Here is a 56809-nt window from a genome sequence, read left to right on the forward strand (position 1 = left end):
TTTCGATGCGTCGAATAGCTGGCTGACGGGCTCGACCGGGCTGGCGGCGTTCAATGGCGGCACCAATGGCGGGGCCACGATCACCGCGACCGAATTGCCCAAGCTCATTGCCTGGATGCGCGGCCAGGACGAGGCGGCCGTCGACAGCAAGAGCATCGCCGGCATCGAAAGCGAAACGGGCCCGGGCTCGCCCGTCACGGTGCGGTCATCGATCCACGCCGATGTGCTGCATTCGCGCCCGGCCGTGGTCAACTATGGCGGCACCACGGGCGTGGTGGTGTTCTACGGCACCAACGACGGCGTATTCCACGCCGTCAACGGCAACCAGACACAGGGCATCGGCACGGTGCGGCCCGGCGGCGAGCTGTGGGGCTTCGTTGCACCGGAATTCCTGGACAGGCTGAGCCGGCTCTACACCAACTCGCCTGAAGTCAAGCTGTCGACAGCGCCGGCAGGCATCTCGCCCGAGCCCAAGCCGCGCGACTACTTCTTCGATGGCAGCACCACGGTGATGCAGGACCAGCGGGACCCGGCCAATCCCCGCGTGATGCTGTACCTGACCGCGCGGCGCGGAGGCCGGCTGGTCTATGCGCTCGATGTCACCAACCCCGCGAGCCCGCGCTTTGTGTGGAAGCGGTCCAACGCCGATATCCCGGAACTGGGGCAGACCTGGTCGCAGCCGAAGGTGGCACGCGTGCGCGGCAATACGAATCCGGTGATCATCATGGGCGCCGGCTACGATCCGGCCGAGGACAGCGATCCGTCGCCTGGCGTCGATACCATGGGCCGGGGCGTGCTGGTGCTGGACGCCTACACGGGCAACATGGTGTGGTCGGCGCAGCCGTCCTGCATGGGCGCCACCGGCGCCTGCACGGCGGTGCCCGCACTGACCCGCTCGATTCCGTCGGACGTCACCACGCTTGATCGCAACGGCGATGGCTACGTGGAGCGGATCTACGTCGGGGATGTGGGCGGCAACGTCTGGCGGGCCGATTTCGAAACCGCTGGCGGCACCGCGCCGGCCAACTGGACGATGAACAAGCTCGCCGCGCTGGGCGGCGCGGCCAATACCAACAGTGCGCGCAAGTTCTTCTATGCGCCCGACGTGATTTCCACGCGCGGCTACGACGCGGTGTCCCTGGGGTCCGGCGACCGCGAGCATCCGCTCTATTCGGCCTCCGCCACGCCCGGCACGGCCTACAACGTGGTCAACCGGCTCTACATGATCCGCGATACCAACACGTCGCGCATGCCGTCCACCTGGACGCCGTTGACAGAGGCGAGCCTCGTCGATGCCACGACGGCCGGCTACGACGGTTCGCGCTCGGGCTTCTACATCACGCTGGTGAATCCCGGCGAAAAGGCCGTGAACGCACCGCTTACCGTCGCCGGCTATACCAGCGTCGGAACGAACACGCCCTCGGTGCCCAAGGCCGGCGTCTGTTATCCGAACCTTGGCACGGCGCGAAGCTATTCGTACAGCTTCCTGACCAGCGCGGGGCTGAATCCCGACCGCTCCATCATTCTGGATGGCGGCGGGTTCCCGCCGTCGCCGGTATTCGGCGTGGTGAGCGTCGACAAGGACGGGCAGCCCGTGGTGGTGCCGGTGCTGTTCGGGGTGGGCAACCAGAACAGCAGCGCCGGCGGCGACGACAAATCGGCGCTGGGCGTGCAGAAGGTGTCGCTGACCGGCGTGGGCAAGCGCAAGCGCATCTACTGGTATCCCGAGACCGACCAGAAGTAAGCCGACGGCCTGACGTACCCGGCCCGTAAAAGAGAACGGGCAGCCCACGCTGCCCGTTCATCCGTCGGGACTCCCCCCGTTACGGCGCGACTGCCACCTTCCCCTCCATTTCCCGATCGATCTGCTGCTTCTGTTGCAGCGTCTGCTGCTGGCGCAGTGCCTCGGTCGTGGTGCCTTGGCCGTTTGGTGCCCAGCCCGGAGGCATCGTCAGGTAGCCGATGGCGCTCGCCAGGCTGCCCGATGCCAGCATGTCCTTGCCCAGGCTGATCCAGTGTTCGAACTGGTTGACCAGTGGGTTGTGCGTGGTGGTCGGGTGGACCAGGCCGAAGCGGCACGGTTCGTCGTCGCGCTCTGCCACGTAGGTGCCGAACAGGCGGTCGAACAGGATCAGCACGCCGCCGTAGTTGGCATCGAGGTAGTCCACGTTGGAGGCATGGTGCACGCGGTGCGCCGACGGGGTGTTGAACACGTATTCGAGCCAGCCGAGCCTGGGAATCCAGGTGGTGTGCAGCCAGAACTGGTACAACAGGTTCAGGCTCAGCGTGGCCAGTACCACCTCGGGGCGCACGCCCAGGAACACCAGCGGCGCGAAGAAGATGGCGGTGCCGGTGATCTTGCCGGTCCAGCCCAGGCGATACGCGGTGCCTAGCGTCAGTTCATTGGGCGAGTGGTGCACGGCGTGCGTGGCCCAGAAGAAGCGGATGCGGTGCGAGGCGCGGTGATACCAGTAGTAGCAGAATTCCTGGCCGACGAAGAGCAGCAGCACGGCCAGCGCGCTGTTGATCTCCATCGTGAAGATGCGGTGCTGCCAGGCCAGTGCAAAGATCGGCGTGGCCAGCGACAGCGGAAGGAAGGCCATCAGCTTGCGGCCGATCATGTCGACCAGCGACAGGCCCATTTCATGCCACGGATAGGTCTTGCCTTGCTGGCGGGCCTTGCGGGCCAGGAACGCGGCTTCGACCATCGACGCGGCGACGATGACGCCGGTGGCCAGGAGGGTGATTTGATGAAGTTGCATGATCGTCCTTTCGGTTTGGCGGTGACGATGGCGTAGCTCTCGCTGCGTCGGTGAGCCAAATGTAGGAGGCGATCGGGCGGGGCGCCATGCGCGAAGTATGTCGCCCCATGTCACCGCGCGGAAAGCCGCGCCGGATAACGGTTTGCGGGCGATGGAGAGGGGCACCCGGGGGCGCCGGTGACACCGGCGGATGCGGCGGAGCCGGCGCATGCTGCGACCCGGTCGCCCGCCCGCCAGGCCGGGGCAGGGCGCCGGGGCCCCGGGCATCGACCGACAGCCCTTACATGCGATACCGCACCGTCGCCATCACGCTGCGCGGGGCGCCGGGCAGGTTCAGGTTCGGGCTCGAACCGTGGCCGGAAACGATGTAGCCCTGGTTGAACAGGTTGTACACGTTGAGCTGGGCCTCGAACTTGCCGCGCCGATACCACGCCACCATGTCGGCGGTGACATAGCCCGGCAGCGTCACGGTGTTGGCCGGATCGGCCTGCCGCGCGCCCACCAGGTTCAGCCCCCCGCCCAGGCCGAAGCCGTGGCCCAGGTCCTTGGTGATCCAGACATTGCCGGAATGGCGCGGCGTCAGCGTGGCCCGCTTGCCTTGCAGCGCGGGCGTGGACTGCGTGACCACGGCATCCAGATAGGCATAGCCGGCCAGCATGCGCCAGCCGCCGCCCAGTTGCGCGGCACCGCTCAGTTCCAGGCCGTCGGTGCGCTGCTCGCCGATCGGGATCAGCGCGGTACCGGTGGCGTTGGCCACCTTGATGTTGGTGCGCTCGATGCGGAACAGCGACACCGTGGTGCTGGCCTTGCCATCCAGGAAGTCATACTTGGCGCCCACCTCGGTATTGCGTGTGGTTTCCGGCGCCAGCTGGGCGTTGTTGGCGGCCAGCGAAAACGCTTCGCCGGACGGCTGGAACGACCGGCTCCACGACAGGTAATACGACTGCTGCTTCGACGGTTGCCAGACCAGGCCCGCGCGCGGGCTCCACGCATTGTCCGTGCGCGACAGGTCGGCCTGTCCGGGCACGCGCTGGAACGTCTCCTGCTCGAAGCGGTCGTAGCGCACGCCCACCAGCGCCTTCCACTGCTCGGAGAACTGGATCATGTCCTGCGTGTAGAGCCCCAGCGTCTTGAAAACGCCCAGGTTGCTCGTGCCGGGGTTGCCGCCGACCAGGCGTGGCAACGTGGGCAGTATCGGGTTGAACAGCGCAAAGTTTGCCACCGCACCGGCCGAATTTCGCACCGGCGCCGTGTAGTTCATCACGTCCTTGTTCTGCTGGCCCACTTCCACGCCGTACAGCAGTTCGTGCTGCATGCCCAGGAATCGCGCCATCTGGGTCAGGTCGGTCTGGTTGAACCACCCATGCTCTTCACGATAGACATTGCCGTGGTTCATCGTGAAGGTCTGGGCCGCTTCGTTCACCGTGTTGGTCAGCGTGTTGTTCCGCTCCAGCGAGTAATGGTAGTAGCGCGTGGCATTGCGGATCGACCAGTTCTCGTTGAAGCGATGGTTGACCGTTGCCGTGCCCGAGTACACGCGGCTCTGGCTGTAGTCCGAATCGCGGGCATTGGCGGCGCCGTAGTACGTGGACGGGTCCACCGCCACCGGCCGGCCCTTGTACGCCGGAATGCCGAAGTCGGTGACACGGCGGTCTTCCAGGTAGTCTGCCTGCAGCAATACCGTCGTCTGCGGCGCCAGGCGCAGTTCCAGCGACGGCGCCACGGCCGTGCGGTTCAGGAACTGCTGCGAACGGTAGCTGTTGGCTTCCTCGTGTGCGGCCGTGATGCGGAAGGCCGCGGCGCCATCCGCGAACACACGGCCCACATCGCCTTCGACGCGGCGATCGGCCCACATGCCATAGCTCAATGCGAAGTCCGTCACGTCGAGCCCCGGCTTCTTGGTCACGCGGTTGATCAGGCCACCCGACGAACCCCGGCCATACAGCACCGCGGCCGGGCCCTTGATGACCTCGACCCGATCGACGTTGGACAGATCGCGAAAGTACAGCGCGTCGTCGCGGATGCCATCGACGAACTGGTCGGCAATGGCCGAAAAGCCACGAATCGATACCTGGTCGCGCTGCCCGTCGCCCGTCGAAAAACTCACGCCCGGCACGTTCTTGAGCACGTCCTGCATCGACGTGGCGTGCTGGTCCTGCATGACTTCGGCAGTCACCACGTTGACCGTCTGGGGAATGTCGCGCAGCGGGGCGTCGGTCTTGGTCGCGCTGACGGTGTTGGACGGGTTATACCCGGTGCCCAGCTCCTTGCTGGCGTCGGCCTTGACGGTGACCGCCGGCAGGTTTTGCGGCGCGGGCGTGGCGCCTTGCGCGTGAACCAGCCCGACGAGCAGGGCCGGGCAAGCGGCCAACGACCGGGTAATACGGTGAGTGTGCAGATAACGGCTCATTTCCCTGGCGTAATGTGTTGTAATAATAAAAAATGGGAGCGATTATCATTTGCAAGTAACCCCGCGGTCAATGTGATTATTTCGATGCAATGTCATGCAGCGTCTTGGGGCCGGCACTAGCTTGTCTGCCCCTCCATAAGCAATAGAATCAAGAGGCTGGGCGCACGCGCTCCGAAGGCAGGCGGGAGACGGGAAATGGTTGCCATACGCGGGATGCTTGCGGGAGTCGTGGCCGGGACGGCCGTGATGCTGGGCGGCTGTGTGGCCTATCCGGGCTATGACGCCTATGGCACGACCTATGGCAGCTATGCCGGCAGCTACAGCAGTTACACCGGCACGGGTGACGCCAGCTATCCGCTCAATACCTACGGCACGTTCTATAGCGGATATCCGTACTACTACGGCAACTACTACGGCGGCTACTACGCCGGTTATCCCTACGGATATCCGTATGGCTACGCGGGCTGGCCGGTCTACAGCAGCATCTGGTTCGGCTATGGCTGCTGCGGGTATCGGGGGTATTACGGACATCGCGGCTACTACGGCTACCGTGGCGGGTATGGCTATCACGGCGGCTATCACGGCGGCTATCACGGCGGCTATCACGGCTACGGCGGGGGCTACCGGGGGTACGGCGGCTACGGCGGCGGGTATGGCAGGGGATATGGTGGCGCGTATGGCGGCGGCTACCGTGGCGGCGGCCGGGGAGGTGGCAGGGGCCGCTAGGCGGCCGCCCTTCGCTTGATCGTGGCTGTTACGGCAACTGGCGCAGCTGGCCGATGACGGACATCAGCCTGCCGTGGGCCACCGTGACCGATGCTTCGTCCTGCAGGGCTTCCTGATAGCGCCGGCGGAATGCCTGGTCGCCGTGTTCGCTGAACAGTTTCTGCGTGGCGCCAGCCACGGCGCGGCAGGTTTCATCGTGATGCTCGTCGCCGTCGAGTTCCTCGTCGATCTCGATGATCAGGCGCGACAACGGATCGAGCCAGCGGAAGAACGATTCTTCCGTCACCAGTTGCACAAACTGTCCTGCGGGAATCGGCCCATGCAGTCTTTCATACTGGCCGCGGTCATAGCCGATGACCTCCTTGTGGACCTGGAGCAACGCCGCCCGCAAGGCACGCAGCCCTGAGCGGCGGGTTTCCTGGGTAGCAAGGAACTGTTCGCTGGGCATGCCCATCTCCACTTTTCCTGTTCATGGGGCAGGCCGTATCGACATGACCTTCGGTGGCGTCCTCCCGGGGCCACCATTCACCCGCCCGTTGTTATCGGAAACACACGTCCACGCCCGATGACATGCACGGTGTGCAAGTCAGTATAGGCAGCGTCATGGCCCCAATCTAGCGCGCCCGCCTAGCGAAATACCCGTATTGCGGCCCTGCGGCAACGGGTGCCCGCCATGCTGGACGCGCCCTGTGGCGCATGCCGGCGTTGCAGTGCAACGTTGCGCCTGCGCGTTGCAGCTGGCTTCGCCCGGGGGGTAATCCCTGCCCGGGACCGGCGCGGGGTGGTATGCAACGGTTGCTATGCCGAAGTGAGCCGCATCTGTGCCAGCAGCGGCAGGTGGTCGGAGGCCAGCCGGGCCAGTGGCGTGCGATGGCTCGATACCGCCACCAGATGGGCGCGCGGCGACGTCCAGATGCGGTCCAGCGCCAGGAACGGCAGCCGCGACGGGAACGTCGAGACATGCGGCGTGCGCTGGAAGTAGGCATGCAGCCAGCGCAGCGGGCGGCCCCACAGAAACCATTCGTTGACGTCGCCAAGCAGGATGGTCGGCTGCGCCGGCGCCTCGGCCAGCGCGGTCAGCAGGCGCCGCACCTGCCAGCGGCGTTCGCCGGGGCGCAGGCCCAGGTGCGTGGCGATCACGCGCAGCGCGAACGTGCCCGATTCGATGGCGTTGCATTCCAGCAGCGCGTCGATGGCGCCGCGCGGCTCGCACCCCTTCACGCTCAGGTCGATCTGCCGCACCTTGACCGGCGGGTAGCGCGTGAGCAGCGCGTTGCCGTAGTCGCCATCGTCGCGCACCAGCGTCGGGCCGGGAATCGCGTGCAGGCCGGTGTGCTGGGACAGGAAGCGCAGCATGTCGAACCCCGTACCGCGCGTCTCCACCTCCTGCAGGGCAATCATGTCGGCACGCAGTTCGTTGATGACCTCGCAGATGCGCTTGGGCACGAAATGCCCATCGGTGCCGACGCCGCCGTGGATGTTGTAGCTGGCCACCGCGATATCGGCATGCAGCGCGGCTGGCGCCGCGTGGCGCGGTTCGCGGGCCGTCATCGGGCACCCTCGCCGGACGGCGGGCGGCAGCAGTGCGGCGGCTGCGGCCCGGTGCCGGCCCGCACATGACCATGGGCCGCCCGGCTGCGCCGCTGGCGGCGGCGCCGCAACATCCACCACAGCGCGGCTGGAATCAGCAGTACCAGCGCCAGCAGCGCGAATGTCTTCGGCTCGGGATGCTGGGCGACGGCCGCGATGCGGTCCACCAGCGACGCCGATACGATGATGCCGGGCGACATGCCGATGGCCGTGCCCAGCAGGCAGTCGCGCAACCGGATGCGCGACGCCCCGACCACCAGGTTGACCAGCGTGAACGGTGCCACCGGCACCAGCCGCAGCGCCACCATGGCCAGCAGGCCGTGCTGGCTCACCTTCTGGCTCAGGCGGTTCAGCCGCCGCCCGCCAAAGCGCCGCACGGCGTTGCGCCCCAGCAGGCGTCCCACGGTGTAGCCGGCCGCCGTGCTGAGCACGGTCCCGGCCAGCGCAATCGCGCCACCGTACAGGGGCCCGAAAACCACCACGGTCACCACGATCAGCACCGTCACCGGGAATAGCGCCAGCCCGCCGGCGACGAAGGCACCCATCATCGCCAGCGGGGCCATTGGCATGTCGTCCAGGCGCTGCACCAAGGCCAGCACGTGGCGGAAATCGGCCCATTCGCGCAATGGCGTGTAGTGCCAGGCAAAGACCACGCCGGCCAGCAGCAGCACGAATGCCACCAGCAGTGCCACACGGCTGGCCACATGCGGGCGGGCGTCGGGGCCGACGAACTCGGCCATGACCTGTTCGGCGTCGATGGGCTCCATCGGATCGAGCAGCGTGGCATCCGGCAGTGCGGCGTCCACGTCGTCGGGCACGGCGGGCGCAAAGGGTTGCAGCGTGCGCCCTTCGGGCCGGTGCAGCGCGGCCAGTGCGGCATTCAGGCGCGGGTGCGCGTCCATGGCTTGGTGCAGCGCGTCGGGCGTGACGGCCAGGTGCTCGCATAGCAGGCGGTCGCGCATGGCGCGGATGGCGGCGGCAATGCGCGGGTCGCCGCGGGATTCGATCGCCAGGTTGCACTCGGTATCGAGCCCGAACGAACGGTTGCTCAGGTTGGCGGAGCCGATGGTCAGCAGGCGGTCGTCCACGGCCATGATCTTGCTATGCACGTTGACGCAGGCATCGCCCAGACCGGGCACGTGCGGACAGTACAACTGGAAGCGCCCCTCCGGATCGGCCGCGCGCAGGCGGCGATACAGGCGCGCCCGCAGCACGCCCATGCTGGCCTCTTCCAGCCAGCCGCTTTCGGTGCGGCGCGATACGAGGGCGATGTCCGGCGCGTCGGGCTCGCGCAGCCGGGCCGCAAACGCGTCGGCGATCAGCCCCGAGCTGAAGTACTGGTTTTCCAGGTAGATGCTGTCGCGGGCGGCGCCGATGGCATCGCTGTAGAGCGTGCGGATCTCGCTGATACCCGGTTCGTCGTCGCGCATGGGAAATGTGCGGCTGATACCTACCGGCACGTTGGTGATGTCGGGCGCCACCTGTTCGGGCCACAGGTCGGTGGCCGATGCCGCCAGAGGGGGCGGTACGCGCGGATGCCGTCCGGTCGCGCGCAGCCAGCGGTCGGCCGCGAGTTCGCCCAGCGCGTGCGCGGCCTCGCCATCGACCATGCACTGCACGTCGTGGAACGGTGCGTACGGCTTGCCGTCGGGGTCCACGCGGCGCGGATCGTCGGGCAGGTGGTGGTGGGTGTCCCAGCGCCGGATGGTCAGGTCCAGCCCGCCCACAAACGCCAGCCGATGGTCGATGACCACCACCTTCTGATGATGCGAGGCGCCCACCGGATGATTGCCGTCGAGGCAGAACGACAGCCGCCGGTGGGCTTGCCAGTGCGCCTTGGCGGCCGGCAGGAATTCGCGCTCCAGCGCGAACACCATCGCGTAATCCCAGCTCAGCACGTACACGCGCAGGCCCCGGCGCCGGCGGCACAGGGCGTTGAGGAAGTCGCGCAGTTCGGCGGGCAGGCCGTCGGTGGGCGATTCCGGCTGCAGGCGCGTACGGCTGTCGATATCCCAGCCAAGGATGAAGATGCTGTGCTCTGCGCGGGTCAGCGCCTGACGCAGCACCGGAAAATACGCATCCGCATCGACGAGCATCGCGAAGCGCGTGCACGGGGCCACGCGCCAGCAGTTGTGGCCCGGGCGTAGCAGGGAGGGTTCGGCGACGTTCGTCATGGCGAAGGGCTAGCTTCGCAAGTTCCGTACCGGTCGCGTGGGCTGCGTGGTGCCGCGCGCCTGGGCCGGGGATCTCACGCTATCCCCCGTGCGCGCGTCGTGCGCGCATCGTGTGCCCCTTACCCGGCCTTGTAAAAGTTGCGCGTCAGGCAGCGGCGGCCATGCGCCACGCGGCCGGCGGCATGCCAAAACGCCGCGCGAAGGCGCGGGTGAAGGTGGTCTGGTCGGGATAACCGACGCCCGACGCGATATCGGCCAGCGGCATCGTGCCGGCCATCAGCCACTGCACGGCCTGGTCCAGCCGCAGGCGCGTCTGATAGCCGTGGGGCGTGTCGCCGAATGCCTCGCAGAACAGCGTGTGAAAGCGCCGGGCCCCCCAGCCGATGCGTGCGGCGAGCTGGTCCACCCGCAACGGCGTGGAAAGATGGGTGCGCAGGTAGTGGTCGATGGTGCCCACCGGAAAGCGTGCCGCATCGGCCTGCCGGTCATCGAGGCCGAGCATGGCGGACAGCCCGCCCGCCAGCGCCGCTGCCTGTTGCCAGGCATGCTGGGCCGGTGCGGTGCCGGACGCCTGACGGGCGGTGGCCAGCCGCCGGACACGCGTGGCAAAGGCGGCATCCATCGGGAACATGCGGGGGGTTGCCATCAGCCGTGCCGGCAGCGCCACGGAGCTGGACGGAAAGTCGGCCACGAGCTGCAGGTTGTCGGTCAGGCCGCTGCACAGGTGGTGCATGCCGGCCGGGATGACCAGGCCATGCGTGCCGTCCACCCGGTAGGCGTGGCCGTCGATTTCCAGTTCGGTCTGGCCATCCACGCCAAACAGCAACTGGTGATAGTCGTGCGCGTGGCCGAACGGCCGATGCGGATAGCGGCGCGGTTCGACCAGGGGCGAGGCGTGCTCAACGAGCTTCGGCATGACGCGGCTTACCCTGGGTCTGGCAGAGCCAGACGCCCACCCCGGCGATGGCCATGCCCAGCCACTGCACGGGCTCAAGGCGGTCGCCGAACAGCAGCGCGGCCTGCACGGCCGCCAGCGGCGGCGCCAGGAACATCAGCGCGGCGGCATTGGCCGCCTGGCCGCGCCGCACCAGGCCCAGCAACAGCCACGTACCCAGGCCGGACAGCACCACCGCGGCCCACCCCAGCGACATCCACAGCGTGGGGCCGCCTTGCCAGCGCAAGGCGCCGATGCCGCCCGATGCACTCACGACCACGCCGGCCACCAGCAGCGCCCCGGCGTTCTGCCAGGCCGAACTGGCGCGGATATCCGCGCGGCGGATCGAGGTTTTCTGGAGCAAGGTACCCATCGTGATCGAGACAATCGCAAGCACGCCGACCAGCACGATCCACGGGGACACCGCGTGCGGCGCGCCGGCCTGCATGGCTGGCAAGACTACCAGACCCACGCCCAGCGCGCCCAGCCCCAGCCCGCGCCAGGTGCGCGCGGTCGGCTGCTCGCCCAGCAGCGGGATGGCCAGCAGGGCGGTCAGCAACGGCTGCAGGGCGCCCAGCAGTGCCATGATCGATGGGGACAGGCCATGCGCCACCGCGCCATAGCCGGCGCACAGGTAGATGCCCTGCATCAGCGCGCCGGCCAGCAGATGGCGCGGCACCTGCGACAGCGGCGGCCATGCGGCGCGCCCGGCGGCGGCCACGGCGGCGAACATCAGCGTGGCCAGCGCAAAACGGGCCAGCAGGAACAGGCTGGTATCGGCCACCGGCACGACGGCCTTGCCGACGATGAAACCGGTGGACCAGATCAGGACAAAGGCCATGGCGGGCAGCCAGGCGGGAACGGGGCGCGACATCTTGGATCTTGGATCTTGGTAAGGGGCAGCTTGCAGGCCCGGATCGTCATCAACGGCGAAACGCGGGCGGATTTCCGGACATGGCCGGCAGACTAGCGCAGTGCGGCAGGGCTGTCTTGGCAAATCCTGCACTGTTCGCCCGGGGCACCATGGTATGGTGGCGGCCCGCCGTGCCACTGCCGCGCTTCACCATGACCGATACCCCGCAGCAACGCCTGATCGACGATCTTGGCCTGATTCCGCACCCGGAAGGCGGCTATTACCGCGAAACGTTCCGCGACGCGGCCCGTGTGCGGCGCGTGCCCGATGGCGCCGAGCGTTCGGCTTCCACCGCGATCTACTACCTGCTGTGCGATACCGCCTTCTCTGCCTGGCATCGCATCCGCGCCGACGAGGCGTGGCACTTCTACGCCGGAGACCCGATCCACGTGCACTGGCTGACGCCCGACGGCGCGCTCGTCACGCACCGGCTTGGCAATCCGCTGGCGCGGCCCGGCACCGTGTTTCAGGCCGTCGTGCCGGCCGGCTGCTGGTTCGCCGCCGAACGCGTGCCCGCCACGGAAGGCGCGGCCGGCTATGCGCTGGCCGGCTGTACGGTGGCACCCGGCTTCGAGTTCAGCGAATTCGAACTGGCCGATCCCGTGCGGCTGGCGGCCTCGCATCCGGCGCATGCCGAAGTGATTGCCCGGCTGGGCCGCCGGCCCCGCCAACGCTGAGGGACGTCGTTCCCGGCCCTACGCGGCAGTCTTCACCTGCGTGCGCAGGTAGTCCACCACGCGCGCCACGCGGGGCGCCAGGGCCCATTCCGAGCGGTGGATCAGCCAGAGTTTGTCGATCACCGGCGCGTGGCAGTCCAGCACCCGGATCTGGTCCTTCTGCACGAAGGCCTCGCGCGCATAGCGCGGAATCACGGTAAAGCCAAAGCCGCGCGCCACCGGTTCCAGCATCAGGCTCACCTGGTTGCTGAACCCCCGGCAGGGCAGCGTATGCACGCCCGGATTGCCCGGGTAGTGCCGGCTCAGCAGGCGGTTGGCCATGGTCTTGCCGTCGGGATGGTCGACAAAGCCGATGCGCTGCAGATCGTCCCAGCCCTGCACCTGTTCGCCCGCCGGATAGACCAGTTCCAGGGGTTCCTCGCTGAACGGCGTTGCGGTCAGCCGGGGATCGTCGGGCTTGAGCGACACGAGCCCCACGTCGAAGCGGTTCTGCAGCACACCTTCCAGCACCTCGGCGTCGGGGGCGAAACGGTGGCGGATGATCAGTCCCGGCGTCTTGCCTTGCAGGTCCAGCAGGCGCGGGTACAGGAACAGGCCGATGCTGCCGGGCGTGATCAGCCCGACCACGCCGGACTCGCCATCGTCGACCAGCCGGGCGCGCAGGCGGTCGTTGGCCAGTTCCATGTCGGCGCAGTATTCCAGCAGCGCGCGGCCGGCCGGCGTCAGCTCCAGCGCACGCGGGCGGCGGATCAGCAGCGGACCGAGCGCGTCTTCCAGATGCCGGATGTGCTGGCTGACGGCGGCCTGGGTCAGGCCCAGCTCGTCGGCCGCGCTGGTGAAGCTGCCGGTTTGCGCCAGCATGGCAAACGAGCGCAGCCATTGGGGGTTGAGCATAATGAACTCTTATCGAAGTGATAACGCGTAGACGGTTTTCATTATAACGGCGCGTGGCTAATATCGCTGCATTGCAACACGCAGAGACCACACATGACTACGCCTGCACTTTTCACTCCGTTCACGCTGAAAGACGTTACGCTGCGCAACCGTATTGCGGTGCCGCCGATGTGCCAGTACAGCGCCATCGACGGGGTTACCAACGACTGGCACCTGTCCCACTACGCCGGCCTGGCCCGAGGCGGCGCCGGCCTGGTGATCGTCGAGGCCACGGCGGTGTCGCCGGAAGGCCGCATCACGCCGGGATGCACGGGGTTGTGGAATGACGAACAGGCCGCCGGCATGGCGCGCATTGCCGAGGCCATCAAGGCGGGCGGTGCCGTTCCCGGCATCCAGATCGCCCATGCCGGCCGCAAGGCCAGCGCCAATCGTCCGTGGGAAGGCGACGACCATATTCCCGAGGGCGACGACCGTGGGTGGAAGACCATCTCGCCGTCGGCCAAGCCGTTCGGCGCCAACCTGTCGAAGATGCCCCAAGCGATGACGCACGACGATATCGCCCGTATCCAGGCTGATTTCGTGGCTGCCGCCCGGCGCGCCCGCGACGCCGGCTTCCAGTGGCTCGAATTGCACTTCGCGCACGGCTATCTGGCGCAGAGCTTCTTCTCGGTCCACGGCAACGAACGTACCGACGAATACGGCAAGGACGCCATCGGCCGAGGCCGCTTCCTGCTGGAAACGCTGGCCGCTGTGCGCGAGGTCTGGCCGCAAAACCTGCCGCTGACCGCCCGTTTCGGCGTGATCGAGTATGACGGCAACGACGAGCAGACGCTCAAGGAATCGATCGAACTGGTGCGCGCCATGCGCGAGGGCGGCCTGGACATGCTGAACGTCAGCGTCGGCTTTTCCACGCCCGATGCCAAGATCCCCTGGGGCCCGGCATTCCTGGCGCCCATTGCCGAGCGCGTGCATCGCGAAGCCGGCCTGCCGGTGGCGTCGTCGTGGGGCATCGACGACCCCGTGGTGGCCAACCGCGTGGTCGAGCAAGGCCAGATGGATCTGGTCATGGTGGGCCGCGCCATGCTGTCGAACCCGCACTGGCCGTACCAGACCGCGATGAAGCTGGGCGTGGAGCGTCCGTCGTGGGTGCTGCCCGCGCCGTACGCCCACTGGCTGGAACGCTACCGCGTGCAGTCGGCCTGATCGCCCCGAGCGGCCCGAGCGGCCTGGAAGCTGTGCCGGGGCACTGGCCGGGTCAGAACGATCCGACCAGTGTGCCGAGCACGATGACGGCCACCAGCGCCAGCAGTGGCCCGACGATGCCGACCATCACGATGCCGCCGTAGCTTTGCTTGTGCGTGGTGCCGCAGACGGCCAGCAGCGTGACCACCGCGCCGTTGTGCGGCAGCGTGTCGAGCGTGCCGGCACTCATCACGGCCACACGGTGCAGCACGGCGGGATCGAGCCCGATTTCCAGCGCCCGCGCCAGGTAGGTGCCGCCCAGCGCATCGAGCGCGATGGTCAGTCCGCCCGAAGCGGAGCCGGTCAGCGCCGACAGCACGTTGGTGGCCACGGCCAGCGACACCAGCGGGCCGCCTTCGATCGACAATACCCAGTCCCGTACCACGGCAAAGCCCGGCAGGCCCGCCACCACGGCGCCAAAGCCGACCAGGCTGGCCACGCTGAGCACGGGCAGGGCTGCCGCGTGCGCACCGGCGCCCATGGTTTCGCGCAGCGCGGTCAGGCGCCGCCAGTTCAGCAGCACCAGGCAAACAATGGCGGCCGCCAGCGCGACGATCACCGACCACACACCGCCCACGGCCTGCAACGACGTGGCGCCCCATTCCGGCAGCGCCAGATAGTCCGCGTCCAGCCGCGGCAGCACGACCAGGCTCATGGTCAGGTTCACCGCAATCACCACGGCCAGCGGCAGCAGCGCCACCAGCGCGCCGGGCGGCTCGGCGCTGCGCCGGCCATGCCGCGCTTCGGCCGGATCGAACTCATGTGCGGTGCTGGCGCGCTCGCGGATCAGCGGGCGTTCGGCCACCTCGGCCACCTGGGCCACCTGGGCCGCCTCCCCGATGCCATCCGGCAATCCCCCGCCATAGCCTTCCCCCTTGCGGCGCGCGGCACCTTCGCAGCGCGCCAGCCACCACATGCCGAATGCCAGCATGATCAGGCTGGCGACGATGCCCAGCCCCGGCGCCGCGAACGGCGTGGTGCTGAAGAACGGCATCGGAATCGCGTTCTGGATGGCCGGCGTGCCGGGCAGCGCCGACATCGTGAAGGTCGAGGTGCCCAGCACGATGGCGGCGGGCATCAGCCGGTGCGGGATGTCGGCCGCGCGAAACAGCGCATGCGCCATCGGCGCCAGCACGAAGAACGCCACAAACAGGCTGACACCCCCATAGGTGAGCAGGGCGCCGGCCAGCACCACGGCCAGTATCGCGCGGCGGGGGCCGAGCGTGCGCGTCATCCAGTCGGCAATCGCGGTGACGGATCCGCTGTCATCCATCAGCTTGCCGAACAGCGCGCCCAGCAGGAACAGCGGAAAGAACTGGGCGACGAACCCCGCCGCCGTGCCCATGAAGGTCTGCGTCCAGTTCGCCAGCAGCGGGTCACCGGCCGTGGCAGCCGCCAGCAGCGCGGCGGCCGGGGCGATCAGCAGGATGCTCCAGCCCCGGAACGCCATCCAGACCATCGCCGCCAGGGCGATGACGATGCCTGGCAAGTCCATGGTTCAGACCTCCCGCAGCAGTTCGTCCAGATCGAACGAGGACTGGTTGCCCAGCGCATCGCCGTGCATGGCCAGGAACTGCCCGGCTGCCGCGCGGCCTTCGTCGCGCAGCATGCACAGGAACGGCCATTCGGCATTCATCTTCGACGACGACCCGAATTCGGCCATGCGCTCGCTGGCAATGCGGTGGATGCGCATGTCGGCCCACTGGGCGCCCTCGGCAGCGCCAGGGTCGGCCACGCGCTGCAGCACGGCGATCATGCGCAGTTCCTTGAGCAGGGCGGCGTTGAAGGAGATCTCGTTGACCCGGCTCAGGATGTCGCGCGCGGAGCGGGGCACGCCGGCGCGCGCCACCGGGTTGATCTGCACGAGGATGGTGTCGCGCGACTGGCATTCGCGCACCAGCGGCGTGATGGTGGCATTGCCCGCGTAGCCGCCATCCCAGTACGGCACGCCGTCGATCTCCACGGCCTGGAACACCGTGGGCAGGCAGGCCGACGCCAGCAGCACGCTGGCCGTGACTTCCGTGTTCTTGAATACGCGGCCACGGCCCGTTTCCACATTGGTGGCCGTGACAAACAGATGAATCGGCGCCTGGGCCAGCACATCGAAATCGATGGTGGCCTGCAGCACCTCGGCCAGCGGATTGCTGCCGACCTTGTTGAGGTCATAGGGTGACCAGATGCGCGCGGCCAGGTCGGCGGCGACGAACAGCGGGGAATTGTCGAGCGTCCAGCGGCCCAGGATCACGTCGAGCGGGGTGCGGCGGAACGGGCTGAAGCGGGCGGCATCGGACACCCGCTGCCAGAACGCTTCGAGCGCCCGGCGGGCGCCTCCCCGGCCATCGATCGCATGGCCGTAGACCAGCACGGCGGCATTCATCGCTCCGGCCGACGTGCCCGATATCCCGTCGATATCGAGCCATGGCTCCTCCAGCAGGCGATCCAGCACGCCCCAGGTAAAGGCGCCATGGGCGCCACCACCCTGCAGCGCCAGGTCGATCAGCAGCGGCTCGCGCGCCGCGGCGGTCTTGCCTTCCTCGTTCATCCGACGCTCCCGAAGGTGACTCACGTGAGGTACAAGCCGCTCTATTATTTGTTGTGCAGTGCAACTTCAGCAAGGTTGACTGTTGGACCGGGGCCAATGCCGCTATACTTGTACAGCTAATTGGACATGTATTTGGAGTGATGAAATGCGCACAGTTCATTTTTCAGACGCCCGCAACAATCTCAAGGCAGTCATCGATCAGGCGATTGAAGACCACGACGCCGTGCTGATCACGCGCCGGGATGCGCCGAACGCAGTGATCATGTCACAGGAGCAATACGATAGTTGGGCGGAAACGATCTACCTGCTGAACTCTCCGGCGAACGCCGCTCACCTTGCCCGTTCCATGGAACAGTTGCGCGCAGGCGAGATGCAGCAGCGGAAACTCGTCGACCCGGACGATGCGGCCGAATGACGCGCAACATCCTGTTCACGGCCGATGCGTGGGAGCAGTACCTGTTCTGGCAGGGCCAGGACCGCAAGACGTTGAAACGGATCAATCAACTGGTCGAAGACGCGCGGCGGTCTCCATTTGAAGGCATCGGCAAGCCCGAACCCCTGAAAGGAAACCTGACAGGCTTTTGGTCACGGCGCATTGAGGACACAAATCGCCTTGTCTACAAGGCCGACGACGCGGCGGTGTCCATCGTCAGCTGCCGCTATCACTATGGCGACAGGTGACGATGGTGTGGGCCCTCCCGGCAATCACCCGATAATCTCGAACTGGTCGAAATACGCCTCGTTGAGCGTCAGCCCCAGGCCGGGCAGGTGGTCGTCCAGCTGCAGGTAGCCGTTGTCCGGCGCGGGTTCGCCCTGGAAGATGTAGTAGAACAGCTCGTTGCCCACCTCCACGTCGTGGACCGGGAAGAACTCCGACATGGGCGATGCCGTGGACGCCATGGTCAGGTGGTAGTTGTGCATCTGGCCGGCGTGGGGGATCACGGGCACCGACCAGGCCTCGGCCATCGCGTTGATCTTCTGTGCCGCGGTGATGCCGCCCACGCGGTTGGTGTCGTACTGGATCACGTCCACCGCGCGTCGTTCCAGCAGGTCCTTGAAACCGTACGACGTGAATTCGTGCTCGCCGCCCGAGATCGGGAACGGGCTCATCTTCTTCAGTTCGGCGTAGCCCTCGATGTCGTCGGCGATGACCGGCTCCTCCAGCCAGCGCGGATTGAATTCGGCCAGGCGCGGGATCATGCGGCGGGCGTACTCGAGCGTCCAGCCCATATAGCACTCGAGCATGATGTCCACGCCATCGCCCACCAGTTCGCGCAGCAGGCGCACCTGTTCCAGGTTCTTCTGCATGCCGGCCGGGCCGTCCTTGGGGCCGTAGCCGAAGCGCATCTTCATCGCCGTGAAGCCCTGATCCAGGTAACGCTGCGCTTCGCCCAGGAAGGCGTCGCGGTCATCGTTGTTGTAGAGCTTCGACGCGTAGCACCAGATCTTCTCCTTGGTGCGGCCGCCCAGCAGCTTGAACACGGGCCGGCCGGTGGCCTTGCCCATCAGGTCCCACAGCGCGATATCGACGGCCGAGATCGCCGCCATGCCGATGCCCTTGCGGCCCCAGGCATGGGTGCGTCGGTACATCTTCTGCCACAGGTATTCGTTGTCGAACGGGTCCTGCCCGATCACGATCGGCGCCAGGTACTGGTCGACGATCTGCTTGGCCACGCGCGGGGCCAGCGCGCAGTTGCCGATGCCCACATGGCCGTCGTCGGTTTCCACCTCGACCACGAGCCAGTCGTGGAAGCGGAACGACCCCATGGCGTCGCCGCGGTCGTACAGGATGTCGGTGGCATTGGTGCAGAAGTGCGCCTGCGGCGGCACCGTCTTGCCTTTCCATTGAAAGACGCGGGCGCGGACGTTGGTGATTTTCATGGTGGAGTCCTGGTGGCGATGGGAGTCAGGCGGCGCGGGCATCCGCCAGCCGGCGGGCGCCCATCTGGCAGGCCAGGTGGAACGCTTGCAGCGTGGCGCCCGGATTGGCCCGGCCCTGCTGCGTGATGTCGAAGGCGGTGCCGTGGGCCGGCGTGGTGATCGGCACGGGCAGCCCGCCCTGTACCGTCACGCCGCGCGAGAAGCCCATCAGCTTGATGCCGATCTGGCCCTGGTCGTGATACATCGTGACGATGGCATCGAACTGGCGCTGGTCCGGGCCGCCCTGGACCTTCAGGAAGATGGTGTCCGCCGGGAACGGGCCTTGTGCCGCCACGCCGCGCGACTGCGCCTCGGCCACGGCCGGGCCGATCACGTCGATTTCCTCGCGGCCGAATGCGCCGTTGTCACCGTTGTGCGGGTTCAGGCCGCATACGGCGATGCGGGGGGTCGCCACGCCGGACCGGCGCAGCGCGTGGTCGATCAGGTCGATGGCGTCGCGCACGCGGGCCGGGGTAATCAGCGCGGGCACCTCCTTGATGGCGACGTGCGAGGTCACGCGCGACGTCCACAGGCCGTCCAGCACATTGAATTCGCAGAACGGGCCGCCGTAGCCCAGCTTCTCGGCAAACCAGTGCAGTTCGTCGTTGTGGCCCATGCCGGCCGCATGCATCGAACTCTTGTTGAGCGGGCCGAACAGGATGGCATCGGCCTGGCCCCCCTGGGCCAGCGTGAGCGCCACCTGCAGCGTACCGAGGCAGTAGCGCCCGCCAGCGGCGCTGGCTTCGCCGCGCGGGTAGGCCGGCTTGTCGTCGAGGTTCCAGTGATACAGGCGCGGGCCCTGCTCGGTGCCCTGGAAGTCGGGCCGCTCCACTTCGGGCAGCGACAGGCTCACGCCCGCCACGTCCATGCCGCGCCGCCATTCCTCGCGGTCGGCAATCAACAGGATGCGCGCCTGCGCGGCAACGGGGTCGGCCAGCAGCCGGGCGATCAGTTCGGGGCCGATGCCGGCGGGGTCGCCGAGCACCATGGCAATGCGGGGGCGTTGGGGCATGTTTCGGTCCATCAGAGGATTACGTCCATTCAGTCCATTCATTCCATTCAGTCCAGTTTCACGCCGAGTTCGGCGATCAGCTTGCCGTAGCGCGCATATTCGCTGCGCGAGAAGGCGTCGAACTGGGCGGGGTCCATCGCGCCGGGCACGGCCCCCACGTCGGCCAGGCGGCGGACGGTGTCGGGGTCCTTCATGACCTGGGCCATGGCGGCGCTGATTTTCTGCAGCGTGGCCGGGGGCGTGCCGGCGGTGGCGTAGACGCCGTACCAGGTGTTGGCCTGGATATCGGGCACGCCGGCTTCCTTCAGCGTGGGCACGTTGGGCAGCAGCGCCGAGCGTTTGTCGGACGTCACGGCCAGCGCGCGCAGCTTGCCCGCCTTGATATGGTTGATGACCGACGGCATGGTCTCGAAGCTCATGTCCACCTGGCCGCCCATCAGGTCCACCAGCCCGCTGGCGCTGCTCTTGTAGGGCACATGAAGCATCTTGCCGTGGATCTGGTGCACGAAGGCCGCCGCCGCCAGATGCTGCGTGCTGCCGACGCCCGACGAGCTGTAGCGGTACTTGTCCGGGTTGGCCTGGATCTGGGCCACCAGCGTCCTGGCGTCATGGACCGGCAGCTGGTTGTTCACCACCAGCACGTTGGGCACCTGGGCCACCAGGGCCACGGGCACCAGGTCCTTCAGCGGGTTGAACTGCAGCTTGAGCAGGTGCGGCGCGATCGCCTGCGACGTCGACACGCCCATCAGCAGCGTGTTGCCATCGGGCGGTGCCTTGGCGGTGATGTCGGCGGCGATGGTGTTCGATGCGCCGGGGCGGTTGTCGACCACCACGGGCTGCTTCAGGATGGCGGACAGCTTGTCCGAGACGATGCGCGCCATGATGTCGGTGCCGCCGCCGGGCGCAGCGCCCACCATCATGCGGATCGGGCGCGCGTCGTCGGCCCGGGCGCATGGCGCCGCCATGCCAAACACCGCGATACCGGCCAGGGTGCCGGCCATCCATGTCTTCATGATTGTCTCCGTCGATGGGCAGTCTGCGCTGCGTGACGTCCACTATACGAAAGGTGGGTACCCCCCGAAAACTGAGCATTTCTGAAGCGGCGATAAGCGGCGGTGATATCGGGGTTAACGCGGCGTCGGCGCGCTGGCCTGCCGCCGAGCGATCACTGCAGGCGATCAGGGTATCCGCAGGATTCAATAGGCAGGCCAGCGGGCGGCCCGTATATTTGGCGGCACAAGACAACAAGGAGACCCGCATGACCCAGATTCCGGCCCGCAGTCCGGCGCCCGTCCCGACCCAGTATCGCGGCGTGTTCCCGGTGGCGCCCACGATCTTCGACGCCCAGGGCGGGCTGGACCTGGACGGCCAGCGCCGCTGCATCGACTTCATGATCGATGCCGGGTCGCACGGCATCTGCATCCTGGCCAACTTCTCCGAGCAGTTCGTGCTGACCGACGACGAGCGCCAGCTGCTGATGACCACCGTGCTCGACCACGTGGCCGGGCGCGTGCCGGTGATCGTCACCACCACGCACTTCAGTTCGCGCATCTGCGCCGAGCGCAGCCGCGCCGCTCAGGACGCCGGTGCCGCCATGGTGATGGTCATGCCGCCGTACCACGGCGCCACGATCCGGGTGCCGGAGCGCAGCATCTACGAGTTCTTTGCCACGGTATCGGCGGCCATCGACATCCCGATCATGATCCAGGATGCGCCGGTCAGCGGCACCACGCTGTCGGCGCCGTTCCTGGCCCGCATGGCCCGCGAACTGGCCAATGTGTCGTACTTCAAGATCGAGGTGCCGCAGGCGGCCGCCAAACTGCGCGAACTGATCGCGCTGGGCGGCGACGCCATCGTGGGGCCTTGGGACGGCGAGGAAGCCATCACGCTGATGGCAGACCTGGAAGCCGGCGCAACGGGCGCCATGACCGGGGCCGGCTACCCGGACGGCATCCGCCAGATCCTGGACGCCTGGCAGGCGGGCGATGCCGACGCGGCAGCCGATCGCTACCAGCAATGGCTGCCGCTGATCAACTACGAAAACCGACAGGGCTGGCTGGCCACGGCCAAGGTGCTGATGCAGGAAGGCGGCGTGATCCGCTCGGATGCCGTGCGGCATCCGCTGCAGCCGATGCATCCGGCCACGCGCGAGGGTTTGCTGAAGGTGGCGCGGCGGCTCGATCCGCTGGTGCTGCGCTGGGGCCGCTGAGCTGGCAGCGCGGTGGTCAGGCGGCGTGGGCGCGCAGGGTATCGATCAGCAGGCTCATCGACGCCGACACCGGGCGCCCGCGCCGGGTGACGATGCCGTACGGCCCGAGCTTGATCGGCAGGGGCAGCGGCAGCACGGCCAGCGCACCCAGCTGCGCGTAGTAGGCGGCCACCGATGCGGGCAGCACGGCAATCAGTTCGCTGTCGATCAGCAGCGAGGTGGTCATCAGCACGGCTGCCGTCTCGATGGTCGATGGCGGTGCCGGCACGCCGGCGTCCTCGAACGAGCGGTCCAGCAGCGCCCGCATCGGGCTGGGGCGGGGCTGCATGATCCACGGATATTGGGTCAGCTCCCCGAACGCCAGTTCGCTGCGTGCCGCCAGCGGGTGTTGCGGCCCGACCACGATGGCCAGGCCCTCGTCGCCAAGCTGCTCGAAATCCAGCGCGCTGCTGTCCCAGCCCTCGGGCACGCGGCCCAGCACGATGTCGAGCTGGTCCCGCTCCAGTTGCGGCATCAGCACGTCGCTGGTGTCCACCTGCACGGCGATTTCAAGCTGCGGGTGGTCGCGGTTGAGCTGGCGGATGGCGCTGGCGAGCAGCCCCGGCGTGGGCGCCATCACCGCGCCCACGCGCACCCGGCCGATCTTGCCCGCTTCCAGCGCCACCAGTTCATCGCGCAACCCGGCCATGTCGGCAAACACGAGCTTGGCGTAGCGCGTGGCCGCGCCGCCAAAGCGCGTGGCCCGCAGCCCGCGGGCGTGCCGCTCGAACAGCGCCACGCCGAGCAGGTCTTCCATGTCCTGCAGCATCTTGCTGACCGCCGGTTGGGACAGCGTCAGGGCCTCGGCCGCCTGGCGCAGCGAGCCGCGTTCCTCGATGGCGACCAGCAGGCGCAGGTGCTGCATCTTCAGGCGGTTGTGCAGGGCGGAGACGGACGGAATCATGGGGCGGTGATGGCGACGTGGAGCAGGGCTGGCGCGTCATTCTAATGCGTCGGCCCTTCCGGCCGCCCGGGCTTCACATCCGGCCCGCCCAGACCGCCGGAAGCCGGCCGGCCCATGGGTGTGCCTGCTCGATCTGGCCGGCCAGGCGCAACAGCGCCGCTTCCTGCCCGAAGCCGGCGCCGAACTGGATGCCGATGGGCAACCCGGCATGCGGCCCTGTGGGCGCAGTGGCCATCGGGACGGACATCGCGGGCAGGCCCGCCACGTTGAAGGCCGGTGTGAACGGCGCGTGCCGGAACACGCGTGCGGTCCATGCCAGGCCGTCCATCTGTTCGGCGCCGGCCGCATAGGTGCCCACCGGCTCGGGCAGGTCTGGCATGGTGGGCGTCATGAGGATGTCGGTCTCGGCAAACCAGCCGGCCGTGGCGCGCGTGACGGCGTTGCGGACATCCAGGGCCGCCGCGAAGGCCGTGCCGGTGACACGCTGGCCGTAGCGATAGGCCGCCAGCGTGGCAGGTTCCAGCGTATCGGCATCCACGCGCCGGCCGGTCTGCACGGCGATGGCGTCGATCCAGTTCACCAGCGAGGCGCACCAGATTTGCGCGTTGGCATGGACGAAGGCTTCCCAGGACACGCCAAGGTCCGGGCGCACCGTGTCGACGTGGTGGCCCAGATCGGTCAGCTTGCGGGCGGCATCGTCGGCGGCATCCGTCACAACTTGTGACACCGCGCCATCGTTCCAGGGCGTCAGCATCAGCCCGATGCGCAGGCGTCCCGGGTCGCGGCCGACCTCGGCGAGGAAGGGCCGCGCGGGGGCCGCCGTGTGGTACGGCTCGCCGGCTGCCGTGCCGTGGATGGCGTCGAGCAGCGCGGCGCTGTCGCGCACGGTGCGGCTCATGCCGCCTTGCACGCCGAGCCCGGCAAAGACCTCATCGAGTGCCGGACCATTCGAGACCCGGCCGCGCGTGGATTTGAGACCGAACAGGCCTGTGAACGAGGCCGGCACGCGGATCGATCCCGCCGCGTCGGTGGCATGGGCCAGCGGCACGATCCCGGCCGCCACGGCTGCGGCAGCGCCACCGCTGGAACCGCCCGCGCTGCGCCGCGTATCCCACGGATTGCTGGTCTGGCCTTGTTGCACCGATTCGGTGGCCGTGCTGAACGCCATTTCAGGCGTTGCCGTGCGGCCCAGCGTGACCAGCCCGGCGGCGCGCAGCCGCTGCATCAGGTTCGAATCGTTCGGCGCCACCAGTCCGGCCGCCAGCCTGGACCCCAGTTCCAGCCGCTTGCCGGCCATGGCGATTGCCAGGTCCTTGATCAGGAAGGGCACGCCGGCCAGCGGCCCATCGACCGAAACCTGACCGGCGTCGGCCAGTGGCCAATGCTCGACCACCGCGCCGATGGCGGGGTTGACGGCTTCGATCGCCGCGCGTGCCAGTTCGGCCAGTTCCTGGGATGTGACTTCCTTGCGGGCGACAAGGGCGGCCAGGCCCAGCGCATCGTGGGTCACGTATTCGCTCAGTTTCATGTTGGCTCCAGCTTGACAGGGGAATGTGTGCATCGTAGGGATGGCGGCGCATGCTGATTAGTCCTCGGAAATGGGCGTGATTGGGCCATTGATGGGACAATCTTGGCCTCTTTGCTTTCGGGAGTGGACCGCATGGCCGCGGATCTCAACGACACGCTGATCTTTGTGCGCGTGGTGCAGGCTGGCAGCTTCACGGCCGGGGCGCGGCTGCTGAAGATGCCGAAGACCACTGTCAGCCGCCGGGTGATGGCGCTGGAAACGCAACTGGGTGCCCAGTTGCTGCATCGGACCACGCGCCGGCTTGGGCTGACCGAGGCGGGCGGGCTGTACTACGCCCATGCGCGTGAGATGGTGCGCCAGATCGACGACGCCGAGGCGGCGGTCCACCAGTTGCAGGCGGGCCCGCGCGGCTGGTTGCGCGTGACGCTGCCGTATTCGTTCGGGGCGGCGTGGATCGCGCCATTGCTGGCGGATTTCCGAACGGTCTGTCCCGAGGTCAGGCTCGAAATCCTGGCTTCGCATGTGCCGCTCGACCTGGTGGCCGATGACATCGACGTGGCGCTGCGCCTGGGCGTGCTGCCCGATTCCGATCTGGTGGCGCGCCGGCTCGGCAGCTTTGCCACGGGCGTCTATGCCAGCCCCGGCTATCTGCAGCGCGCCGGCATGCCGGTGCACCCATCCGAACTCGCGGGCCATGCCACGCTGGCCCTGCATCAGGCGCGGCGCGAGCGCGGCTATGCGTGGCCGCTGCGCAGGGACGGCGGGCGCACCCAGTCTTTCGCCGTGGACCCGGTCATCGTCGCCAGCGATCCTGCCCTGCTGCACGATGCGCTCTGCGCGGGGCAGGGCCTGTCGCTGGCCATGCACCGGAGCATGGCCGCCGATGTCAAGGCGGGAAGGCTGCGGCGCGTGCTGCCCGAATGGACTGGGCCTGCGCAGGATTTCAACGCGGTGTTTCCGCGCGGTGCGGTGGCATCGCCCAAAGTGCGCGCCTTTGTGGATTTCCTGCGCGCGCGGCTGGGGGCTGACTGACACACCCCGTGCGGTAAATCTTCCACGCACGCGCGCAGGTCTACATGGCCGGCGCGCGGTTCCCGCCGAAAGTTCGGGCGATTGCGGCCCGACAGGCAGCGGAACAGAAATTGCAGGGTTCCAGGGATCGCGGCAGACGCGCTAAGGAGACCCAGATGACACAGAAGCTGAAAAACCCCTGGTTCCGCCCCGGTGTGCTCAATGAAGGCAGCGACTGGGCCGTGCACGACCAGACCGAGGACTTTGGCGGCCCGGATTCGTATCCGCGGCCTTGGGCGCGCGGCCCCAGGCCCGACGCCAGCGTGTATGCGTCATCGCATGTCGATCCGGCCGCCTATGGCATTGCCGACGACGACGGCCTGCGCACCGCACCGGGCCGCGCGCGCTGGCATCGCGCGGCGGACGTGAACTGGCAGGACCGGCACGAGGACGGCGCCTTGCGCTATCGGGCCGGCGCCGGTGGCCGTGTGGCGGGCGTGCCCGGCGAGGCCGAGCGCGGCTACGGCGGTGGCTATGGCGCTGGCTATGGTGGCGGCTACGGCGGGCCGGTGCGATCCGAGCCCGTCTGGCCAAAGGGCTATGTCCGATCCGACGAGCGCATTCGCGACGATGTCTGCTCGCGCCTGGCGCACGACGGCCACGTCGACTTGCAGGAGGTGGAGGTCGATGTCGATGGCGGGGTGGTCACGCTGCGCGGCGCGGCCCATGACCGGAGCGAGAAGCATCGCATCGAGGACATCGCCGAACATGTCATGGGCGTGAAGGACGTGCGTAACGAACTGCGCATTCGCTGAAGCTTGATATGTCTCCGAAGGCCCGGCCGTGTGCCGGGCCTTTTCACTGGCCTGTCGCCGTCACGACGGCCCCCGCGTTCTGTGCGGATACCGGACATCCGCCTTTCTGACCTGAAAGGTCGATGCTGCATCGCAAAATCCCTGTTTCCTGCTGATCAACACCGGCCCCCGCGCTGTGGGCGAAGGGTCATGTTGCGCTGCGCCGCAACATCGAATTGTTGCGTAACACGGAACGAATTGGCTGATTCGTTGCCTTGACATTGCTCGATACAAAGTCTTACGCTCCCGGGCACGACTAAAAGACGTTCGCATGTAGAACGCAGGTTCGACATGCGGTCATTTCGACTCTCAGGAGACAAGCCTTGAACAAGGTTGCCGGGTTCTTTACGGAACTGATGCGCCGGTATCTGCCGGACCCCTTCGTGTTTGCCATCGGCCTGACGCTGCTCAGCATGGTCATGGCGATGCTGGTGGAGGGGCAGGGCGCAAGCGCCATCATCACCAACTGGGGCAAGGGTTTCTGGAACCTGCTCTCGTTCACCACGCAGATGGCCGTGATCCTGGCCATGGGCTACGTGCTGGCCACCGCGCCGCTGGTGGACCGCTTCCTGAACGGCATCGTGGCCCGGGTGGCCACGCCGCGTGGCGCGATCATCGTGGCGACGCTGGTCGGCGGCATCGGCAGCTACCTGAACTGGGGCTTCGGCCTGGTAATCGGCGGCATCATCGCGCGCAAGCTGGCCGTGAAGGTCAAGGGCGTGCATTACCCGCTGATCATTGCCTCGGCCTATAGCGGCTTCACGATGTACGGGCTGGGCCTGTCGGCCAGTATCCCGGTGCTGATCTCCACGCCGGGACACCCGATGGAAAAGCTGATGGGCGTCATCGCGCTCAAGGACACCATTTTTTCGGTGCCGATGCTGCTGACCAGCCTGGCGGTGATCGTCACGCTGCCGCTGCTCAACGCCATGCTGCATCCGCGCGATGCGAGGGACGTGGTCGAGATCAGGGAAGAACCGGAAGCAAGGGAATCGGCAGCCGGCGGCCATAGCATGGGCATCGAGAACACGCTGGCCGCGCGCATGAACAACAGCCGCCTGCTGAGCCTGCTGATCGGGCTGTGCGGCATGGCCTATGCGGTGCTGTACTTCGTGCAGGGCGGTACGCTGGACCTGAACCTGATCAACTTCCTGATCCTGTTCATCGGCGTGCTGCTGCTGGGCACGCCGGCCAACTACGTGGCCAAGCTCAACGAGGGCATCAAGACGATTTCGGGCATCATCCTGCAGTATCCGTTCTACGCGGGCATCATGGCGGTGATGGCGGGTTCGGGGCTGGTGGATACCATCTCGCGCGTGTTCGTCGATATCGCCACGCCGCAGACCCTGCCGTTCTGGGGCCTGGTCAGCAGCTTCGTGATCAACTTCTTTGCCCCGTCCGGCGGCGGCCACTGGGTGATCCAGGGCCCGTTCATGGTCGATGCGGCCAAGGCCATCGGCAGTTCGGTGGCGCAGACGTCGATGTCGGTGATGCTGGGCAACGCGTGGAACGACCTGGTGCAACCGTTCTGGATCCTGCCGGCGCTTGCGCTCTCGAAGCTCAAACTCAAGGACGTGATGGGCTACACCGTGATCATGATGTTCTGGGTCGGTGCCCTCTACATCGTGGCGATGCTGGCCTGGGGCATGGCCACCCACTGAAGTCTTTTCGCAGTACAACCTGGAGACCTCGCATGCCGTACCTGATCGAAACCTTCGACAAGCCCAACCACCAGCACGTGCGCCAGGCCAACCGGCCCACGCACCTGGATTACCTGGAAGCCAACAAGCAGCTGCTGCTGGCTTGCGGCGCGAAGCTGAACGACGACGGCAGCGATGGCGGCGGTGGAATCTACATCCTCGACGTCGATACGCGCGAGGCCGCCCAGGCCTTTATCGAGGCCGATCCGTTCCACCAGGCCGACCTGTTTGCCGAGGTCAGGATCGTGCGCTGGCGCAAGGCGTACCTGGACGGCGTCCGCCATATCTGAGCCGATACCCGAGCAGTCCTCATGAAACGATGGAAGCAACGACCCGAAGGCGCCAACTGGGGCGACTTCGGCGATGACGACCAGCTTGGCCGCCTGAACCTGATCACGGCGGACTGCGTGCGGGCCGCCGCCCAGGAAATCCGCAGTGGCCGTACGTTCTGCCTGTCGCTGCCGCTGGATCTGCCCGGCGGCAACGTGCTGAACCCGCGCCGGCATCCGCCGGTGCTGCGGCCCACGTTCCGCGACGACGTCGCATACGTCAACTTCCCGCTGGCCAAGGTGGACCCGCGCGCGCTGGACGTGCTCAGCGACGACCAGGTGCTGCTGTCGATGCAGTACTCCACGCAATGGGATTCGCTGGCGCACGTGGGCGCGTTGTTCGATGCCGACGGCGACGGCGTGGCCGAGCGCGTGTACTACAACGGGTTCCGGCCCAATACCGATATCGTCGGCCCGGTGGACTACGCCGAAGCCGACCACTTCGCGGCGCACGCCTGCGGCCACGATCATAGCCACGCCGAGGCGCTGGGCATCGAGACCTTCGCCACGCACGGCATCCAGGCGCGCGGCGTGCTGGTTGACCTGGCGCACCACTACGGCCGCGAATGCCGCACGGTGGGTTACGACGACCTGATGCGCGTGATCGACGCAGACCGCGTGGAGGTAGGCCGCGGCGACATCCTGGTGCTGCGCACCGGGTTTGCCGAGATGCTCGTGGAAATGGCGGGCCAGCCCGACGCCGCGCTGCTGCACAACAGCTGTTGCGCGCTGGACGGGCGCGACGAGCGCCTGCTGCACTGGATCACGGACACCGGCATCGCCGCGATCGCGGCAGACAACTACGCGGTGGAACGCTATCCGGCGCGGCCGGTGCCCGACAGCGCCGGCCCGGTGCCGATGCTGCCGCTGCATCACCACTGCCTGTTCAAGCTGGGTTTGCCGCTGGGCGAGCTCTGGCACCTGCACGACCTGGCGGCATATCTGCGTGCCGAAGGCCGCCACCGTTTTTTCCTGTCGGCGCCGCCGTTGCGGCTGCCCGGCGGGATGGGCTCGCCTGTGACGCCGGTTGCCATCGTCTGATGCCGCCACGCGCCTGTCACCCACTAACCAAGAAGGAGCCGCCATGCTGTTCATGGTCGAAATGACTGTCCGTATCCCCCATTCGCTCGATCCGCAGGTGGCGGACAAGATCAAGGCCGACGAAAAGGCCTACTCGCAGCAACTGCAGCGCGACGGCAAGTGGCGTCACCTGTGGCGCGTGGCTGGCCAGTACGCCAACGTGAGCATCTTCGACGTCAAGGACGCCGACGAGCTGCACACGATCCTGACGGCGCTGCCGCTGTACCCGTACATGGAAATGAAGGTCACCGCGCTGGCGCAGCACGGTTCGGCCATCGCCCAGAACTGAGCCGGAGCCCGATCATGCCCTTCGCCGAACTGTCCGCCCCGTCCAGCGTCAAGCTCCACTACCAGCTCGATGGCGATGCCAGCCTGCCGGTGCTGGTGCTGTCCAACTCGCTGGGCACCAGCTTCGAGATGTGGCAGCCGCAGATGGCTGCACTGACGAAGCATTTCCGGGTGTTGCGCTACGACACGCGCGGCCATGGCCAGTCGGCCGTGACCGAGGGCCCGTACCGCATCGCCCAGCTTGGCGGCGACGTGATCGCGCTGCTCGATCACCTGGGCCTGCAGCGCGTGCATTTCTGCGGCCTGTCGATGGGCGGCATCACGGGCATGTGGCTGGCGCTGCACCACGCGGACCGCCTGCAGAAGCTGGTGCTCTGCAATACGGCTGCCTATATCGGCCCGCCCGAGAACTGGACCAACCGCGCCGCCGCCGTGGAGCGCGATGGCGTGGCGTCGATCGCCGCCGCCGTGGTCGACAAATGGCTGACCCCCGATTTCGCCGCGCAGCAGCCGGAACTGGTCCAGCACCTGCGCGCCATGCTTGGCGCTACCGATTCGCGTGGCTACGCGGCCAATTGCCTGGCCGTGCGCGATTCTGATCTGCGTGCCGACATCGGCCGCATCACCACGCCCACGCTGGTCATTGCCGGCTCGGGCGATATCCCGACGCCGCCCGCCGATGGCCGCTATCTGGCCGACACCATCCCCGGCGCGCAGTACGTCGAACTGTACGCCGCGCACCTTTCCAACCTGCAGCAGGTGGACGGGTTCAACCAGGCGGTGGTGAAGTTTCTTGCCGGCTGACAATCGCCAGGCCGCCATTCGGTTGTAGCATCGCCGCCTGACACAGCTTGTGGACGCGGGAATGGCGAATATGCGCGAATACTTCCCTACATCAGCGGCTGGGCGCTGGGCGAGTACTGATCAGACCGGGATGCCGAAATGGTCCGCGCGGGCCATCGGCCAGTACTTTTCCCACAGGCTGAAACGCAGGTTGCCGTTGAGCAGGTCGCCCGGCTGCAGGAAATCGAACAGCTCGGACATCGGCTTGACCTCGCTGGGCGACAGACGCCTCACGATATGGTGCGGGGTCAGTTCGCCGGGCGAATGCAGCCCGGCCGCCTGCAGCAGTTCCTGCAGCGCATGCACTGTATGACGATGGAAATTGGCCACGCGCTCGGCCTTGTCCGGCACCACGATTGCGCGCTGGCGGACCGGGTCCTGCGTGGCCACGCCCACGGGGCAGCGGTCGGTGTGGCACTTCTGCGCCTGCACGCAACCCAGCGCGAACATGAAGCCGCGGGCCGCATTGCACCAGTCGGCACCCATCGCCAGCGTGCGGGCAATATCAAACGCGCTGATCAGCTTGCCGCTGGCACCCACGCGAATCTTGTCGCGCAGGTTGGCGCCGACCAGCGTGTTGTGGACCAGCAGCAGCCCTTCCTGCAGCGGCACGCCGATATGGTCGACAAACTCCAGCGGGGCCGCACCGGTGCCGCCTTCGGCGCCATCAACGACGATGAAATCCGGCAGGATTCCCGATGCCAGCATCGCCTTGACCACGCCAAAGAAATCCCACGGATGGCCCATGCACAGCTTGAAGCCGGTAGGCTTGCCGCCCGACAGGTTACGTAGCCGATCGACGAATTGCAGCAATTCCAGCGGCGTGGAGAATTCGCTATGGGCGGCGGGCGACACGCAATCGACACCCATCGGCACGCCGCGCGTGGCGGCGATTTCCGGCGTGATCTTGGCGGCTGGCAGCACCCCGCCATGGCCCGGCTTGGCGCCTTGCGACAGCTTGACCTCGATCATCTTGACCTGCGGGTCGGCTGCCTGCCTGGCGAACAGCTCGGGGGCGAAACTGCCATCGGCGCGGCGGCAGCCGAAGTAGCCCGAGCCCAGTTCCCAGATCAGGTCGCCGCCCTCGGCGCGGTGATATGGCGAAATCGAGCCCTCGCCAGTGTCGTGGGCGAACCCGCCGATCTTCGCGCCGCGGTTGAGCGAGCGGATGGCGTTGGCCGACAGCGCGCCGAAGCTCATCGCAGAAACATTAAAGACCGAGATGTCGTAAGGCTGGGCGCGATCGGGCCCCACCGTGACGCGGAAATCGGCCGACGGGATTTTGGTCGGGGCCAGCGAGTGGCTGATCCATTCGTAGCCCGGGCGTTTGACGTCAGATTCGGTGCCGAACGGACGGCTATCCACCTCGTTCTTGGCGCGCTGGTACACCAGGCTGCGCTGGGCGCGCGAGAAGGGCGCCTCGGACGTATCGTCCTCGATGAAGTACTGGCGGATTTCCGGCCGGATGAATTCCAGGAAAAAACGCGCGTGACCCCAGATGGGGTAGTTGCGCAGGATGGCGTGGCGGCGCTGGAGCAGGTCGTGGGCGCCCACCAGGCATAGCGCCAGCGGCAGCGCCACCCACCACCACGACACGGCACGCGTGGCCGCCAGGGCGGTCAGGACGATCAGGCCGCAGGCTGACAGGGCCACGGCCCCATAACGACGCTCGAACATGTGGGGGACTCTTCCGGTTTTTGGCAACCCTGGATGATCCCGCGTATAGGGAGGCAAGTGAAGTCCCGGCACGGGAAACGCTGTTTTGAGGATCGGACAACAAAATGCGATTAACCGCCCAGTGATGACGCGCACCGGTGGTGGATGGGGCGGCAAACGGGGACGGACAGCGAGTCAAATAACGCCATTAACCGCCAAAAAGTGATCGAAAGCGCATTTTGCGGCGCGATGCTGCAGCGCCGCGTTTGCGCCGGCAGGACGGTGGGATACAGTACCCCGCAGACCGATAAGGAGACAGCGATGGACCTGCGGCAACGCGAGCACATCGAAACCGTGGTGCATGCCACCACCTGGCTGCCCCTGCCTGCTGAATCCGCCCCGCCGATCGGGCACGACGCGATGATCCAGAACTCGTGGCGGCGCTGCGTCCATCAGTACGGCCTGGACCCGTCACGCATGCAAGAGGCGCGGATCGTGGAGCCGTCGTGCCTGCGCGAGCACCAGCAGCGCATCGACGACTTCGCACGCATCGCGCGGCACGGGCTGGAATCGCTATATGGCCATGTCGCCGGCCTCGGCTACGTGGTGCTCCTGACCGATGCCCAGGGGGTGACCGTCGACTATATCGGCGATGCCAATACCGACGCCGCACTGCGTCACGCGGGCCTCTACCTGGGGTCGGAATGGAGCGAAGCCGGCGCGGGCACCTGTGCCGTCGGAACGGCGTTGGTCACGGGCGAGGCGCTGACCGTCCATCAGGCCGATCACTTCGATGCCACGCATATCCCGCTGACCTGTACCGCCGCGCCGCTGTTCGACACGCAGGGCCGGCTCAACGCGATTCTGGACATCTCGGCGCTGACGTCGCCCGAGGCCAAAGCCAGCCAGGGCCTGGCGCTGCAGATGGTGCGCATCTACGCGGCCCATATCGAGAACGCCAACTTCCTGCGCGTCCATCACCGGGACTGGATCCTGAAACTCAATGTCGCGCCGGAGTTCGTCGATGTCAGCCCCGAATACCTGCTGGCGCTGGACGCCGCAGGCCGAATTGTCGGCTGCAACAACCGCGCCAGACGCATGCTCGAAAGCGAAAGCCCCGGCACGCCCGTGCTGGGGCAGTCGTTCGAGGCGCTGTTCGATGCCCGGATCGACGATCTGGGGCGCTTCGTCTATTCCCGGCCCAGCGAGCAGCGGCTGGTGGCATTGCACCGTAGCGGCGGTCTGCTGTACCTGAGCGTGATGCCGCCCGCGCTGCGCTGGCAGTCGCGACCCGATGCGCAACCCGTGGCAGCACTGCCGGCGGCGCTGGCGGCCCTGAGCGGCGGCGACACGGCCATGCAACAGCAGCTGCAACGCGCGGCACGGCTGGTCGATGCGCGCATCCACCTGCTGATTCACGGCGAGACCGGCAGCGGCAAGGAATACTTCGCCAAGGCGCTGCACCAGGCCAGCGCGCGTCGGGCCCAGCCATTCGTGGCGTTCAACTGCGCGGCGATTCCCGAAACGCTGATCGAAAGCGAACTGTTCGGCCACTTGCCAAACAGCTTTTCCGGGGCCGGGGCGCGCGGCAAGCGCGGCCTGATCCAGGAGGCCGATGGCGGCACGCTGTTCCTCGACGAGATCGGGGACATGCCGCGCGATCTGCAATCGCGGCTGCTGCGCGTGCTGGCCGAAGGCGAGGTACTGCCCATCGGCGCCACGCGGCCGGTGCCCGTCAATGTGCGCGTGATCTCGGCCACGCACCACCGGCTGGACCAGCTCGTGGAAGCCGGCCAGTTCCGCGAAGATCTCTACTACCGCCTGAACGGTGCGCGCTTCGAGCTGCCCCCGCTGCGCGAGCGGCAGGACCTGGACTGGCTGATCGACAAGATGCTGGCCGACGGCGATGGCGGGCAGCCGGCCGCGCCAGGGCCGCGCAATCCGCGGACCATAACGCTGGCCGACACCGCGCGCCAGCGGCTGCATGCCCACCGCTGGCCCGGCAATCTGCGCGAGCTGCGCAATGTCATCGAATACGCCTGCGCGATCTGCCACGGTGGCGTGGTGACGCCCGATGACCTGCCCGACGGATTCGGCGCCAGCGCCCCGGCAGGCGCCGCATTGCGTTCGGCCGAGGCGGACGCCACGGCCAGGGCGGTGCCGCCCGAAGCCGCACCCGAAGCTACACCCGAGGCCATGCTGCTGATGCAGTACCTGCGCGCGTCGGGCTGGAACCTGAGCGCGGTGGCGCGGCAGATCGGCATCAGCCGCATGACGCTATACCGGCGCATGGAGCGGTACGGCATCGCGTCGCCCAACCGGCGCGATGGCAGCCAGCCGTGACGACTGTCCAGCCCAGGACACCTGTACTGTGACACCTGTCACACCCTGACCCGGCGGAATGGCGTGCGGCCTCCGGGTTATCCCGTGGGGCCGCACGCCATTTCCCGGGGTTTCCGGCCCTGGCATCGCCGCCACGTCCCTGGCACACCCATTGCAAAGACCCTGTCACGACAAGAGCGACAGGAGACAGGACATGGGGGTACCGCTGGTCGGCATCATCGCCAATCCCGTATCGGCGCGCGATATCCGCCGCGTGATCGCCAACGCCAACAGCCTGCAGCTGGCGGACCGCGTCAATATCGTGCTGCGCCTGCTGGCCGCGCTGGCGGCCTGCGGCATCGACCGCGTGATGATGATGCCGGACCGCGAGGGCCTGCGCGTCATGCTGAACCGGCACCTGACGCGCCACCAGGGGCCCGATGCCCGCCTGCCGGCGGTGGACTTCATCGACATGCCGGTAACCGCGCGCGTCGACGATACGCTGCATGCCGCCCGTCATATGGCCGACGCCGGCGTGTCCGTCCTCATCGTGCTGGGCGGCGACGGTACGCACCGCGCCGTGGTGCGCGAATGCGGCGCAGTGCCGATTGCCGGGCTTTCCACCGGCACCAACAACGCCTTCCCCGAAATGCGCGAGCCAACCATCACCGGGCTGGCCGCGGGGCTGTACGCCACCGGGCAGATCCCCGCGGGCCGCGCGCTGGCGTCGAACAAGCGGCTCGATATCGTGATTCGCGATGCCGATGGTGGCTTCCGGCGCGACATTGCCCTGGTCGATGCCGTGATCGCGCACGAGCAGTTCGTCGGCGCCCGCGCGCTATGGCGGGCCGACACGCTGGCCGCCGTCTACGTGGCCTATGCCGATCCGCAGGCAATTGGCCTGTCGGCCATTGCCGGGCTGCTGGAACCGATTGGCCGGCGCGAGCCGGGCGGCCTGGCCATCGAGCTGGCACCGGCCGGCGAGGGGGCCTTCGATCTGTTGGCACCCATTGCGCCCGGCCTGCTCTGCACCGTGCCGATTGCCGGGTGGCACCGCATCGCGCACGCGCGGCCGCACCGTGTGCGCCAGCGCGCCGGCATCGTCGCGCTGGACGGCGAACGCGAGCTGGCGTTCGGGCCGCACGACGAGGTAACCGTCACGTTGCACGACCACGCGTTCCGCAGCATCGACGTGGCGGCCTGCATGCGCTACGCCGCGTGCGAGCAGCTGATGCGCAGCGTGCCGGCGCTGACCTGAGCCGCCCCCCCTTCATCCCACCATCACAAGGCAGTACCACCACCAAAGGAGACGACCATGAGCGCCAGCACTTCGCAGTCAGCGCAGCTGCCCCTCGACAAGGAGACATTGCTGACCGTGTACCGCAAGATGCGGACGATCCGCGATTTCGAGGAACGCCTGCATGTGGATTTCGGCCGCGGGGATATTCCCGGCTTCGTGCACCTCTACGCCGGCGAGGAGGCGGCAGGCGTGGGCATTCTTCACCATCTGCACGATGGCGACCGCATCGCCAGTACGCACCGGGGCCACGGCCACTGCATCGCCAAGGGGGTGGATCCGGTGGCGATGATGAAGGAGATCTACGGCAAGAAGGGCGGTTCGTGCAACGGCAAGGGCGGGTCGATGCATATCGCCGACCTGTCCAAGGGGATGATGGGCGCCAACGGCATCCTGGGCGCTGGCGCACCGCTGGTCTGCGGCGCGGCGCTGGCGGCCAAGTTTCGCGGCAAGGGCGAGGTCGGCATCACGTTCTGCGGCGACGGGGCGTCGAACCAGGGCACGTTCCTGGAGAGCCTGAACCTGGCGGCGGTGTGGAACCTGCCGGTGATCTTCGTCATCGAGAACAACGGCTACGCGGAATCGACGTCGCGCGACTATGGCACGGCCGTCGACAGCTATGTCGATCGCGCGGCCGGCTTCGGCATCCCGGGCGTGACCGTGGACGGCACCGACTTCTTTGCCGTGCACGAGGCGGCCGGCGAGGTCATCCGGCGTGCGCGCGAAGGGGGCGGCCCGTCGCTGCTGGAATGCAAGATGGTCCGCTTCTACGGTCACTTCGAGGGCGATGCCCAGACCTATCGCGGCGCGGGCGAGCTGGACGATATCCGCGCCAACAAGGACTGCCTGAAGCTGTTCACGCGGGCCGTGACCCGGGCCGGCGTGGTGACGCGCGACGAGTTCGATGCCATCGACCGCGAGGTGGCCGCGCTGATCGACCACGCCGTGCAGGAGGCCAAGGCCGCGCCGCTGCCGGGGCCCGAAGACCTGCTGACCGATGTCTACGTGAGCTACTAAGCCATTCCAAAACAAAGGAGACAGCATCATGGCCCGCAAACTCAGTATGAAGCTGGCGATCAACGAGGCGATCGACCAGGAAATGACCCGCGATCCGAGCGTGATCATGCTCGGCGAGGATATTGTCGGCGGCGCAGGCGCCGACGGCGAGAAAGACGCCTGGGGCGGTGTGCTCGGCGTGACCAAGGGGCTCTATGCCAGGCACGGCGACCGCCTGCTCGACACGCCGCTGTCTGAATCGGCTTATGTGGGCGCCGCCATCGGCGCCGCCGCCTGTGGCATGCGCCCGATCGCCGAGCTGATGTTCATCGACTTCATGGGCGTCTGCTTCGACCAGATCTTCAACCAGGCCGCCAAGTTCCGCTACATGTTCGGCGGCAAGGCCGAAACGCCGGTGGTGATCCGCGCCATGGTCGGCGCCGGCTTCCGCGCGGCCGCGCAGCACAGCCAGATGCTGACGCCGATCTTCACGCATATCCCCGGGCTGAAGGTGGTGTGCCCGTCCACGCCGTACGACACCAAGGGCCTGCTGATCCAGGCCATCCGCGACAACGACCCCGTGATCTTCTGCGAGCACAAGAACCTGTACGGGCTGGAGGGCGACGTGCCCGAGGGCGCCTACGCGATCCCGTTCGGCGAGGCCAATATCGCGCGCGACGGCAAGGACGTGACCATCGTCAGCTATGGCCTGATGGTGCATCGCGCGCTGGAGGCGGCGGCCACGCTGGCCAGGGACGGCATCGAGGCCGAAGTGATCGACCTGCGCACGCTGTCGCCGCTGGACATGGACACGGTGCTCGAATCGGTGGAAAACACCGGCCGCCTGGTGGTGGTGGACGAAGCCAGCCCGCGCTGCAATATCGCCACCGACATCGCCGCCCAGACCGTGCAGCAGGCGTTTGGCGCGCTCAAGGCCGGCATCGAGATGGTCTGCCCGCCGCATACGCCGGTGCCGTTCTCGCCGACGCTCGAAGACCTGTATATCCCCAGCGCAGCCCGTATCGTGGAAGCCGCGCGCAAGACCATGAAGGGAGGCAAGCACTGATGGCCGCAGCAATCACCCCGATCGTGATGCCCAAATGGGGCCTGTCGATGAAGGAAGGCACCGTCAATGCCTGGCTGGTCGACACCGGCGCCGAGATTACCGTGGGCATGCCGATCCTCGATGTGGAAACCGACAAGATCGCCAACGCCGTGGAAGCCCCCGACGCCGGCACGTTGCGGCGCAAGGTGGCCGATGCGGGCGACGTGCTGCCTGTGAAGGCGCTGCTTGGCGTACTCGCACCCGATGAGGTCAGCGATGCGGAAATCGACGCGTATGTCGCCAGCTACGAGACGCCGGCCGACGACGAAGATGAAGACGAAGCCGGCCCTGCCTATCAGTTCGCGGAGGTCGACGGCCTGCGCGTCCGCTACGCCCGCAGGGGCCACGGCGCCGAGGCGGTGCTCTTCCTCCACGGCTTTGGCGGAGATCTGGACAACTGGCTGTTCAACCTCGATCCGCTGGCGGACACGTACACCGTGGTGGCGCTGGATCTCCCGGGACACGGGCAGACCACGCCCCGCCTGGCTGGCACGACGCTGGCGGAGATGGCCGGCTTCGTGACCCGCTTTCTTGACGCGCTGGACATCGGCCAGGCGCACCTGGTGGGCCATTCGATGGGCGGCGGCATTGCCGCGCAACTGGCCGTGGACGCCCCGCACCGCGTGCTGTCCGTCGCGCTGGTGTCCCCGGTGGGCTTTGGCGACGAGATCAACAACGGCTACACGGAAGGCTTTGTCAATGCGCAGTCGCGCCGCGACCTGAAGCCGGTCATCGAGCTGCTGTTCGCCAACCCCGATCTGGTCAGCCGGCAGATGCTGGACGACCTGCTGCGGTACAAGCGGCTTGACGGCGTGCCCGAGGCACTGGCGGCACTGGGGGCCAGCCTGTTCGCCGATGGCCGCCAGCGCGAGCAACCGGGCCGGCGCCTGGCCGAGGCGGGCAAACGCACGCTGGTAATCTGGGGCGCCCGTGACCAGGTCGTCCCGCCCGCCCACGCGGAAAACGCCCCGGCTGGCGCCACCGTCACGGTGTTCGACGATGCCGGCCACATGAGCCAGATGGAAAAGGCCGGCGAGGTGAACGGGCTGCTGAGAGGGCATCTGGCGGGGTAGGGCGGGGCGGACAACAGCTGGCTTCGCCAGAGATATTCTCCCCTCTCCCATTTATGGGAGAGGGGCGGGGGAGAGGGCGAGCCTCTCGGGATGCGAGGGTCTCGATTTGGACCGCCGCGCCCTCTCCCCCGACCCCTCTCCCGCGCTGCGGGAGAGGGGAGCAAACCGACAGCAACAACCGGCAGACCGACATCAAATCACCCCCCCATTGACCCGCAGCGTCTGCCCGTTGACCCACGCCCCGTCTGCACCGGCAAAGAACGCCACGGCGTTGGCGATATCCTCCGGCGTGCCCAGGCGTTCGAGCGGGGCCATCCTTGCCATGCGGTCGATCAGTTCCGGCGACTTGCCGTCGAGGAACAGCTCGGTGGCGGTCGGCCCCGGGGCCACGGAATTGACGGTGATATTGCGGCCGCGCATCTCCTTCATCAGCACGGCGGTCAGGGCTTCCACGGCTGCTTTCGAGGCCGCGTAGACGCCGTAGGTCGGCATCAGCAGCCCCACCAGGCTGGACGACAGATTGATGACACGGCCGCCGTCGCGCAGGCGCCGTGCCGCCTCGCGCAACGTGTTGAAAGTGCCCTTTACGTTGATATGCATGACGCTGTCGAACAGCGCGTCATCGGTCTCGGCCAGCGTGGCGAGCTTCATGATGCCCGCGTTGTTGACCAGCACATCGACGCCACCAAACGCCGCCTCGGCTGCGGCGAACATGCGGGCCACGGCAGTCGGGTCACTGATGTCGGCCTGATGGGTGAGGGCGCGGCCGCCGGCAGCCTCGATGTCCGCGGCCACGGCTTCGGCTTCGCGGGCACTGCCGGCGTAGTTGACGACAATCGTCAGGCCGTCGGCCGCCAGGCGCCGGGCGATGGCGGCGCCGATGCCGCGCGAGGCGCCGGTCACGATGGCGACGCGGGTCGGCTGGGAGGGGGTTGAGAGGGTGGCGGTCATGGCTGGGCTCCGGTCGGTCGGGGGTGGTGGGCAACCGCGTCTGGCTGCGGTGTCACTGCACTATGCGCGATAGTCTCGTTTGGATAATCGGTCTAGAATTGCCAGCACTTGTTCTGTCGTGGAAACAATGGTTTAAAAAAGCGTACTAAAAGGCACAGAAAAGGGCGCGGAATGGACCGCTTCGACGCAATGCGGCTTTACACACGGGTGGTGGAACGCCGCAGTTTCACGCTGGCTGCCAGCGACATGGAGATGCCCCGGTCGACGGTGACCAAAGTGATCGCCGACCTGGAAAAGCGCCTGGGCGTGCGGCTGCTACAGCGCACCACGCGGGTGGTGCGGCCCACGCTGGACGGCGAGGCGTATTACCGCCGATGCCTGCGCATTCTTGACGACATCGAGGACGCCGAGGGCGGCTTCAGCGGCGCCGAGCCGCGCGGCATGCTGCGCATCGAGGTCCAGGGCACCCTGGCTCGCCATTTCCTGATGCCCGGCTTTCCGGATTTCCTGAGCCGCTACCCCGAACTGCAGATCACGATGAGCGAAGGCGACCGCTGGGTCGACCTGGTGCAGGAGGGCGTGGACTGCGTGCTGCGCTACGGCAAGCTGCCCGACAGCGAACTGGTGGCCCGCCAGGTGGCCATGCTGGATCGTTTGACCTGCGCCACGCCCGCCTACCTGGAACGCTTCGGCACGCCGACCGATCTCGCATCGCTGGCCGGCCACCGGATGGTGGGCATCCGCCAGATGAGCACGGGCAATGTCACGCCGCTGGAGTTCGAGGTTGGCGACGACCTGAAGCGCCTGTCGCTGCCGTGCCCGCTGGCCGTCACCGGCACCGAGAGCTATCTGGCCGGTATCGAACTGGGTCTTGGCATCGCCCAGGTGCCGCGCTTCCATATCGTCGAACAGCTCCGGCGCGGCTCGCTGGTGGAAATCCTGCGCGACACGCCGCCGCCGTCGCAGCCCGTGTCGCTGCTCTATCCGCGCTCGCGCCAGCTATCGCCTCGTGTGCGAGCGTTCCTGGACTGGGCGGCGGGCGAGTTTGCGCGGAGCCGGTTGCTGGCCTGAACGTTGCGCACCGCACGCATGCTCAGCCCAACACCGCCCGCACGCTGCTCAACTGATCCAATGTCTCGCGCAGTTCGCGCTCCAGCACGGCGACCAGCTCGGCCGAGGGCATCGATCGCGCCAGCGGCACGGCCTGGCCGGCCCATTGGGCGGCAAATTCGCTGACGCCCTTGGCCTTGGCCGCCGCGTGCAGCGCCTTGCCGGCGTCGTACGTCACGGGATAGTCTGGAATTGCCGGGGCGCCGGCGGCGGTGCCCAGGCGCGTGAAGCGGCTGGTGAAGCCGCGTGCCGCGCGGCCCGAGATGGCGCGGGTCAGCGTGGTCGGGCGGGTTTCGTCGGCGGTCAGCGCGGCGCGGTAGGCGGCGTCGGCGGCCGATTCACTGGCGGCGACAAACGCCGTGCCAAGCTGCGCCGCGGCGGCGCCCAGCGCCAGCACGGCCGCGATGCCGGCGCCGTCCATGATGCCGCCAGCCGCGACGACGGGCAGGTTCGTGCGGGCCACCAGCACGCGGGTCAGCGCGAACGTGCCAAGCCCTTCGTCCTCGGCCTCGGTATCGAAGGCGCCGCGATGGCCGCCGGCCTCGAAGCCCTGCGCGACAATGGCGTCGATACCGGCCGCCTCGATCTGCCGCGCTTCGTGCAGCGACGTGGCGCTGGCCAGCAGCACGATGCCGGCCGCCTTCAGCGCATCGATCCATGTCTGCGCCGGCAGGCCGAAATGGAAGCTCACCACGGCCGGCTTCTCTTCCAGCAGCATCTGGTACATCGCGTCATCGACCACAAAGCTCTTGTAGATCTCGCGCAGCGCGCCGGGCGGCGTGGCGCCGAATTCGGCAAAGGCCGAGCCCAGGTATTTCAGCCAGGCCGATTCTCGCTCGGCATCGGGCTTGGCCGGCACATGGCAGAACACGTTGATGTTGAAGGGCTTCGACGTCAGCGCGCGGGTTTCGCGTATCACCTTGCGTGCGCCCTCCGCGTCCATGGCGCCCACGCCGAGCGAGCCCAAGCCGCCGGCTTCGGATACGGCCGCCGCCATGGCCGGAGTGCTGACGCCCGCCATCGGCGCCTGAATGATGGGCAGGCGGATGCCCAGGCGCGACAACAGGTTGCGGGACGGGTTCTGACGATTGGCTTCCATGGCGGCGTTCCTTGTCATGCGGGGTGGCTACGGCGCAGTTCCTGCTCGAATGCGGCGTAGGCGGAGGTGGTGAAAGCGGAGCGGCGAATCAGGTACGTATGCACCTTGCGGACCGGCACGGTCTGCAGGGCCCCCATATTGGCCTGCATGGCCAGCAGCGAGCGCGGCACGATGGCCACGGCGGAGCCTGCCGTCACCTGCGCCAGGATGGCGTGGTACGAGGGGAGTTCGATAACGGCGAGATGGCGGCGCGCATCGTCGCCAGCCTGTTCGAGCCAGTCCTCGGCGCACCGGCGATAGGTGCAGCCGCGCAAGAACGCGGCCAGCTGGCGCAGCGTCACGTCTTCGGGGCGCCGGACTTTCGGATGGGTCGCCGGCAGCACCAGCACCAGCTCCTCGGTGGTCAGGAACACCCCTTCCAGGCCCGCACCCATTTCCGATATGTCGATGTCCCCCGGGTTGCCCGTGCCGGGGTGGGCCACGATCGCGCAGTCCAGCCGGCGTTCCAGCACGCCGTCTGCCAGCGCCTGCGAGGTGCCCGTGCTCAGGTCCAGTTCGACGTCGGGCCACGCGGCGTGGAAGCGGCCCAACGGCCGGGGCAGCAGCGTGGCCGCGGTGCTTTCCATCGACCCCACGCGCAGGCGGCCGCTCGGCGCATCGGCGCGCATGGACTGCCGTGCCTCTTCGGCCAGCGCCAGTAGCTGGTCCGCATAGCCCAGCAGGCGCTGTCCGGCCGGAGTCAGGATCATCTGCTTGTTCGCGCGCTGGAACAGGTCCACGCCGAGGCTTTCCTCAAGCTGCTTCACGCGCGTCGTCACGTTCGACTGCACGCGGTCCAGCGATTTGGCGGCCCGGGTGACGCTCTGTTCGCGCGCTACCGCCCGGAAAATCTCGAGTTCTGCCAGTTCCACACTGTGCGACGACACAATCGTGTCGTTCTCCGATAGAGAATGAAAGTCTGGTTAGTATTGTGATTGGAGAATGCGTTGTCAAGCGGACGGCGCCGTCGGATTCCGTCAGGGTGTGATTTATAGTGATGTATCAACCATTCACCGGGAGACAGCAGCATGAAGAAGGCAGAACCGCAGGCCGGCGTACCGGCCGCCGAGCTGATCGATGCCAGGATTGCGGAGCTTGGCGACTGGCGCGGCGAGATGCTGGCGCAATTGCGGGCCATCGTTCGGGAAGCCGATCCCGACGGGATCGAGGAGTGGAAATGGAGCGTGCCGGTGTGGTCGCACGACGGCATCCTCTGCACGGGCGAGGTCTACAAGGCCACCGTGAAAATGACGTTCGCCAAGGGCGCGTCGCTGGATGATCCCAAGGGGCTGTTCAATTCGAGTCTGGACGGCAACGTGCGCCGTGCGATCGACTTCCGCGAGGGCGACACCATCAACAGAACCGCCCTCAAGGCCCTGATCCGCGCGGCGGTGGCGCTGAACCAGGCCGGGGCCAAACCGAAAGCCAGGTCCAGGGCCTGACCCGGCAAGGCCTGGGGCGGCCCTCGGTCGCCCGGCCAATGTCGGCGCGACACCGACAGCCATTTCGGTTGGCGCGGGGTAGCATGAGTCGCTTTGGCCTGTGGTTGCGCGCCGTGCAGTCGTCTGGTGCGCGCGCAGCCGCGATTTTCCTTCTATCCCGCCGGTATGCAACCGTCTTCCCTGCAACGCTTCCTGTTCGGCGCGATCCTTGTTCCGGTCTCGATGGCCGTGGTGTTCGGCATGGATGCGGTCACCCCGCTTGGGGTGGCGGCGTGGCTGTTCTACCTCGTGCCGGTCTGCCTGACCCTGTACGGCAATGACCCGAGGCTGCCGCTGATCGTCGCCGCCGTTGGCACGGTGCTGATCGGCATCGGCTACGCGGTATCGCCTGCCAGCAGCATCCGGCCGATCTATGCCGTCGCTAACCGCGGCGCGGGCGTGGTCGTGCTGTGGTTTCTGGCAGGCGTGGTGTATCGCTACATCCTGTCGCAGGCGGCCATGCGGCGCGCGGCGTGGCTGCAGCAGACGCAGGTGCGGGTGCACCAGGCCGTGCGCAATCCGCAGTCGGCGGGCAATGTGGCCGATGCGCTCGTGCGCGTGCTGGCGCAGGCCTTCCAGGCGCACGTGGGCGTGGTGTACCAGGTGGATGGCGACCAGATGCGCCGCGTGGCCACGTGGGCGCTGGCCAACGCCGACGAGCTGCCGCAGACGCTGACGGCGGGGCAGACGCTGGCTGGCCAGGCGGCGGCGGAAAACCGCGTGATCGCGGTGGGCGGCCTGCCGGCCGACTATCTGCAGGTGTCCTCGGCCCTGGGCCGGACGACGCCCAACGAGATCGTGGCGGCGCCGCTGACGGCCGAAGGCGACGTGGTGGGCGTGGTGGAACTGGGCTTTGTCGCCACGCAGCGCGATACGGCCGACATCGTGGAACTGCTGGAGCGTATTGGCGACCCGATCGGCATGACCCTGCGGGCCGCCGCCTACCGGGGCCGCCTGGAAAAGCTGCTCGGCGAAACCCAGCGCCAGAGCGAGGAACTGCAGGTCCAGCAGGAAGAGCTGCGCGTATCGAACGAGGAACTGGAAGAGCGCGGCCGCGCGCTGATGGATTCGCAGGCGCGGCTCGAAGCCCAGCAGGCGGAGCTGGAACAGACCAACGTGCAGCTGGAAGAACACGCGCAACGGCTGGAAGGCCAGAAGCGGGAGATGCTGGCCTTCCAGGCCGAACTGGCCGCCAACGCCCGGGCGCTGGAGCGGTCCAACCAGTACAAGAGCGAATTCCTGGCCAATATGTCGCACGAACTGCGCACGCCGCTCAACAGTGCGCTGATCCTGGCCAAGCTGCTGCAGGAGAACAAGGAAGGCACGCTGACCGCCGAGCAGGTGCGCTACGCATCCACCATCCACGCTGCCAACACCGACCTGCTGAACCTGATCAACGATATCCTCGACCTGTCCAAGATCGAGGCCGGCCATCTGGTGATCGAGCACGAAACGGTCGAACTGAAGGCGCTGACCGAGGCGCTGCAGGGCATGTTCGGGCCGATCGCCGAGCAAAAGGGCGTGCCGTTCCGCGTCGAATTCCTGCCCGGCGTGCCCGATGCCATCGTGTCCGACAACCAGCGTCTGCAGCAGGTGCTGAAGAACCTGCTGTCCAATGCGTTCAAGTTTACGGAATCGGGCGCGGTCACGCTGGCGCTGGCCGCGCAGGGTGATGACGCGGTGCGCTTCGAGGTGCGTGACACCGGCATCGGCATTCCGAAAGACAAGCAGCAGGTCATTTTCGAGGCGTTCCAGCAGGCCGACGGCACCACCAGCCGCCGCTATGGCGGCACGGGCCTGGGCCTGTCGATCTCGCGCGAGCTGGGCCGCCTGCTGGGCGGCGTGATCTCGGTGGCCAGCGAACCGGGCCAGGGCAGCGTGTTTGCTTTGACCGTGCCGCGCCTGCTCGGCGCAGACTCCGCCACGCAGGCTGGCCTGATGACGCAGCCGGCCAGCGCGCCGGCACCGCTGGTGATGGCCCCGCCATCGCGCGCGGTGCCGCCTGCCCCGGCGCCGGCACAAGAGCCCATGGAGCGCGTGCAGCCGGGCTATCCGGCACCGATTCCCGACGACCGCGACCATCGCACGCGCGGCAACCGGCTGATCCTGGTGGTCGAGGACGATATCGACTTCGCCGGCATTCTCTACGACCTGGCCCACGAACTCGATTTCGACTGCATCCACGCCACCACGTCGGCGCAGGGCCTGGAACTGGCGCGCCAGCATCAGCCGTGCGGCATCCTGCTGGACGTGGCGCTGCCCGACCAGTCGGGGCTGACGCTGCTCGACTGGCTCAAGCGAGACCCCGCCACGCGGCATATCCCGACGCATCTGGTATCGGTCAGCGATCATGCCGAAGCGGCGCTGCACCTGGGCGCGGTGGGCTACACGTTCAAGCCCAGCGAGCGCGACAAGCTGGCGGCGGCGATCCGGGGCCTGGAGGCACGCATGGCGGCGGGCCAGCGCCGGGTGTTGGTGATCGAGGACGACCCGGCGCTACGCGAGAGCATTCGCGCGCTGCTGAAATCGCTGGAGGCCGAGATCGTGACCACCGACAGCGTGGCAGCGGCCACGACGGCGCTGGAGGGCACGCCGTTCGACTGCGTGGTGATGGACATGGTATTGCCCGACGGCACCGGCCATGACCTGCTGGCCCATATGGCGCAGCGGGCGCAGGCCAATGCCGGCGCCATGCCGCCCGTGATCATCTATACGGGCCGGCAGCTGTCGGCCGAGGACGAACAGAAGCTGCGCCGGTATTCGAAGTCGATCATCATCAAGGGGGCCCGTTCGCCCGACCGGCTGCTCGACGAAGTGACGCTGTTCCTGCACAGCGTGGAGTCGTCGCTGCCGCCGGAACACCAGCGCATGCTGCGGGCGGCCCGCAACCGCGACGACACGTTCGACGGCCGCAAGCTGCTGCTGGTGGAAGACGACGCGCGCAATATCTTCGCGCTGTCGAAGGTCATCGAACCGCTGGGCGCCACCGTGGAGATCGCCCGCAGCGGGCGCGAGGCGCTTGACCTGCTGAACCGGATGGACGGCATCGACCTGGTACTGATGGACATCATGATGCCCGAGATGGATGGCATCACGGCCATGCGGCACATCCGCCAGATGCCGCAGTACGCGCGCCTGCCGATCATCGCGCTCACCGCCAAGGCCATGCAGTCCGACCGCGAGGCCTGCCTGCAGGCCGGTGCCAACGACTACATCGCCAAGCCGATCGATGTGGACAAACTGCTTTCGCTGTGTCGCGTATGGCTACACGCAAACTGAAACCGAAGGACGCGGCACCACTGTCCGACGCCTCGTGGGACGACGGCACGGTGCTGCTCGACGCCAACTTCGACATCGAGCTGGAGCTGCTGCTGGAGGCCATCTTCCGCAAGTACCAGCATGACTTCCGGCGCTATGCGCGGGCGTCGCTGCGGCGCCGGCTGGAGCAGGCGTTGCGGGACCTGAACCTGACCACGCTGTCGCAACTGCAGGACCGCATGCTGCGCGATGCCGTGCTGTTCGGCCGGCTGCTGCAGTACCTGACGGTGCAGGTCAGCGAGATGTTCCGCGATCCGTCCTACTTCCGTGCGATTCGCGAGCACGTGGTGCCGGTGCTGCAGACCTATCCGTCGGTCAACGTCTGGGTGGCCGGCTGCAGCAGCGGGGAGGAACTGTGGTCGCTGGCCATCCTGTTCGAGGAAGAGGGCCTGGCCGAGCGCACCGTCTTCTATGCCACCGATATCAACCCAGAGGCCCTGGCCATCGCGCGCGCGGGGGTGTACGACGCCGGCCGGCTGCGCAGCTTCGGCGCCAACTATCTGGCGGCCGGCGGGCGGGCGTCGCTGTCGGACTACTATCACGCGGCCTATGGCAAGGCCAAGTTCAACGCGCAGCTGATCCGGCAATCGGTGTTTGCGGATCACAGCCTGGCGACCGACAGCGTGTTCCAGGAAGCCCAGCTGATTTCGTGCCGCAATGTGCTGATCTATTTCGACCGGCCGCTGCAGGACCGCGCCATCGGCCTGTTTCGCGATGCGCTGGCGCGGCGCGGGTTCCTGGGGCTGGGCAGCAAGGAAAGCCTGCTCTTCAGCGCCCATGTGCAGGATTTCGAGGCGGTGTCGTCGCGCGAGCGGCTGTACCGCAAGCTCTGAGGCTCCATCATGCAGACCGCGACGCAACCGTGCAGGGGAGTAGTGATCGGTGGCTCGGCCGGCGCGCTGGAGGCACTGAACGCCGTCTTGCCGATGCTGCCCGCGCGCTTCATGCCGCCGGTGGTGGTCGTCATGCATCAGCTGGCGTCGAGCCCGAGCCTGCTGCCGGGACTGTTCGCCGTGCGTTGCGCGATGCCCGTGCACGAGGCGGAAGACAAGCTGACGGTCGAGCCGGGCCATCTCTATCTGGCGCCACCGGACTATCACCTGCTGCTGGAACGGGACCCCGACACGCCGGACAGCGTGCGGCTGGCCCTGTCGGTGGCGCCGCCCGTGCGGTTTTCGCGGCCGTCGATCGACGTGCTGTTCGAGTCGGCCGCCGTCGCGTGGCGGGAGGGCGCGCTGGGCGTGCTGCTGTCGGGCGCCAACGACGATGGTGCGCGCGGCCTGGCCGTGATTCGCGCGGCGGGCGGCCGCACCTGGGTGCAGTCGCCGGAATCCGCCATGGTGGAGACCATGCCGCAAGAGGCGATCGCGCGCGGCGCGGCCGACCACATACTGACCCTGGAAGCGATCGGCCACGGGCTGGCCCGCCTGACTGAATGACGCCTACCATGCAAGCTCCCGTGAAGATCCTCGCCGTCGACGACATTGCGGCCAACCTGACCGCGCTGGACGCCGTACTGGCCAAGCCTGGCATAGAGATCGTCCATGCCAATTCCGGCGCGCAGGCGCTGGAACTGCTACTCGACCACGAATTCGGGCTGGCCATCCTGGACGTGCACATGCCCGAGATGGACGGCTTCGAGCTGGCCGAACTGATGCGCGGCAGCAAGCGCACGAGCCAGATCCCGATCCTGTTCCTGACGGCCGCCGGGCATGACAGCCAGCGCGCGTTTCGCGGCTATGCGTCGGGCGCGGTGGATTTCCTGTTCAAGCCCGTGGATGCGCGTGTGCTGTCGGCCAAGGTCGATGTGTTCGTGCAACTGGCCCAGCAAAAGCAGCTACTGGCCGAGCAGCTGGAAACCGCCCAGCAGCTGCTGAAGACCAATGAAATGCTGATGGCCGTGCTGGCGCACGATCTCCGTACGCCGCTATCGGCCATCATCGCCTCGGCGTCGTTCCTGGGCCGCTTCGGGGGCGAGGAAAAGCTGAAGCCGGCCACGGACCGGATTGCCCGCAGCAGCCAGCGCATGGCGCGCATGGTGGACCAGCTGCTGCATGTGGCGCGCCTGCATGGCGGACGGGTCAGCCTGATGCCGCAGGCGGCGGATCTGGGCGCGATCTGCGCGGCCATCGTCGATGAATGCCAGGCGTCGCGCGGCGAGCTGCAGCTGGTGCTGGAGCAACTGGGCGATACCCGGGCCACCATCGATCCCGACCTGATTGCCCAGGTGGTGCAGAACCTGGTGGGCAACGCGCTGCAGCACGGCGATGCCGGCACGCCGGTGACCGTGCGCGTGGACGGTACGGCCCCGGACCGCGTGACGGTGGCGGTGTCCAACGGCGGCACGATCGATGCCCGCGTGCTGCCGCATATCTTCGACGCCTTCCATTCGGGGATGGGTGCGACGGCGGCCGCCACTGGCGGCAGCCATTCCGAAGGGCTTGGGCTCGGTCTCTATATCGCCCGCGAGTTGGCCATGCTGCACGGCGGCACCGTCGTGGCCGAATCGTCGCCCGAGCTTCGCAACACGGTATTTACGGTGACGCTGCCACGGGAGTGCTGCAAGGCACAGCGCGCCATCCAGCCCTGACGCCGCCGGTTGCGAACCCCGGGCCGGGACCCGCCGTCGCATCCCATCGCGATGCCACTGACCGCGCCAGTCGGCGCAGGTCGCCTGCCGGTCAGCGGCTCCAGGGCGCCGCGCCGGCAGCCAGCCCGTAACGCGCCAGCGCCTGCGCGTGCAGCGCGGCGTCGACGGCATAGAGCGCGCTGGCGGCGATATGGTGCCGGTCGATCTCGAAGAAGCGCCGCAGCGCGCCGCGCGTGTCGCTGCGGCCAAAGCCGTCGGTGCCCAGGGCGATATAGCGCGCCGGCACGTAGGGCGCGATCAGCTGGGCATAGGCGCGCACGTAATCGGTGGCGGCAATGACCGGGACCGTGCCGGGCAGGCAGCGCGCGACATGGCTGGTGGTGTCGGCAGGGGCCGCGCCGGTGCCGAACATCTGCTGGCGTTCGCAGTCGCGCGCATCGCGGGCCAGTTCCGGAAAGCTCGTCACGCTCCAGATTTCGCTGGCAATGTTCCAGTCCTGCGCCAGCAGGTCGGCGGCGGCGATGACCTCCCGCAGGATCGGGCCCGATCCCAGCAGCCGCACGCGGGCGACGCCGTCGCCGCGCGTGCCGAAGCGGTACATGCCGCGCACCACGTCGGCGTGTGCCGAGGCGGGCAGGGGCGGATGCGCGTAGTTCTCGTTGTTGACGGTGATGTAGTAGAACTCGTCGCGCTGCTGCTCCAGCATCGCGCGTGCGCCGTGGTCGATGATGATTGCGGCCTCGCCGATGAATGCCGGGTCATAGGCGCGGCAGTTCGGCACCGTGGCGGCTACCAGCTGGCTGCTGCCGTCCTGGTGTTGCAGGCCCTCGCCGGAAAGCGTGGTGCGGCCGGCAGTGGCGCCGATCAGGAAACCGCGGGCGCGTTGGTCGGCGGCGGCCCAGATCATGTCGCCCACGCGCTGAAAGCCGAACATCGAGTAGTAGATATAGAACGGCAGCATCGGCTCGCCGCTGACGCTGTACGACGTGGCCGCCGCCGTCCACGACGCCATCGCGCCGGCCTCGGTAATGCCTTCCTCCAGTAGCTGGCCGTCGCGGCTTTCCTTGTAGTAGAGCATCGAGCCGGCGTCCTCCGGCTCGTAGAGCTGGCCCTGCGGCGCATAGATGCCGATTTGCCGGAACAGGTTGGCCATGCCGAAGGTGCGCGCTTCATCGGCCACGATCGGCACGATGCGCGGGCCGAGCGTGCGGTCTTTGATCAGGTTGGTGAACAGACGCACCACGCCCGTGGTGGTCGATACCTCGCGCCCGTCGGGCGTCAGGGCAAAGCCGGCGTAGCTGTCGAGCGGCGGCACCGGCAAGGCCGGCGCGGTGTCGGTGCGCCGGGGCAGGTGCCCGCCCAGCGCAGCCCGACGCTCGCGCAGGTACGCCATTTCGGGGCTGTTGTCGGCTGGCTTGTAGAACTGCATCGATTCGAGCGCGGCGTCGTCGATGGGCAGCGCAAAGCGGTGGCGAAACGCGCGCAGGGCTTCGATGTCGAGCTTCTTCTGCTGGTGGGCGGTCATGCGCGATTCGCCGGCATTGCTCATGCCGTAGCCTTTCTTGGTCTTGGCCAGGATCACGGTGGGCTGGCCGGGATGATGGGCGGCGGCATGATAGGCCGCATGGAGCTTGCGCAGGTCGTGGCCGCCACGACGCAGGCCGTCGATGTCGGCCGCGCTCATGCCCGCCACCAGCGCCTTCAGTTCCGGGTCCTGGTGGAAGAAGTGCGACAGGTTGTAGTCGCCATCCTTGGCGCCCAGGTTCTGGTACTCGCCATCGACCATGGCCGCAAAACGCTTGAGCAGCGCGTGGCTGGTATCGCGGGCAAACAGGGCGTCCCATTCCGAGCCCCAGATCACCTTGATGACGTTCCAGCCCGCGCCGCTGAACAGGGCTTCCAGCTCGTTGATGACCTGGCCGTTGCCGCGCACCGGGCCATCGAGCCGTTGCAGGTTGCAGTTGATCACGAACGTCAGGTTGTCCAGGCCTTCGCGGGCGGCCAGCGACAAGGCGGCCAGCGATTCGGGCTCGTCCATCTCGCCATCGCCAAACACCCCCCAGACGCGCCGGCCAGCCGTGGCGGCAATGCCGCGATGCGCGAGGTAGCGCAGGAATCGCGCCTGGTAGATGGCGCTGATCGGGCCGATGCCCATCGAGCCGGTGGGAAACTGCCAGAAATCGGGCATCAGCCACGGATGCGGGTACGAGCACAGGCCGCCGCCATCGACTTCCTGCCGGTAGCGGCTCAGTTGCGCCTCGGAAAGACGGCCTTCCAGGAACGCGCGCGCATAGACGCCGGGGGCCGAATGCGGCTGGAAGAAGACCAGATCGCCCTTGCGCTCCGGCGTATCGGCGCGAAAGAAATGCTGGAAGCCCACTTCGAAGATCTCGGCGGCTGACGCGTAGCTGGCCAGGTGGCCGCCCAGTTCGCCATACGCCTTGTTGGCGCGGACCACCATCGCCAGCGCATTCCAGCGCAGGATGGCCGTCAGCCGCTGTTCGATGGCCAGGTTGCCGGGGTAGGGCGGCTGCGCCTGCGGCGCAATGGTGTTCTGGTAGGCGGAGTAGGGGTGCGGGCGTGTGTCCAGACCCAGATGGGCGGCATGCTGGCCAAGCCGTTCCAGCAGGAAGCCCGCGCGCCGGGGCCCCGCTGCCGACACGATGCCGCTCAGGGCGTCCATCCATTCCTGTGTTTCCAGTGGATCGATATCGCCATCGATCTGCAGTGGCTGAAGTGGTTCGGCGCGGCCCATGATCGGTCTCCGGATGCGAATGCCCTTGTGGTGACATCGATTTTAGGGGCCGGACCGGAACAGAACGTCCCGGATTGCGCGGTGGAAACCGAGCATGACGGCATGATGTGCTGCCATGCCGTCTATTTCCAGCATAATCCTCTTAAGAACGGAAAAGTGGCAGGCGAGGCGGCCAAGGGATGGCATCCGTGGAAGATGGCGATTGCGTTCGTCATGACGGCGACCTATGGTTATCCGTCCGGCTAACTATTTCGGAGACGCAACAATGAAGCTCACCGTACAAACCACCGTCGCCGCCCCGATCGACAAGGTGTGGCGCGCCTACACCACGCCCGAGGACATCAAGCAGTGGAATGCTGCCTCCGATGACTGGCACACCACGGCCGCGTCGGTCGACCTGCGCGTTGGCGGCGCGTTCTCATCGCGGATGGAGGCCAAGGACGGCAGCATGGGCTTCGATTTCGCGGGCACCTACACCGAGATCGTGCCGAACCGGCGCATCGTGTACGCCTTTGGCGACCGGAACGCCGAGGTCGATTTTGCCGATAGCCCGCAAGGCGTGACGGTGCGCGTGAGCTTCGACCCGGAGTCGGAATACCCGGTGGAACAACAGCAGCAGGGCTGGCAGAGCATTCTCGACAATTTCAAACGGTACGTCGAAGCGAGGTAGTGGCGGCATCCGGTCCGGTCCGATGCACGTCGAAGCATGGTGTACGCCCCCGCGTCGGAACCGCGCGCCTGCGGAAAGCGCCGGAGCGCCGGACCGGCTGCGCGATCTGTATCCCCTTGTATCGCCGCGGCTGGGCGATACATGACGATCCAAAAAGGTGCATGGATCGACATTTCACGCGTGCATTCGGTTTCTAGACTGCGATGGTTCATTCACGCCCGCTACGGTTTCCTTCCGTCAGGAAACAGGCGGCGCCAACCAGGAGAACCATTGATGTCGCATGCTCTGACCCCAGATTTCCCGGCGGCTCGCCGGACCGTTGCCGCCGCGGCCACACTGGCGGCCATCGCTTTCGCCGGATACCTGCAGCCCGCCAGGGCCGCGGACGCTGCCCCCAAGGCCAAGGCCGTCGCCGCCCAGGCCAACGCCGACGAGAGCATCCGTCCCTTCCACGTGCATGTGCCGCAGGCCCAGCTGGACGACCTGCGCCGCCGCATCGCGGCCACGCGCTGGCCCGACAAGGAAACCGTCAGCGACGATTCCCAGGGCATCCAGACCGCCCGTGTGCAGGAACTGGTCAAGTATTGGGGCACCCAGTACGACTGGCGCAAGGCCGAGGCGCAACTCAATGCGCTGCCGCAGTTCGTGACGAAGATCGATGGGCTGGACATCCATTTCATCCACGTGAAGTCGCGCCATCCGAACGCGCTGCCGCTGATCCTGACCCACGGCTGGCCGGGCTCGGTCTTCGAGTTCACCAAGACCATCGGGCCGCTGACCGACCCCACCGCGTATGGTGGCCGCGCCGAAGATGCGTTCGACGTGATCATTCCGTCGATTCCCGGCTACGGGTTCTCCGCGCGGCCGGCCGAATTGGGCTGGGGCCCGGATCGCACGGCGCGTGCCTGGGACACCCTGATGAAGCGGCTGGGCTATACGCAATACGTGTCACAGGGCGGTGACCACGGATCGGTCATTTCCGACGCGCTCGCCCGCCAGGCGCCGCCGGGACTCAAGGCCATCCACCTGAACATGCCGGCCACGGTGCCGGGCCCGCTGATGAAGTCGATCCTGGCCGGCGATGCGGCGCCGTCCGAGCTGACCGATCCGGAACGCAAGGCCTACCAGTCCCTGAGCCGCTTCTTCGGCCGCAATGCCGCCTATGGCGCGATGATGGTGACGCGTCCGCAAACCATCGGCTATTCGCTGTCGGACTCGCCGGCGGGCCTGGCGTCGTTCACGTACGAGAAGATCGCCGAATGGAGCGACAGTGGCGGCGTGCCCGAGCGCGTGCTGTCGCGCGATGCCATCCTGAACGACATCACGCTCTACTGGCTCACCAATACCGGCGCATCGTCGTCGCGCTTCTACTGGGAGAACAACAACAACAACTTCAGCGCCGAGACGCAGAAGACGCGCGATATCAAGGTGCCGGTGGCCATCAGCGTGTTCCCGCACGAGATCTACCAGGCGCCGGAAAGCTGGAGCAAGCAGGCATACCCGTCGCTGTACTACTACCACGCGGTGGCCAAGGGTGGTCATTTCGCGGCGTGGGAACAGCCGCAGCTGTTTGCGGAGGAACTGCGGGCGGCGTTCAGATCGGTGCGGTAAAGCGATCTGGCGCCGGGCTTGACCCGCTTTTTGGCCCGGCCTTCTGGCCGGGCTTCCTTGTGCGCGTGGCCTAGCGGCGCTGGGCCAGCCAGATGCCGGCGCCAATGCAGACCAGGCCGGCGGCGTGATACCAATGCGGGGAATCGCCCAGCAGCACGGTCGACAGCACGGCGGCAAACAGCGGTGTCAGCGTGATGAAGAACACCGGCAGCTGGGCGCCGGCGCGCGCAATGGCGCGATCCCACGCAAAGTACGCCAGCAACGACGGCACGGTGCCCACATAGAGCAGGATCCAGCCAACCTTGCTGCTCCATTGCAACGGTTGGCTCAGGGTGCCGATCTCCCACGCTGCCAACGGGATGCTCGCGATCACGCCGGCTACGATCTGCGCGAACAGCAACACCTGCAGCGGCAGGTCCGGTCGATGCTTGCGGAGCAGCCAGGTATAGACGCTCCAGGCAATCGTTGCAGCCAGCATGAACAGATCGCCCGCGACGAATGCCATCTGGGCCAGCCGGGCCGGCTCGCCACGCATCAATACGAACGACACGCCCACCAGGCATAGCAGGGCGCCTGCCACGTGCCACGTCCGCAGTCGTTCCCGGAAGAAGCAGGCGCCGATAATCAGCAGGAAGAGCGGCGTCGAGGCGCCGATCAGCGTGACGTTGATTGGCGTGGAGGTGGTCAGCGCCAGGTACTGGAACGCGTTGTAGCTGGCGATGGACAATACGCCCATGGCGACCAGCATGCCCGTGTGCCGCCACAGTGCCGCACGATGGGCAACCACGCCTGGCCACGCGTAGGGCGCCAGCAGCAGGCCCGCGATGAGCCAGCGCACGAGATTCAGCGTGATCGGCGGCACGCTGCCCGCTGCCAGGCGCCCGACAATCGCATTTCCGGCCCAGGCCAGTGGCGGAAACGTCAGCAGGAACAGCGTGGTGGAATCGATGCGGGTTGTTTTCATGGAAATACTGGCACGGCGGCACGATGCGGGCCAAGTTGCCAGCCGGGCGGGCGATGGGATCTTGTTGGGTGGGGAACGTATGCTGCGATGGCCGCCGGGCGATTGTACCGGCTGGCGGTACATCGGCGCATCGACACGTTGGCGCGAAGGAGGGCGGGGACGTCGCTGGCGGGTCAGGCCGCACCTACGCAGGGATCGGCTCAGATCGTCGCGGATGAGCATGGCGCCAAGGACCATGGCCTGCGCGGATCCGATCAAGCCCCGTGTTCCATTGGACCAAGGTCCTACGATCGCCGGGCCGGGTTGCCCGCTCGTCAAGACAATCAGGGGCGGCGTTGCCTGCATCGCTGGCGTTTCCCGTGGACATCTGCCAAGATTGCGCCCCGCTGACCACCGCCGCCGAATACGCATCGCTTCACCATGGCTTCCAACAAGGCACATCACGCCACCGGATGGGCGGCGGCCGTTATCGCCGTTGCCGTCATCGCCAGGCACGGCGGGGACGGGTGGTATGGGGCGGGCGTGCTCGGTTTCGTGGCCGCGTTGTGCGGCAGCACCGCGCCCGACTGGCTGGAAATTGCGTGGTGGTCAAGGTCGCGGCGCCTTTGGATTACCCACCGGTCCTGGACGCATTGGGGCGTCGCATGGGTCGGTCTTCTGGTGTGGTCCTGGCACGCGCTGGGCTCACATGCGCTGGCTGCGCCGGCATTCGGCTTCGCCTGCGGCGGTGTCATGCACCTGCTGGCCGACTGGCCCAATCCGCTGGGCGTGCCGTGGATCGCCGGGCGCCATTCGCTGAACTGGTGGAAAAGCGGGCGCTGTGACCTGTTTGTCGTCGCGGCCTCATGGCTGATCGCCTTTCTTGTTTCCGACGATCTGTGGTTTTACGGGCAGCATAGCGTGGCGCTGCTCCACCATTTGCGCACGGCGACGATGCGCTTTTGACGGCGTTTGGGTTCCTGACAAGGTGCATGGCATGATCACGGCTTTCTTGAGGAACTACGATAATGCTGGTAACCAGCGGACATGGCGTTTGCGGAATGTCTCGCGGCTCGGTCCGGTCCATCGTGGCGACTTTGACCTTTATGGCGGCCGGATTCCTGACAGTCTTCGTGCAGCGGCACATATTGGGAGCGTGAGCATGCCATGCCTTTTTGCGCTGCTGGCCGGCCTGATATTCGGCATCGGACT

Annotated in this window: 51 protein-coding genes and 1 pseudogene (2 of these 52 running past the window's edge); 31 read left to right on the top strand and 21 right to left on the bottom strand. The window is 67.3% G+C overall.

Annotated features, from left to right (window positions below; all coding sequences use genetic code 11):
- Window positions 1-1744, top strand: partial view of a pilus assembly protein gene (locus tag D9X30_RS19335; RefSeq protein ID WP_153947932.1) — the 3' portion only. Its footprint begins 1445 nt before the window's first position; only the last 1744 of its 3189 coding nucleotides appear in the window; its start codon lies off the left edge, out of view; it ends in the stop codon at window positions 1742-1744.
- Window positions 1745-1823: 79 nt separating this feature from the next.
- Here the strand turns inward: D9X30_RS19335 and D9X30_RS19340 are convergent, their stop codons facing one another.
- Both D9X30_RS19340 and D9X30_RS19345 read right to left on the bottom strand, forming a co-directional pair.
- Window positions 1824-2762: a sterol desaturase family protein gene (locus D9X30_RS19340; protein WP_153947931.1), complete on the bottom strand. Its 939-nt coding sequence runs from the start codon at window positions 2760-2762 to the stop codon at window positions 1824-1826.
- 280 nt (window positions 2763-3042) lie between these two features.
- Window positions 3043-5172, bottom strand: a complete 2130-nt coding sequence (locus D9X30_RS19345) for a TonB-dependent receptor (protein WP_153947930.1) — start codon at window positions 5170-5172, stop codon at window positions 3043-3045.
- A gap of 195 nt (window positions 5173-5367) precedes the next feature.
- On the opposite strand from D9X30_RS19345, the gene D9X30_RS19350 reads away from it, so the two are divergent.
- Window positions 5368-5898: a hypothetical protein gene (locus D9X30_RS19350; protein WP_153947929.1), complete on the top strand. Its 531-nt coding sequence runs from the start codon at window positions 5368-5370 to the stop codon at window positions 5896-5898.
- Between the two features lie 28 nt (window positions 5899-5926).
- Here the strand turns inward: D9X30_RS19350 and D9X30_RS19355 are convergent, their stop codons facing one another.
- The 5 genes from D9X30_RS19355 to D9X30_RS19375 form a co-directional block, all read right to left on the bottom strand.
- A complete protein-coding gene (locus tag D9X30_RS19355; protein WP_066740307.1) occupies window positions 5927-6352 on the bottom strand; it encodes a hypothetical protein in 426 nt (141 codons plus the stop codon).
- A gap of 344 nt (window positions 6353-6696) precedes the next feature.
- A complete protein-coding gene (locus D9X30_RS19360; RefSeq protein WP_153947928.1) occupies window positions 6697-7449 on the bottom strand; it encodes an endonuclease/exonuclease/phosphatase family protein in 753 nt (250 codons plus the stop codon).
- On the bottom strand, window positions 7446-9662 hold the full coding sequence (locus D9X30_RS19365; RefSeq protein WP_153947927.1) for a VTT domain-containing protein: 2217 nt from the start codon (window positions 9660-9662) through the stop codon (window positions 7446-7448). The genes D9X30_RS19360 and D9X30_RS19365 overlap by 4 nt, the downstream gene beginning before the upstream one ends.
- Window positions 9663-9807: 145 nt before the next feature.
- Entirely contained in the window at window positions 9808-10578 is a 771-nt protein-coding gene (locus D9X30_RS19370; protein WP_153947926.1) for a helix-turn-helix transcriptional regulator, read from the bottom strand.
- Complete coding sequence (locus D9X30_RS19375) at window positions 10562-11470, bottom strand: DMT family transporter (protein ID WP_153947925.1); 909 nt, start codon at window positions 11468-11470, stop codon at window positions 10562-10564. Before D9X30_RS19375 ends, D9X30_RS19370 begins: the two co-directional genes overlap by 17 nt.
- Window positions 11471-11661: 191 nt before the next feature.
- Here D9X30_RS19375 and D9X30_RS19380 point away from each other — a divergent pair, with 191 nt between their 5' ends.
- Complete coding sequence (locus D9X30_RS19380; RefSeq protein ID WP_153948062.1) at window positions 11662-12186, top strand: cupin domain-containing protein; 525 nt, start codon at window positions 11662-11664, stop codon at window positions 12184-12186.
- A gap of 18 nt (window positions 12187-12204) precedes the next feature.
- Here D9X30_RS19380 and D9X30_RS19385 read toward each other — a convergent pair whose 3' ends face one another.
- Complete coding sequence (locus tag D9X30_RS19385; protein ID WP_153947924.1) at window positions 12205-13080, bottom strand: LysR family transcriptional regulator; 876 nt, start codon at window positions 13078-13080, stop codon at window positions 12205-12207.
- 93 nt (window positions 13081-13173) lie between these two features.
- Between D9X30_RS19385 and D9X30_RS19390 the strand changes: the two genes are divergently transcribed.
- Window positions 13174-14283 (top strand): NADH:flavin oxidoreductase/NADH oxidase, encoded by a 1110-nt coding sequence (locus D9X30_RS19390; RefSeq protein ID WP_153947923.1) that lies wholly within the window; start codon window positions 13174-13176, stop codon window positions 14281-14283.
- A gap of 52 nt (window positions 14284-14335) precedes the next feature.
- On the opposite strand, the gene D9X30_RS19395 is transcribed toward D9X30_RS19390, so the two are convergent.
- Entirely contained in the window at window positions 14336-15817 is a 1482-nt protein-coding gene (locus D9X30_RS19395) for a GntP family permease (RefSeq protein WP_153947922.1), read from the bottom strand.
- A 3-nt stretch (window positions 15818-15820) separates the two neighbouring features.
- On the bottom strand, window positions 15821-16864 hold the full coding sequence (locus D9X30_RS19400) for a patatin-like phospholipase family protein (protein WP_153947921.1): 1044 nt from the start codon (window positions 16862-16864) through the stop codon (window positions 15821-15823).
- Between the two features lie 145 nt (window positions 16865-17009).
- On the opposite strand from D9X30_RS19400, the gene D9X30_RS19405 reads away from it, so the two are divergent.
- Both D9X30_RS19405 and D9X30_RS19410 read left to right on the top strand, forming a co-directional pair.
- The gene (locus D9X30_RS19405) at window positions 17010-17279 is read left to right on the top strand and encodes a type II toxin-antitoxin system Phd/YefM family antitoxin (RefSeq protein ID WP_066740286.1); all 270 of its coding nucleotides are present in this window, start codon (window positions 17010-17012) and stop codon (window positions 17277-17279) included.
- A complete protein-coding gene (locus tag D9X30_RS19410; RefSeq protein WP_153947920.1) occupies window positions 17276-17545 on the top strand; it encodes a Txe/YoeB family addiction module toxin in 270 nt (89 codons plus the stop codon). Before D9X30_RS19405 ends, D9X30_RS19410 begins: the two co-directional genes overlap by 4 nt.
- A 24-nt stretch (window positions 17546-17569) precedes the next feature.
- Here D9X30_RS19410 and D9X30_RS19415 read toward each other — a convergent pair whose 3' ends face one another.
- The 3 genes from D9X30_RS19415 to D9X30_RS19425 are packed head-to-tail and all read right to left on the bottom strand — an operon-like array spanning window position 17570 to window position 20809.
- Window positions 17570-18745, bottom strand: a complete 1176-nt coding sequence (locus tag D9X30_RS19415; RefSeq protein ID WP_153947919.1) for an L-rhamnonate dehydratase — start codon at window positions 18743-18745, stop codon at window positions 17570-17572.
- Between the two features lie 25 nt (window positions 18746-18770).
- Entirely contained in the window at window positions 18771-19796 is a 1026-nt protein-coding gene (locus tag D9X30_RS19420; protein WP_153947918.1) for a 4-hydroxythreonine-4-phosphate dehydrogenase PdxA, read from the bottom strand.
- Between the two features lie 47 nt (window positions 19797-19843).
- Window positions 19844-20809 (bottom strand): Bug family tripartite tricarboxylate transporter substrate binding protein, encoded by a 966-nt coding sequence (locus D9X30_RS19425; RefSeq protein ID WP_153947917.1) that lies wholly within the window; start codon window positions 20807-20809, stop codon window positions 19844-19846.
- A gap of 245 nt (window positions 20810-21054) precedes the next feature.
- Between D9X30_RS19425 and D9X30_RS19430 the strand changes: the two genes are divergently transcribed.
- Window positions 21055-22005, top strand: a complete 951-nt coding sequence (locus D9X30_RS19430) for a dihydrodipicolinate synthase family protein (RefSeq protein WP_153947916.1) — start codon at window positions 21055-21057, stop codon at window positions 22003-22005.
- 16 nt (window positions 22006-22021) lie between these two features.
- On the opposite strand, the gene D9X30_RS19435 is transcribed toward D9X30_RS19430, so the two are convergent.
- Window positions 22022-22948 (bottom strand): LysR family transcriptional regulator, encoded by a 927-nt coding sequence (locus D9X30_RS19435; RefSeq protein ID WP_153947915.1) that lies wholly within the window; start codon window positions 22946-22948, stop codon window positions 22022-22024.
- 73 nt (window positions 22949-23021) lie between these two features.
- Window positions 23022-24476 (bottom strand): amidase, encoded by a 1455-nt coding sequence (locus D9X30_RS19440; protein ID WP_153947914.1) that lies wholly within the window; start codon window positions 24474-24476, stop codon window positions 23022-23024.
- A 132-nt stretch (window positions 24477-24608) separates the two neighbouring features.
- Between D9X30_RS19440 and D9X30_RS19445 the strand changes: the two genes are divergently transcribed.
- The 7 genes from D9X30_RS19445 (at window position 24609) to pcaD (ending at window position 30542) form a co-directional block, all read left to right on the top strand.
- Window positions 24609-25508 (top strand): LysR family transcriptional regulator, encoded by a 900-nt coding sequence (locus D9X30_RS19445; protein WP_153947913.1) that lies wholly within the window; start codon window positions 24609-24611, stop codon window positions 25506-25508.
- A 155-nt stretch (window positions 25509-25663) separates the two neighbouring features.
- Window positions 25664-26302 carry a BON domain-containing protein gene (locus tag D9X30_RS19450; RefSeq protein ID WP_194946514.1) on the top strand — a complete coding sequence of 213 codons (639 nt, stop codon included), beginning with the start codon at window positions 25664-25666 and terminating at the stop codon, window positions 26300-26302.
- Window positions 26303-26664: 362 nt separating this feature from the next.
- A complete protein-coding gene (locus D9X30_RS19455) occupies window positions 26665-28002 on the top strand; it encodes a short-chain fatty acid transporter (protein ID WP_153947911.1) in 1338 nt (445 codons plus the stop codon).
- 32 nt (window positions 28003-28034) lie between these two features.
- A complete protein-coding gene (locus tag D9X30_RS19460) occupies window positions 28035-28331 on the top strand; it encodes a YciI family protein (RefSeq protein WP_153947910.1) in 297 nt (98 codons plus the stop codon).
- A 21-nt stretch (window positions 28332-28352) separates the two neighbouring features.
- On the top strand, window positions 28353-29411 hold the full coding sequence (locus D9X30_RS19465; protein WP_153947909.1) for a cyclase family protein: 1059 nt from the start codon (window positions 28353-28355) through the stop codon (window positions 29409-29411).
- A 43-nt stretch (window positions 29412-29454) separates the two neighbouring features.
- Entirely contained in the window at window positions 29455-29739 is a 285-nt protein-coding gene (catC, locus tag D9X30_RS19470; RefSeq protein WP_153947908.1) for a muconolactone Delta-isomerase, read from the top strand.
- Between the two features lie 14 nt (window positions 29740-29753).
- Entirely contained in the window at window positions 29754-30542 is a 789-nt protein-coding gene (gene pcaD, locus D9X30_RS19475; protein ID WP_153947907.1) for a 3-oxoadipate enol-lactonase, read from the top strand.
- A 120-nt stretch (window positions 30543-30662) separates the two neighbouring features.
- Here the strand turns inward: pcaD and D9X30_RS19480 are convergent, their stop codons facing one another.
- Window positions 30663-32258: an FMN-binding glutamate synthase family protein gene (locus D9X30_RS19480; RefSeq protein ID WP_153947906.1), complete on the bottom strand. Its 1596-nt coding sequence runs from the start codon at window positions 32256-32258 to the stop codon at window positions 30663-30665.
- A gap of 300 nt (window positions 32259-32558) precedes the next feature.
- Between D9X30_RS19480 and D9X30_RS19485 the strand changes: the two genes are divergently transcribed.
- The 5 genes from D9X30_RS19485 (at window position 32559) to D9X30_RS19505 (ending at window position 39030) form a co-directional block, all read left to right on the top strand.
- On the top strand, window positions 32559-34580 hold the full coding sequence (locus D9X30_RS19485; RefSeq protein WP_153947905.1) for a sigma-54-dependent Fis family transcriptional regulator: 2022 nt from the start codon (window positions 32559-32561) through the stop codon (window positions 34578-34580).
- Window positions 34581-34773: 193 nt separating this feature from the next.
- Window positions 34774-35817: an ATP-NAD kinase family protein gene (locus D9X30_RS19490; protein WP_153947904.1), complete on the top strand. Its 1044-nt coding sequence runs from the start codon at window positions 34774-34776 to the stop codon at window positions 35815-35817.
- Between the two features lie 57 nt (window positions 35818-35874).
- A complete protein-coding gene (locus D9X30_RS19495) occupies window positions 35875-36873 on the top strand; it encodes a thiamine pyrophosphate-dependent dehydrogenase E1 component subunit alpha (protein ID WP_153947903.1) in 999 nt (332 codons plus the stop codon).
- Window positions 36874-36901: 28 nt separating this feature from the next.
- A complete protein-coding gene (locus D9X30_RS19500) occupies window positions 36902-37918 on the top strand; it encodes an alpha-ketoacid dehydrogenase subunit beta (RefSeq protein ID WP_153947901.1) in 1017 nt (338 codons plus the stop codon).
- On the top strand, window positions 37918-39030 hold the full coding sequence (locus tag D9X30_RS19505; protein WP_153947899.1) for an acetoin dehydrogenase dihydrolipoyllysine-residue acetyltransferase subunit: 1113 nt from the start codon (window positions 37918-37920) through the stop codon (window positions 39028-39030). The genes D9X30_RS19500 and D9X30_RS19505 overlap by 1 nt, the downstream gene beginning before the upstream one ends.
- Before the next feature lie 192 nt (window positions 39031-39222).
- On the opposite strand, the gene D9X30_RS19510 is transcribed toward D9X30_RS19505, so the two are convergent.
- Complete coding sequence (locus D9X30_RS19510; protein WP_153947897.1) at window positions 39223-39981, bottom strand: SDR family oxidoreductase; 759 nt, start codon at window positions 39979-39981, stop codon at window positions 39223-39225.
- Window positions 39982-40152: 171 nt separating this feature from the next.
- Between D9X30_RS19510 and D9X30_RS19515 the strand changes: the two genes are divergently transcribed.
- Window positions 40153-41052, top strand: coding sequence for a LysR family transcriptional regulator (locus D9X30_RS19515; protein WP_153947895.1), 900 nt, complete (start codon window positions 40153-40155; stop codon window positions 41050-41052).
- Window positions 41053-41074: 22 nt separating this feature from the next.
- Here the strand turns inward: D9X30_RS19515 and D9X30_RS19520 are convergent, their stop codons facing one another.
- Both D9X30_RS19520 and D9X30_RS19525 read right to left on the bottom strand, forming a co-directional pair.
- Window positions 41075-42190, bottom strand: a complete 1116-nt coding sequence (locus D9X30_RS19520; RefSeq protein WP_228770908.1) for an NAD(P)H-dependent flavin oxidoreductase — start codon at window positions 42188-42190, stop codon at window positions 41075-41077.
- Between the two features lie 14 nt (window positions 42191-42204).
- Window positions 42205-43101 carry a LysR substrate-binding domain-containing protein gene (locus tag D9X30_RS19525; RefSeq protein WP_249641015.1) on the bottom strand — a complete coding sequence of 299 codons (897 nt, stop codon included), beginning with the start codon at window positions 43099-43101 and terminating at the stop codon, window positions 42205-42207.
- 156 nt (window positions 43102-43257) lie between these two features.
- Here D9X30_RS19525 and D9X30_RS19530 point away from each other — a divergent pair, with 156 nt between their 5' ends.
- From D9X30_RS19530 to D9X30_RS19550, 5 genes are all read left to right on the top strand, one after another.
- Window positions 43258-43671, top strand: coding sequence for a DUF1801 domain-containing protein (locus D9X30_RS19530; protein WP_153947891.1), 414 nt, complete (start codon window positions 43258-43260; stop codon window positions 43669-43671).
- A 165-nt stretch (window positions 43672-43836) separates the two neighbouring features.
- On the top strand, window positions 43837-46989 hold the full coding sequence (locus D9X30_RS19535; RefSeq protein WP_228770907.1) for a response regulator: 3153 nt from the start codon (window positions 43837-43839) through the stop codon (window positions 46987-46989).
- Window positions 46990-47009: 20 nt separating this feature from the next.
- Window positions 47010-47861: a CheR family methyltransferase gene (locus D9X30_RS19540; RefSeq protein WP_502799654.1), complete on the top strand. Its 852-nt coding sequence runs from the start codon at window positions 47010-47012 to the stop codon at window positions 47859-47861.
- Between the two features lie 9 nt (window positions 47862-47870).
- Entirely contained in the window at window positions 47871-48467 is a 597-nt protein-coding gene (locus D9X30_RS19545) for a chemotaxis protein CheB (protein WP_153947886.1), read from the top strand.
- Between the two features lie 8 nt (window positions 48468-48475).
- Complete coding sequence (locus tag D9X30_RS19550) at window positions 48476-49618, top strand: hybrid sensor histidine kinase/response regulator (protein WP_153947885.1); 1143 nt, start codon at window positions 48476-48478, stop codon at window positions 49616-49618.
- Window positions 49619-49709: 91 nt separating this feature from the next.
- Here D9X30_RS19550 and mdeB read toward each other — a convergent pair whose 3' ends face one another.
- Complete coding sequence (mdeB, locus tag D9X30_RS19555; RefSeq protein WP_153947883.1) at window positions 49710-52373, bottom strand: alpha-ketoglutarate dehydrogenase; 2664 nt, start codon at window positions 52371-52373, stop codon at window positions 49710-49712.
- A gap of 27 nt (window positions 52374-52400) precedes the next feature.
- Between mdeB and D9X30_RS19560 the strand changes: the two genes are divergently transcribed.
- The 3 genes from D9X30_RS19560 to D9X30_RS19570 all read left to right on the top strand — a co-directional run bounded on the left by D9X30_RS19560 (window position 52401) and on the right by D9X30_RS19570 (window position 54654).
- A complete protein-coding gene (locus tag D9X30_RS19560) occupies window positions 52401-52619 on the top strand; it encodes a hypothetical protein (protein ID WP_153947882.1) in 219 nt (72 codons plus the stop codon).
- A 19-nt stretch (window positions 52620-52638) separates the two neighbouring features.
- Entirely contained in the window at window positions 52639-53043 is a 405-nt protein-coding gene (locus tag D9X30_RS19565) for an SRPBCC family protein (RefSeq protein ID WP_153947880.1), read from the top strand.
- Window positions 53044-53316: 273 nt separating this feature from the next.
- Window positions 53317-54654, top strand: a complete 1338-nt coding sequence (locus D9X30_RS19570; protein ID WP_153947878.1) for an epoxide hydrolase family protein — start codon at window positions 53317-53319, stop codon at window positions 54652-54654.
- A gap of 70 nt (window positions 54655-54724) precedes the next feature.
- On the opposite strand, the gene D9X30_RS19575 is transcribed toward D9X30_RS19570, so the two are convergent.
- A complete protein-coding gene (locus D9X30_RS19575; RefSeq protein ID WP_153947876.1) occupies window positions 54725-55618 on the bottom strand; it encodes a DMT family transporter in 894 nt (297 codons plus the stop codon).
- A 420-nt stretch (window positions 55619-56038) separates the two neighbouring features.
- Here D9X30_RS19575 and D9X30_RS19580 point away from each other — a divergent pair, with 420 nt between their 5' ends.
- From D9X30_RS19580 to D9X30_RS19590, 3 genes and pseudogenes are all read left to right on the top strand, one after another.
- Window positions 56039-56563 carry a metal-dependent hydrolase gene (locus tag D9X30_RS19580; RefSeq protein WP_153947874.1) on the top strand — a complete coding sequence of 175 codons (525 nt, stop codon included), beginning with the start codon at window positions 56039-56041 and terminating at the stop codon, window positions 56561-56563.
- Between the two features lie 71 nt (window positions 56564-56634).
- Window positions 56635-56757, top strand: a pseudogene (locus D9X30_RS19585) (YeeE/YedE family protein); the annotation flags it as partial.
- Between the two features lie 2 nt (window positions 56758-56759).
- A protein-coding gene (locus D9X30_RS19590) for a DUF6691 family protein (protein ID WP_153947873.1) crosses the window boundary here: on the top strand, window positions 56760-56809 show its 5' portion. 373 nt of this gene lie beyond the right edge of the window; the window shows 50 of its 423 coding nt (coding positions 1-50); the start codon lies at window positions 56760-56762; its stop codon lies off the right edge, out of view.

Source organism: Cupriavidus sp. U2, from assembly GCF_009663685.2.
Taxonomy (GTDB): domain Bacteria; phylum Pseudomonadota; class Gammaproteobacteria; order Burkholderiales; family Burkholderiaceae; genus Cupriavidus; species Cupriavidus necator_C.

Bases quoted from the DNA above. Each gene is read 5' to 3' on its own strand.
- D9X30_RS19340 (WP_153947931.1), bottom strand. From the start codon at position 2,762: ATGCAACTTCATCAAATCACCCTCCTGGCCACCGGCGTCATCGTCGCC.
- D9X30_RS19345 (WP_153947930.1), bottom strand. From the start codon at position 5,172: ATGAGCCGTTATCTGCACACTCACCGTATTACCCGGTCGTTGGCCGCT.
- D9X30_RS19350 (WP_153947929.1), top strand. From the start codon at position 5,368: ATGGTTGCCATACGCGGGATGCTTGCGGGAGTCGTGGCCGGGACGGCC.
- D9X30_RS19355 (WP_066740307.1), bottom strand. From the start codon at position 6,352: ATGGGCATGCCCAGCGAACAGTTCCTTGCTACCCAGGAAACCCGCCGC.
- D9X30_RS19360 (WP_153947928.1), bottom strand. From the start codon at position 7,449: ATGACGGCCCGCGAACCGCGCCACGCGGCGCCAGCCGCGCTGCATGCC.
- D9X30_RS19365 (WP_153947927.1), bottom strand. From the start codon at position 9,662: ATGACGAACGTCGCCGAACCCTCCCTGCTACGCCCGGGCCACAACTGC.
- D9X30_RS19370 (WP_153947926.1), bottom strand. From the start codon at position 10,578: ATGCCGAAGCTCGTTGAGCACGCCTCGCCCCTGGTCGAACCGCGCCGC.
- D9X30_RS19375 (WP_153947925.1), bottom strand. From the start codon at position 11,470: ATGTCGCGCCCCGTTCCCGCCTGGCTGCCCGCCATGGCCTTTGTCCTG.
- D9X30_RS19380 (WP_153948062.1), top strand. From the start codon at position 11,662: ATGACCGATACCCCGCAGCAACGCCTGATCGACGATCTTGGCCTGATT.
- D9X30_RS19385 (WP_153947924.1), bottom strand. From the start codon at position 13,080: ATGCTCAACCCCCAATGGCTGCGCTCGTTTGCCATGCTGGCGCAAACC.
- D9X30_RS19390 (WP_153947923.1), top strand. From the start codon at position 13,174: ATGACTACGCCTGCACTTTTCACTCCGTTCACGCTGAAAGACGTTACG.
- D9X30_RS19395 (WP_153947922.1), bottom strand. From the start codon at position 15,817: ATGGACTTGCCAGGCATCGTCATCGCCCTGGCGGCGATGGTCTGGATG.
- D9X30_RS19400 (WP_153947921.1), bottom strand. From the start codon at position 16,864: ATGAACGAGGAAGGCAAGACCGCCGCGGCGCGCGAGCCGCTGCTGATC.
- D9X30_RS19405 (WP_066740286.1), top strand. From the start codon at position 17,010: ATGCGCACAGTTCATTTTTCAGACGCCCGCAACAATCTCAAGGCAGTC.
- D9X30_RS19410 (WP_153947920.1), top strand. From the start codon at position 17,276: ATGACGCGCAACATCCTGTTCACGGCCGATGCGTGGGAGCAGTACCTG.
- D9X30_RS19415 (WP_153947919.1), bottom strand. From the start codon at position 18,745: ATGAAAATCACCAACGTCCGCGCCCGCGTCTTTCAATGGAAAGGCAAG.
- D9X30_RS19420 (WP_153947918.1), bottom strand. From the start codon at position 19,796: ATGCCCCAACGCCCCCGCATTGCCATGGTGCTCGGCGACCCCGCCGGC.
- D9X30_RS19425 (WP_153947917.1), bottom strand. From the start codon at position 20,809: ATGAAGACATGGATGGCCGGCACCCTGGCCGGTATCGCGGTGTTTGGC.
- D9X30_RS19430 (WP_153947916.1), top strand. From the start codon at position 21,055: ATGACCCAGATTCCGGCCCGCAGTCCGGCGCCCGTCCCGACCCAGTAT.
- D9X30_RS19435 (WP_153947915.1), bottom strand. From the start codon at position 22,948: ATGATTCCGTCCGTCTCCGCCCTGCACAACCGCCTGAAGATGCAGCAC.
- D9X30_RS19440 (WP_153947914.1), bottom strand. From the start codon at position 24,476: ATGAAACTGAGCGAATACGTGACCCACGATGCGCTGGGCCTGGCCGCC.
- D9X30_RS19445 (WP_153947913.1), top strand. From the start codon at position 24,609: ATGGCCGCGGATCTCAACGACACGCTGATCTTTGTGCGCGTGGTGCAG.
- D9X30_RS19450 (WP_194946514.1), top strand. From the start codon at position 25,664: ATGACACAGAAGCTGAAAAACCCCTGGTTCCGCCCCGGTGTGCTCAAT.
- D9X30_RS19460 (WP_153947910.1), top strand. From the start codon at position 28,035: ATGCCGTACCTGATCGAAACCTTCGACAAGCCCAACCACCAGCACGTG.
- D9X30_RS19465 (WP_153947909.1), top strand. From the start codon at position 28,353: ATGAAACGATGGAAGCAACGACCCGAAGGCGCCAACTGGGGCGACTTC.
- catC (WP_153947908.1), top strand. From the start codon at position 29,455: ATGCTGTTCATGGTCGAAATGACTGTCCGTATCCCCCATTCGCTCGAT.
- pcaD (WP_153947907.1), top strand. From the start codon at position 29,754: ATGCCCTTCGCCGAACTGTCCGCCCCGTCCAGCGTCAAGCTCCACTAC.
- D9X30_RS19480 (WP_153947906.1), bottom strand. From the start codon at position 32,258: ATGTTCGAGCGTCGTTATGGGGCCGTGGCCCTGTCAGCCTGCGGCCTG.
- D9X30_RS19485 (WP_153947905.1), top strand. From the start codon at position 32,559: ATGGACCTGCGGCAACGCGAGCACATCGAAACCGTGGTGCATGCCACC.
- D9X30_RS19490 (WP_153947904.1), top strand. From the start codon at position 34,774: ATGGGGGTACCGCTGGTCGGCATCATCGCCAATCCCGTATCGGCGCGC.
- D9X30_RS19495 (WP_153947903.1), top strand. From the start codon at position 35,875: ATGAGCGCCAGCACTTCGCAGTCAGCGCAGCTGCCCCTCGACAAGGAG.
- D9X30_RS19500 (WP_153947901.1), top strand. From the start codon at position 36,902: ATGGCCCGCAAACTCAGTATGAAGCTGGCGATCAACGAGGCGATCGAC.
- D9X30_RS19505 (WP_153947899.1), top strand. From the start codon at position 37,918: ATGGCCGCAGCAATCACCCCGATCGTGATGCCCAAATGGGGCCTGTCG.
- D9X30_RS19510 (WP_153947897.1), bottom strand. From the start codon at position 39,981: ATGACCGCCACCCTCTCAACCCCCTCCCAGCCGACCCGCGTCGCCATC.
- D9X30_RS19515 (WP_153947895.1), top strand. From the start codon at position 40,153: ATGGACCGCTTCGACGCAATGCGGCTTTACACACGGGTGGTGGAACGC.
- D9X30_RS19520 (WP_228770908.1), bottom strand. From the start codon at position 42,190: ATGGAAGCCAATCGTCAGAACCCGTCCCGCAACCTGTTGTCGCGCCTG.
- D9X30_RS19530 (WP_153947891.1), top strand. From the start codon at position 43,258: ATGAAGAAGGCAGAACCGCAGGCCGGCGTACCGGCCGCCGAGCTGATC.
- D9X30_RS19535 (WP_228770907.1), top strand. From the start codon at position 43,837: ATGCAACCGTCTTCCCTGCAACGCTTCCTGTTCGGCGCGATCCTTGTT.
- D9X30_RS19545 (WP_153947886.1), top strand. From the start codon at position 47,871: ATGCAGACCGCGACGCAACCGTGCAGGGGAGTAGTGATCGGTGGCTCG.
- D9X30_RS19550 (WP_153947885.1), top strand. From the start codon at position 48,476: ATGCAAGCTCCCGTGAAGATCCTCGCCGTCGACGACATTGCGGCCAAC.
- mdeB (WP_153947883.1), bottom strand. From the start codon at position 52,373: ATGGGCCGCGCCGAACCACTTCAGCCACTGCAGATCGATGGCGATATC.
- D9X30_RS19565 (WP_153947880.1), top strand. From the start codon at position 52,639: ATGAAGCTCACCGTACAAACCACCGTCGCCGCCCCGATCGACAAGGTG.
- D9X30_RS19570 (WP_153947878.1), top strand. From the start codon at position 53,317: ATGTCGCATGCTCTGACCCCAGATTTCCCGGCGGCTCGCCGGACCGTT.
- D9X30_RS19575 (WP_153947876.1), bottom strand. From the start codon at position 55,618: ATGAAAACAACCCGCATCGATTCCACCACGCTGTTCCTGCTGACGTTT.
- D9X30_RS19580 (WP_153947874.1), top strand. From the start codon at position 56,039: ATGGCTTCCAACAAGGCACATCACGCCACCGGATGGGCGGCGGCCGTT.